This is a genomic window from Halomonas sp. AOP30-A1-24, from assembly GCF_052378165.1.
In the GTDB taxonomy this organism is placed as follows: domain Bacteria; phylum Pseudomonadota; class Gammaproteobacteria; order Pseudomonadales; family Halomonadaceae; genus Vreelandella; species Vreelandella citrativorans.
Window position 1 is genome coordinate 57,672 of sequence record NZ_JBQSXL010000007.1, and the last position, 55,603, is coordinate 113,274.

A 55,603-nucleotide genomic window follows, 5' to 3' on the forward strand; every position below is an offset into this window, starting at 1 on the left:
GTCACCCAGTAAAGATTAACCAGCCAGCCAAGGGCGGCGCACCATAAAGGCCATACAGCAAACGCGGCACCGGTGAGCCACATCAGTAGCATCACCACCGCAAGCCCGGCGACCAGCTGAACACGCTGACGCTGCCGGATAACGCCTGCCAGGTTCGTCCACTCCCAAGCCCCAAGTAACACCATCAAAGCGGTAAAAAGCGCAAACGCGCCACCTTGCAATCCAAACAGACCAACCAGCACCAAGGGCGCCAGCCAGGCTACGGTTATAATCCGCTGTCTAAGCACCTTGCGCCTCTATTTGTTCGTCGGTCATGCCAAAACGCCGACGCCGCTGACAAAAGTCGTACAGCGCACTGTCCAGCGCATCGGCACCGAAGTCGGGCCAGAGTAAGGGCGAGAAATGCAGTTCAGCATACGCTAACTGCCACAGCATAAAATTCGACAATCGCTGTTCGCCACTTGTTCGGATACACAGGTCAACAGGAGGCACGTGGTCTGCTTCCATTGCCCTGTCAAAGCAGGCTTCATCGATATCGGCAGGCTGTAACTCACCGGCGGATACCTGCTCAGCCAAATGTCGCGCTGCGCGTGCAATGTCCCACTGCCCGCCGTAATTGGCAGCGATCACTAGGTGCATGCCGGTATTACCTTCGGTCAGCGCTTCTGCACGCTGTATATACTTCTGAATGGCGTGAGAGAAGCCACGCCGTTCACCAATAATCGTTAGCCGAATATTGCGCTCATTAAGCTTTTTAACTTCGCGCTTGAGCGCCATCAAAAAGAGCTCCATCAACGCATTCACTTCAGCAGCCGGACGTTTCCAGTTCTCGCTTGAAAAGGCAAACAGGCTCAGCGTACTTACCTGGCGTTCGGCTGCGCGCTGAATTACCGCTCTAACGGCTTCGATGCCTGCACGATGACCACGTACGCCAGAGAGGCCGCGGGCCTTTGCCCAGCGGTTATTGCCGTCCATTATGATCGCGACATGCGACGGCAGTGCTTCGCCCAGGCACTTGGGTGGCGTGCTTGCGTCGTCCGGCTGTTCTTGAGGAAACTGCGGTGACGTCATGAGGTCTCGCACAAAAGCTCAGTCATAGTAAAGCCATAGGCCTAGCGGGCAGCCTGGCTACCCGCAGCTAAATAAAAGGCAGGTGCTTATACCTGCATCAAGTCCTGCTCTTTCGCGGCAAGCGCTTTATCGACTTCGGCAATATATTTGTCGGTCAGCTTTTGGATTTCATCTTCACCCTGACGCTGATCGTCTTCGGTAATCTCTTTATCCTTTAGCAAGGATTTGAAATCACCGTTGGCATCGCGACGCACGTTACGCACAGCCACGCGAGCATTTTCAGCTTCGCTACGTGCCTGTTTGATATATCCCTTGCGTGTCTCTTCGGTCAACATGGGCATCGGTACACGGATCACATTACCCGCGCTTGAAGGGTTCAAGCCCAGATCAGAGGTCATGATAGCCTTTTCGATTTTCGGCACCATGCCCTGCTCCCAGGGAGCCACCGCAAGCGTACGCGCATCTTCAACGTTAACCGATGCCACCTGGCTAAGCGGCACCTGGCTGCCGTAATAATCAACGGTAACGGCATCCAGAATACTGGGGTGTGCACGCCCGGTACGGATTTTGTTGAAGTTGCTATGCAGCGCATCAACACTTTTTTTCATACGAGACTCTGCGTCTTTCTTAATATCGTTGATCACGTTATTACCCTCTATCTATCAGCGTGCCTTCCTTGCCCCCTACTACCAAATTCAGCAGGGCACCAGGCTTATTCATATCAAATACCCGCACCGGCATATTATGGTCACGTACCAGGCAGATAGCGGTCAAATCCATAACGCCTAGCTTTTGGTCCAGAGCGTCATCGTAGGAGAGCTGATCATATTTTACGGCATCGGCATGTTTTAGGGGGTCCTTGTTATACACCCCGTCCACTTTGGTCGCTTTAATGACCACATCCACATCCACTTCAATACCGCGTAAGCAAGCGGCCGAGTCGGTTGTGAAAAATGGATTACCGGTTCCTGCCGAAAACAGTACCACGTCTCCTGACGTTAAATAACGGATGGCAGTGCGGCGGTCATAATGCTCTACCACACCACTCATGGGAATCGCCGACATTACCCGCGAACGAATATTTGAACGCTCCAGTGCATCGCGCATGGCCAACGCGTTCATGACCGTTGCCAGCATTCCCATGTGGTCGCCTGTGACCCGATCCATTCCGGCTTCGCTGAGCGCCGCACCTCGAAACAGGTTGCCGCCTCCAATCACAATCCCGACCTGCACACCAATACCCACCAGTTGGCCGATTTCCAGCGCCATACGGTCTAACACTTTAGGATCAATACCAAAATCGTGCTCTCCCATTAGCGCCTCGCCTGAAAGCTTCAGCAAAATACGCTTGTATTTTGACTTCGACTTTTCAAGTTTATGGGGCACAACAAGCGGGGTAGGCTCTTGAACATCTCGTGACATGGCATCTCTCCTGAAGCAGACTTGGACACAGGTGGGCGAAGCAACCCCCTATTTAGCAGGGGCCGGATACACGAAGGCGTGCGCTTACGCGCACGCCATCTTCTGACTAGAACGTCTGACCTTAACGACGGCCAGCCTGTTCCATAACTTCTTTAGCGAAGTCGACTTCTTCTTTCTCGATACCTTCACCCACTTCAAAGCGCGTGAAGCTAACCACTTCGCCACCGGCTGATTTAACAAACTCAGCAACGGATTGGTTCGGGTCTTTAACAAACGGCTGCTCGGTCAGGCTGTTCTCTGCCAGGTATTTCTTCAGACGGCCTTGAACCATTTTCTCAGCAATCTGCTCAGGCTTGCCTGCCATGTCCGGCTGACCCAGGATGATGGCTTTCTCTTGATCCAGCTGCTCTTGCGGCATATCGGCCGGGTGAGCAACGGCTGGGTTAATAGCTGCCACGTGCATAGCAACGTCTTTCGCTGCTTCTGCAGTACCGCCATTAAGTACGGTCAGAACGCCAATGCGGCCACCGTGAACGTATTCGCCCACCAGACCACCGTCAACGGCGTTGACAACTACCGCGCGACGTACGCCGATGTTCTCACCGATTTTCTGCACCAGTTGCTCGCGAACAGACTCAAGTTCGCCCGCCATTACAGCAGCAACGTCTTCGCTTTTCGCAGCGAAAAATGCATCAACGATTTGGTTCGTGAAGCCGATGAAGTTGTCATCACGGGCAACGAAGTCAGTCTCGGAGTTGATTTCAACCATTACACCGTAGCTGCCGTCTTCAGCAACGCGGGTAACGACCGCGCCTTCAGCAGCGGTACGTCCGGCTTTCTTCGCGGCTTTTAGGCCCGAGCTTTTACGTAGGTTTTCAATCGCGACGTCGATATCACCGTCGGCTTCGGTGAGTGCTTTTTTACACTCCATCATGCCGAGACCGGTACGTTCGCGCAGTTCCTTGACCTGAGAGGCGCTGATAGCTGCCATGAGAATTCACCTCGGAAATGGTTCTATGAGAGTTAAACGCCCTACAGAGTGTAGCCACGATAAATGACTATCATATATCACTTTGAAGGTCGCTTGCCGGCGCATGATGGCCCGGCGTAATCGGCCCACCCGGATGTTCATCCAAAGCGGGAAAAAGGGGGCATAGGCCCCCTCTTCAACACGATGCGGCTTAACTGCCCGCCGCAACCGCTACTACCTTACTCAGCAGCGGCGTCAGTGTCGGCTGAAGCCGATTCTTCGGTCACTTCAACGAACTCGTCCGGACGACCTTCCTTCGCACGACCACACGCGTCAGCAATCGCTTTCACGTAGATCTGAATAGCGCGAATGGAGTCATCGTTACCCGGGATAACGTAATCAACGCCATCAGGGTTAGAGTTGGTATCAACCACGCCAATAACCGGGATACCCAGTTTGTTGGCTTCGTTGATCGCGATGCGCTCGTGGTCAACGTCGATAACGAACAGTGCGTCCGGCAGGCCGCCCATGTTCTTGATACCACCGATAGAACGCTCAAGCTTATCTTGCTCACGCGTTGCCATCAGGACTTCTTTCTTGGTCAGCTTGTCGAACGTGCCGTCTTCGCGCATGGTTTCAAGTTCGCGCAGACGCTTGATAGACTGACGAATAGTCTTGAAGTTAGTCAGCATACCGCCCAACCAGCGATGGTTGACGAACGGCTGATTAACGCGATTCGCTTCTTCTTTGATTATCTTGCTAGCGCTACGCTTGGTGCCAACAAACAAAATTTTGTTGTTGGATGCCGACATCTTCTCAACCACATCAACGGCTTCGTTCAGCGCCGGAAGAGTGTGCTCAAGGTTGATGATGTGAATCTTGTTGCGTGCGCCGAAGATGAATTTGTTCATCTTCGGATTCCAGTACTTAGTCTGGTGACCGAAGTGAGCACCTGCTTTGAGCAGGTCACGCATATTAACGTGAGACATGGTAAAACTCCTGAAACTCGGGTTAGGCCTCCACGCACCCCATGGATCCGACCATTGACCACGTATAAAACGTTGTCAGCGGCACCCGGGACCATGTGTCGGTGCATGTGTGTTTTCAAGGCTTGCTATTAAGCAGCGTCTTCAAAGTGAACCCGCTGCGGGTTGTTCGCCTTGCCATGATCGCCTACTCACCATAAAGAAGCGAGCGAGCGATTGCAGGAAAGCGCGCGGCTTTATACCATAGATCATTACCAAGATGAAGTCACAGCCCGTGTTACGATCTTTATTTGTCACTTAATACTGTCGCTTTAACGCTGTCACTTACTACCTCAGCCTGAACCCATATCGAGAATTCATGAACGTTCCTATCAAGACACCTTCAGAAATCGAGAAAATGCGCGAAGCCGGGCGCCAAGCCGCCAGCGTGCTGGAAATGATTGCTCCTTACATACAAGAAGGCGTAAGCACCGGCGATATTGATAAGCGTTGTCACGACTATATTGTTAACGAATTGGGCTCGGTTCCTGCCCCGCTCAACTATCACGGTTATACCCACGCCACGTGCATCTCGCTCAACCATGTGGTGTGTCATGGCTTTCCGGATTTTAGTAAAAAACTCAAGAAAGGCGACATTCTGAACCTGGACATTACCGTCAAAACCCCCGACGGCTATCACGGTGACTCCAGCGCCATGTTTATCATCGGCGAAACCATACAGGGCGAGCGTTTGTGCCGGATTACCCAGGAGTGCTTGTATAAAAGCATTGCGCTGGTAAAACCCGGCGTACGCCTTTCAGAACTTGCGCGAGTGATTCAAAAGCACGCCGAAGGCCATGGCTACTCGGTCGTTCGTGATTTCTGCGGCCACGGTATTGGGGCAGGCTTCCATGAAGACCCCCAGTTCCTGCATTACGATGGTTACGCGCCAGACGCCGATATCGCTCTGGAGGCTGGCATGTGCTTTACCATCGAACCCATGATCAACGTGGGTGGCTACAAAACCAAAGTCTTGCGCGATGGCTGGACCGCCGTTACCAAGGACAAGAGCCTCTCAGCGCAATGGGAGCATACCTTGCTGGTCACCGAGACCGGGGTTGAAGTACTGACCGCGCGTAGCGATGAAGACTTTAGTTTTTTAGATAACTAATGCTCCTCCACCACCACCGGTTCGAGCCGGATACGTCGCTTTACGACCTTGATGCTTTTCGTACAGAGCTATCCGGCTCGCGCTCACCCATAGCGCCGTTTAAAACGGCGCTTCGTGAGCTCCAGGCCAAGCTGGATGACCGGTTTCGTGCGGGCGCCGATATACGCGATCTGGTGCGAGGGCGTGCCTGGTATTTGGATCAACTACTCGCCATTGCCTGGGCGCAGCACGCCTGGCCAGATGAAGGCATCGCACTGATTGCCGTTGGCGGCTATGGCCGAGGGGAGCTGCATCCCCATTCGGACATCGACCTTCAACTACTGCTTGAAGATGACGACGACACCGCTTACCGCGAACCGCTCACTGCCTTTATCACCTTTTTATGGGATATCGGCCTGGAAATCGGCCACAGCGTACGTTCATTAAACGACTGCGAACGTGAAGCCAAAGCGGACGTCACCGTCATCACCAACCTGCTTGAATCCCGACTGATTGCAGGCCCTGCATCACTGCGCGAAAAAATGCGCGAGCGCTTAAGCGCCGAGCACATTTGGCCGGCCGACCGTTTTTTTGAAGCCAAATGGCAAGAGCAGATTGCTCGCCACTACCGTTACAACAATTCCGAATACCACCTTGAGCCTAACCTGAAGAGCTCGCCTGGCGGCCTACGCGATATTCAGATGATTGGCTGGGTCGCTAAGCGCCACTTCGGTACGGAACAGTACACCGACATTGTCGCCAATGGCTTTATGAACGATGCCGAGCTGCGTATCTTAAGCCAGGGCCAAGCGTTTTTGTGGCAAGTGCGTTATGCGCTGCATATGTTGACAGACCGCGCCGAAGACCGCCTGCTGTTTGATCACCAGCGCACGATTGCTGAGCTGTTTGGCTTTAAAGATACGCCCGAGCGGTTAGCCGTTGAGCAGTTCATGAAGCGCTACTATCGCCACGTAACGGCGCTGGCCGGGCTTAACGACATGCTACTTCAGCACTTCGACGAAGTGATTTTGCGCGGCAAAGAGGCGCTGGAAACCATCCAGCTCAACGAGCGCTTTGAAACCAAGGGCGGCTATATTCAAGCACGCTCGCGCACGCTGTTTCGCGAGCAGCCAGAGGCCATGCTGGAGCTATTTCTGCTCATGGCCAGGCACCCGGAAATCGAAGGCGTACGGGCGGACACCATTCGCTTGATTCGCGACCACCGCCATCAGATTGATGATCACTACCGCGATGACCCTCACCATCAGCGGCTGTTTATGGAAATACTGCGCGCCCCCGGCAACGTACCGCGCCAGCTCCGGCGTATGAACCGCTACGGCATATTGGGCAAGTACCTGCCCGAATTTGGCCGAGCCGTAGGATTGATGCAGCATGATCTGTTCCACATCTACACCGTGGATGCGCATACGCTGCGTCTGCTGAAGTTTTTACACGGCTTTCGCAAACCCGATGCCAAAGACGACTTTCCCGTGGCGGCTGCGCTCATCCACCAGCTTCCCAGGCTGGACATTTTGTGGATAGCGGGCCTGTTTCACGATATCGGTAAGGGCCGGGGTGGCGACCACTCTGAAATCGGCGCCAAAGACGTTACGCATTTTTGTCAGCACCACCATGTTTCAGCCCACGATACAAAGCTTGCCAGCTGGCTGGTCGAGCACCATTTGCTCATGTCGATGACCGCTCAGAAGCGCGACATTAGCGACCCTGACGTCATTCGCGACTTTGCGCTAATCGTGCGTAACGAAATGCGCCTGGATTATCTGTATGTGCTCACCGTGGCCGATATTAACGCCACCAACCCCACGCTTTGGAACGGTTGGCGGGCATCGCTTTTACGCCAGCTATATGCTGAAACCAAGCGCGCCTTACGCCGCGGGTTAAAAAATCCGCCGGACCGTGATGACTGGGTGCGGGAAACGCGCTCTGAAGCGCGTTCGCTACTTCAAATCATGGGGCTTGGGCGCACGCAGATTGATGCACTGTGGGAACCGCTTGGGGAGGACTATTTCCTCCAGTACGCGCCCAGCGAAATTGTCTGGCAAACCCAAGGCATCCTCGCGCATAACGCCTCTCCCTTGCCGCTGGTATTAATCAGCGCACCGACGCTTGATATGGCAGAGGGCGGCACTAAAGTGTTTATCCACACACGCTCGGTGGATGACCTGTTTGCCGCCACCGCCGCCGCCATGGAGCAGCTCGGGCTTTCCATTCATGATGCCCGCATTGCTACCTCGCGCAATAACTGGACGCTAAACACCTTTATTGTGCTGGATAGCCACGGTCAACCGATTCGCGACACGGCGCGTATCGAAGAGATGCGCCAACACTTAATCGAAGAGCTGGATGACCCAGACGACTACCCAGAAATTGTGACCCGCCATACGCCGCGTCAGTTAAAACACTTCAAGGTACCCACCGAAGTGCTGATTGAGCAGGACCCGGCTAACGAGCGCACACTCCTTGAGCTAACGGCCCCTGACCGACCTGGGCTGCTGGCCCGCGTAGGGCGTATTTTTATGGAGCAGGGTATCGCCCTTTCGGCGGCCAAAATCGCCACGCTGGGCGAGCGTGTTGAGGACGTTTTCTTTATCACCACGAAAGCAGGCGAACCCTTAACCGATCCGATACGCCAGCAAGAGCTGCGCGAGCGATTAATTGAGGTGCTAGGCGTGTAAACACTTAAAGACGCCGCGCCCCGTGGTTAAATTTGAGCCAACCCCGAGGCTTGCTTATAATCGGCGCTTAGCCTGCCGTTTAATACGCCTGCAGGGCATGCTCTCAATAGAACGCTCTCAACGGATACGCCATGAATTCTGATCTCGCCGCCCTACACCCTTATCCGTTTGAGAAACTGGCCGGCCTCAAAGCTGACCTTACGCCGCCTACCCATTTGGCGCATATTCCCTTAACCATCGGCGAGCCGCAGCACGCGCCCTACCCAGCAGCGCTTGATGCGCTGGTGAAGCATCAGCTTGATATGGCACGTTATCCGGCCACCAACGGCCTGCCAAGCTTACGTGAAGCACTCGCTGAATGGGCGACCATGCGCTTTAAGCTTGCGGGTCTTGATGCCGAGCGCCAGGTACTGCCGGTTAATGGCACGCGTGAAGCCATTTTTGCGTTTGTACAGGCCGCACTGGACCGTACTCGGCCTGCCAAGGTGATAGTGCCCAACCCGTTTTACCAGATTTATGAAGGTGCGACGCTGTTGGCTGGCGGTCAACCGATGTATTTAAACTGCACGGCCGAGAATGGCTTTCGGCCAGATTTTGCCAGTGTCAGCCCCGACACCTGGCGTGATGTGCAAATCGTATTTATCTGTTCACCAGGCAACCCGACCGGCGCGGTTACGTCAATGGATGAGTTTAAACAGCTGATTGCGCTGGCCGACGAGCACGATTTCATCATTGCTTCTGATGAGTGCTATTCCGAGCTTTACCTGGATGAAAACGCGCCACCGCCGGGGCTATTACAGGCTTGCGCCGAGCTTGGTCGTAACGATTACCGGCGCTGCGTCGTCTTCCACTCGCTCTCCAAGCGCTCTAATCTGCCGGGCTTGCGCTCTGGCTTTGTTGCGGGCGATGCGGACATTCTTACGCCGTTCAAGCGCTACCGTACCTATCATGGCTGCGCCATGTCGCTGCCGGTTCAATATGCCTCAATAGCAGCCTGGCAGGATGAAGCGCACGTACGCACCAATCGCGATGCGTACCGTGAAAAATTCAGCGCCGTGGTAGAGGTACTGGCCCCGGTGATGGACTTCCCAACGCCAGAGGCAAGCTTTTACCTGTGGCCCGCGGTACCAGGTGGGGATGATATCGGTTTCACCCAGCGACTTTACACCGAGCAACACGTTAGCGTGCTGCCCGGCAGCTTGATGGGCCGTCCTGATGCTCAGGGCATTAATCCAGGCACGGGGCGGCTACGCCTAGCCCTGGTGGCGGAGCTTGCGCCCACTCTGGAAGCAGCGCAGCGTATCCGCCAGCTTATTGAGCGCGGTTAATTCACCTTTTACGGCACGAACAGCTCGAAAGGAGATACCATGTTTACACTCTATGTCATTGATACCTGTGATACGTGTCGTAAGGCGCGCAAAGCGCTGGAAGCGAACGGCGTGCCTTTTAAAACCCATGATTTGCGTAAAGATGGTCTTTCGGCGAGCCTGCTTGAGCATCTTTTGGAACGGGCACCACTGCTGGAAGTCGTCAACAAGCGCAGCAAGACCTGGCGCGACCTTCCCCAGGAAGACAAAGACAGCCTGGATGCTAACTCTGCGCGCCAGCTGTTGCTCCAACACCCAACACTGCTTAAACGACCACTGCTGGATACCGGCAGTGACGCCTTAAAAGTAGGTTATCGCGACGGCGATTACGATAAAATCAGTGGCTGATCCAACGCTACTATTTTGCTTATTTTTGAATCAACACTTTGTTATACCGCCGCTTTTACGTTAGCTAATGACCCGGTTAACAACGTTATCAACAACAGGATGAACTTTTATGCTGAGCTTTGCGCTTGGAATTGGCACGCAAAACACTCAAGGCGATTGGCTGGAAATTTACTACCCGGCACCGCTCTTCAGCCCGCAGGAAAGCCTGATAAATGCGGCCAAACAAGCGCTTGATGCGCCGCATGGCAATGTCGCCGTTAGCTTTTTGCCAGAAGATTGCACCCGCTTAGCCAAGGCGCTTGAGGCAGCCGGGCACCCTGAACAGGCTGAGCTTGCTGAGTCGCTGGCCGCCAGCCAACGCCCATTGGTAGCCATGTTCCTGGAAACGGATCAGGCTCCGCAAACGGCGCCAGAGGTATACCTTAAGCTGCACCTGCTTTCGCATCGTCTGGTCAAACCGCACGGCCTTGATCTGACCGGCATGTTTGGCCTGCTGCGCAATATTGCCTGGACCAACGAAGGCGCCATCGATATCGAAGAGCTGCCAGCGCGGCGCCTGAAAGCCCGCCTCGCCGGTCGTGCGCTGTCCGTCGACTGTGTCGATAAATTCCCCAAAATGACCGATTACGTTGTGCCGACCGGTGTACGCATTGCCGACACGGCGCGGGTACGCTTGGGCGCTCATTTAGGTGAAGGCACCACGGTAATGCATGAGGGTTTTGTTAACTTTAATGCAGGCACCGAAGGCCCCGGCATGATTGAAGGCCGTATTTCAGCGGGCGTGATGGTCGGCAAAGGGTCTGACCTGGGCGGAGGCTGCTCCACCATGGGTACGTTATCAGGTGGTGGCAATATTGTTATCAAGGTCGGCGAAGGCTGCTTGATCGGTGCCAATGCCGGTATCGGCATTCCGCTGGGCGACCGCTGCACGGTGGAGTCCGGTTTATACATCACCGCAGGCACCAAAGTGGCCTTGCTGGACGATCAGGGCAACGAAGTGAAAACGCTGGCGGCACGTGAACTGGCGGGCCAAAACGACCTGCTGCTACGCCGCAACTCTAAAAATGGCCGCGTCGAGTGCCTAACCAATAAAAGCGCCATCGCGCTAAATGAGGCACTGCATGCCCATAACTGAGCCTGACACGCTGTCGCCCACGCTACAGCTTGCCTTTGAGCTGCTCAGCCGCCCGTCAGTGACGCCGGATGATGAAGGCTGCCAGGACGTAATGATCGAGCGCTTAACAGCGCTCGGTTTTCATATTGAGCGTATGCCGTTTGGCGATGTACAGAACTTCTGGGCAGTACGTGGCCATCACGGCCCGGTGATTGCCCTTGCGGGTCATACCGATGTCGTGCCCAGCGGGCCACCGAACGGCTGGGAATTCCCGCCGTTTTCTCCCTGTATTGACGATCACGGTATGCTTTGTGCCCGTGGCGCCGCCGATATGAAGGGCAGCTTGGCCGCTATGCTAACCGCCGTGGAGCGTTTTGTGGCTCGCTACCCCGACCACGATGGACGTATTGCATTTTTAATCACCTCCGATGAGGAAGGCCCAGCGGTGGATGGCACTCTCGCCGTGGTCGAGCAGCTGCGCGAACGCAATGAGCGGCTTGATTACTGTATCGTCGGCGAACCCTCCTCTACCGAGCACCTTGGCGATGTGATCAAGAATGGCCGCCGCGGCTCGCTGGGCGGCGTTTTACGTATTCAGGGGATTCAGGGGCACGTGGCCTACCCGCACCTGGCGCGCAACCCCATTCATCAGGCGATGCCCGCGCTGGATGCTCTCGTCAATGAGCACTGGGATGGGGGCAATGATTTTTTCCCGGCCACCAGCTTTCAGATTTCCAACCTGCGAGCGGGCACTGGGGCGACTAACGTCATTCCCGGCGAAGTAGAAGTGGTATTCAACTTCCGCTTCTCGACGGAAGTCACGCATGAGCAGCTTAAGGCACGTACAGAGGCGATTCTTGACCAGTACGGCCTGCCGTATCAGCTGGACTGGACACTGAACGGCGAGCCGTTCCTAACCGCAGAAGGCGAGCTGGTCAACGCGGCCGTACGCGGTGTAGAAGCCGTTACCGGCAAGCGTCCGGCGCTATCCACCAGCGGCGGCACGTCTGATGGGCGTTTTATTGCCACATTCGGTGCTCAAGTGGTGGAACTTGGCCCGCTTAACGACACTATTCACAAAGTGAATGAGCGCGTACGCGCTAGCGACCTGGATGATTTGAGCCGAATCTATGAGGCAACGCTTCAGGCCCTACTCACGCTTGATGAGGTCAACGTATGATGGAGCGCTACCCGGACATTGAAGTGTATGTCGCCAGCATTTCACTGGAAGCGCTTAACGCATGGCTTGCCAGTGCGCTTGCTGCACCGCCATTAAGCCCTGCCGGCAAAGGCAAGTGGAAAACCCATGGCCAACACCAGGGGAAAGAGGTGCCCATACTACTGGTCGAAAAAGCAGCTGACCGCTTTGCAAGCTTATGGTTTGACAGTAGCCATACGCCCTGGATGACCGACCAGGAGTGCGCGCAACACGCCGCAGAGGCGCTGCAAACGGAAGTGCGCTGCTCGCTTGGCGGCTGGCATCCAGGCGATGACCCTGACCGCTTCTGGCAGGTGCTACCCGGCGGAAAAGAAGGCGCTATTGAGTGGCCCGATTCAGGCCGCTAACACTGCCTGAAAAAAGACGGCATAAATACAGTTTTTTTGAAGTACTGTTCTTAAAATGCAATCGACCCCGCCGGGGCGGGGTCGATTATGTTCACATTGATACTACGCTTGTGGACATGCTACTCAATAATGCTCACATCATCGGCCTGTAAACCACGGTCATTCTTCATGACGTGGTAACGCACAATTTGGCCTTCTGCCAGCATACGCGGGCCGCGACCCCGGATAGCACGAAAGTGAACAAATACATCTTCGCCATTATCACGAGTAATAAAGCCATAGCCTTTATTGGTATTAAACCACTTTACTTCACCCTCTTCCCGACCGTCGTTGGGATCGATGACGTCTTCCTCTTCATCGTCCCGTTCGTCGGCAGGCTGGGGCTGACGCGGCGCAGCTTTAACACGCGTGTCGCCTGAGCTTTCTACTTTCGGTTTAACGACTAGCGGCGGAGCTAGAGCAGCCGACGCTAACGTACCTATAAATAAAACGATGAAGCTGCCCAAGGCAACGGCAATGTAAACACCACTGATGCCGCTAATGGCTAACTCTGCCTGCCATAAATCGGCCAGAGGCGCGTTGGTTAAATGAACAATCCCCGCCAGCAAAAGCGGCGTGGGGGCGGCTAGTAATACACTGATTAAGAAACAGCGAAACACAACTTTTGGATTCATAGATGATAAAAGCTCTCTTGTTGTATGGGTAACGAACGAAAGACAATACCCGAACTACCAGGCCCATTCCTAACAGTACCGGACATATTACACAAGGTTGCCATGTTACCATGACACAAGACTTTTCTCCTGCTGAGCTAAATCAACTTTTCGAAAATCTCGAAAGCCGCCTGGCCTACCAGGAACACTGGCTGGACACGCTTGACCAAGCGGTTGTCCAACAGGAAAAGCGGCTTGCCAAGCTAGAACAGCTTAGCGCATTAATGCGTGAACGCCTGCGTGAACAGCATCAAGCGTTCCAGGCGGGCGACCATCAGGGGGAAAGCCGCCCTGAAGATGAGGTGCCACCTCACTATTAACGATGACAAACATTAAAACCCACTGCCGAGTCCTGAGGGTTAGCGCCTCTGATCGGAAATGCGTACTTATCGTGTTGCCGCGCTTGCTGGGGCGATACACGCCAAACCAAAGGCATCGGCAACGGCCTGGTAGGTCACTTGGCCAGCATGGACATTGAGCCCTGGCAGAAAGTGGGGATCATCGCTTAGCGCCTGCTGCCAGCCTTTATTGGCCAGCGCCAACACGAAGGGCAGCGTGGCATTGGTGAGACCGAGGGTTGATGTGCGTGACACGCCGCCCGGCATATTGGCCACACAGTAATGAACAATTCCATCCACGATATACGTGGGCTCAGCGTGGGTGGTGGGCTTGCTGGTTTCAAAGCAGCCGCCCTGGTCGATCGCTACATCCACCAGCACGCTGCCTGGCTTCATATCGCTAAGCATAGCGCGGGTAATCAACTTGGGCGCCGCCGCGCCCGGGATTAACACGGCGCCAATAATCATATCAGACTCGCGCACAGCGTTATCCAGCGCATCGGCGGTGGAATAAACCGTTTTGATACGCCCCTGGTAGCGGCTATCCAGAACGTCTAGCCGCGCCAGTGAGTTATCCAGAATAGTGACATCCGCGCCCAGCCCCAGCGCCATTCTCGCGGCGTTTTCACCTACGACGCCGCCGCCTATTACGGTGACGGTTGCCGGTGCAACCCCCGGCACGCCCGGCAACAGAACGCCAGCGCCCCCTTGGGCTTTTTCCAGGCCATGCGCCCCTGCTTGAACGGCCATACGCCCAGCCACAGTACTCATTGGCGCAAGCAGCGGCAGCCCACCACTGGCATCCGTAATCGTTTCATAAGCGATACAGGTAGCCCCGCTCTCCATCAAGCCCCGCGTTAGGGCTTCTTCCGCTGCAAGGTGCAGATAGGTAAACAGCGTATGCCGGGAAGTGAGACGCGCAACCTCTTCCACCTGCGGCTCTTTTACTTTAAGAATCAGCTCAGCATTCTTCCACAAGGCGTCGACATCACTTTCGATCTGCGCACCCGCAGCCTCATAGTCGCTATCGCTAAAACCAGCGCCCTCTCCTGCGCCTGCCTGCACACTAACGGTGTGGCCACGCTGGGCAAGCTCACGCACGCCGGTGGGTGTTAGGGCGACACGATATTCATGGTTTTTGATCTCTTTGGGGACGGCAATCTGCATAGCGATCTCTCTTTTTGTGCGTAAGATTAAACAACGGTCTTAGCATTACAGCACAGCTCAAGCGACCCACCACTTCCTTAAGCACAAAACAAAAAAACGCCGGTTAAGGCGTTTTACAGGAGTAAAAATCCAGCGTTTGAAGGTTTTATACCGAAAATTTAACGTCACTCTGTTATTAAGGCCCCGCCGTAGACTCTCTGGTACTCCTCTGGCAGGCGCTTGGGGCGCCCGCTTGAAAGCGCAATACACGCAAACCGGGTGCGCGCCTGGAAGAGCATTTTGGCATCTCGCACCCGCTTAAGCTCGAAACGCCGGGTAAGGCTAAAGCGCCCATCACAGGCGACGACCCACGTCGCTAATTGAAGCTCATCACCCGCAAAGGCAGGAGCAAGATAGTCCAGCTCATGGCGATGTATGGCCAGGGCGCGGTCCAGTTCGCGGTAGCGCTCGATGGAAAGCCCCAAGGCTTCGGAGTGGGCCCAGCTAACCTGCTCAACCCAGCGCAGGTATTCGCTGTTATTCACGTGCTGATAATCATCTATCGCCGCTTCGCTAACATGAATATCGATCACAAAGGGATCGGGTAACGCCCACTCCATTGCTCTGCTCCTTGCGCCACTATCGTGCTAATCCAGCTTGCCCACCCCGCCTAATGACTCAATGGGTTAATCGCGAAATACGCGCACGCCCAGCGCTTTAAGATAAGCGGTTTCTGGAATGGCCGGGTGAATGGGGTGGTCTGGCCCTTGATGGCCCTGGAAGATCACCTGCCCATGGCGATCCTGATGACGTACCGCGCCTCGCACGACATCTACCAAGCGATCTTCCCCCAGGTGCATGGAGCACGACGCTGAAAGCAACAGGCCATCGCGGCCCAGCAAACGCATCGCTTCGCGATTTAAGCGCGCATAGGCCCGCTCGCCATTAGGAATATCCTTACGCTTCTTGATAAACGCCGGCGGATCCAGAACCACCACGTCGAACTGTTCGCCGTCGGCTTTCAGTGCTGCCAAAGCTTCAAAGGCATCGCCTTCGCCAATGGCGACCTGCTCTTGTACACCGTTAAGCTCAGCATTTCGCGCCACTTGCTCAAGCGCGGGGCCTGAAGCATCGATACACAGCACCTCAGAGGCGCCATTGGCCGCCGCCTGGACACCCCAGCCACCCACATAGCTAAAGACATCCAGCACGCGCTTGCCAGCCACCTGGCGGTTCAGCCAAGCGCGGTTCTCGCGGTGATCAAAGAACCAACCGGTTTTCTGACCGTTCAGCACCGGCACGGCAAAGCGTGTGCCGTTCTCTTCAATCAATACTTCGTCGGGCAGCGTGCCTTTCACTACGTCGACGTGAGCTTCCAGCCCTTCCTGACGACGCCCGCCGGTATCGTTACGGAACACGATGACGTCAGGCTTAACCACTTTCTCAAGCGCATCGACAATCTCATCGGCCAGCGCCTGCATGCCGGCGGTATTTAGCTGAACAACCAATACATCGCCAAAACGGTCAATCACCAGACCTGGCAGCAGGTCACCCTCACCGTGAATCAGGCGGTAAAAAGGCTTGGCATATAAACGCTGACGCAGTGACAGCGCTTGATTGAAACGGTGTACAAACAGCGAACGGTCCAGACGCATGTCCGGATCACGGGACATCACGCGGCCCGCAATCAGCGAGTGCGGATTGATATACGCCACGCCCAGGACTTTACCGTTAGAGGCCTCGACCAACGCGGTTTCGCCAGCAGTGAAATTCTTAAGCGGCGTTTCTTTAATATCCACTTCGTTGGAGTAGATCCACAGATGGCCTGCTTTTAAGCGGCGATCGGCGTTTTTATTTAAGCGCAGGCGTTGAGTCACAACAGTCTCCAAAAGCGTAGACAACAGATAACAAAAGGGTAATCAGCTATCAATGCTGACAGCCAGGGCAAAACACACTGGCGCGCTGGCCAAGCGTAATACGCCGAAGCTCCCTACCGCAGCGTAAGCAGGGTTGCCCCTGGCGCCCATAAACATTTAACCGCTGAGCAAAATAACCAGGCTCACCCTGGCCGCTCACAAAATCGCGCAGCGTGGTACCACCTTGAGTGATAGCCGCCGCCAATACTTCTTTCACAGCCGCCGCCAACTGCTCATAGCGGGCAAGAGAAATACGCCCGGCTGCACGACGTGGGTCAATACCGGCCATGAACAGCGCTTCAGTGGCGTAAATATTCCCCGCGCCCACCACGACCCGGTTATCCATTAAAAAGGGTTTTACCGCCACGCGCTTGTTACGCGAAAGCGCATATAGCCACTGGCCATTAAAGGCCTCATCAAACGGCTCAGGCCCAAGGTGGACAAGGCGCCGGTCTGCCGTCCCATCGCCTAACTGCCAATCCACAAAACCAAAGCGACGTGGGTCATGATAGCGCAACACATAGCCGTCTGCGGTGACCACATCGACATGATCATGCTTTTTGGGGATATCCCCCACTTGGGCAATGCGCAAACTGCCCGACATTCCCAGGTGCCACAGCAACGTTGCATCGTTTGGCGACTGCTTTACAGGGATTTGCAGGTATTTGGCACGCCGCGTCAGGGTGCCGATGCGCGCACCGACCAAACGCTCAGCCAAATCGTCAGGCACCGGAACACGCAAGCGCGGCTGGCGAACACGCACCTCGGTAATTTCCTGGCCTTCCAAATAGGGAGCAATACCGCGCTTGGTAGTTTCGACTTCGGGCAGTTCGGGCATGAAGAGAACCTGATTAACGATAGGGATATCGACAGGATAGACACTTACAAGGCAGGCAATGCGGAGCCACTATTAAGTCGCCTGCATCTGCAAACCCCATGTATGCAAAAACCCGGCACGGGCCGGGTTTTTCAACAGGCGCTCGCCTGCAGTGGAAGCCGATCATCATCGCTTACGCGATTACTTGATCTTGGCTTCCTTGTAGATAACGTGCTTACGGACAACCGGGTCGTATTTCTTGAATTCGAACTTATCCGGCGTGTTCCGCTTGTTCTTATCAGTGGTGTAGAAGTGGCCTGTACCGGCACTGGACACCAGTTTGATCTTATCGCGCATGGTTTTACTCTCCCAAAAATGCTGTCTTAGATGGCGTCGCCGCGCTTACGGATATCAGCCAGAACCGTCTCGATACCTTTCTTGTCGATGATGCGCATGCCCTTGGAGGAAACACGCAGCTTGACGAAGCGGTTTTCGGCTTCAACCCAAAAACGATGGGAGTGCAGGTTCGGCAAGAAACGACGACGTGTCTTACGCTGGGAGTGTGAAACGTTATTACCAGTTACCGGACGCTTGCCGGTAACCTGACATACTTTGGACATGAGAGCCTCCAACCGCTTGGCCAGGATATAAGCCTGAGTGTTCAAAACTGTCGGGCAAACCGGAAGAGAGGGAGTCGACGCCGTTAACCGTCTAGCTGTACCCAAATCCGTTATTCAACCCAAGTTTAAAGGTGGCACTTTATACCAGAGCACCGGACCACCGGCAAGCAAAACCGTCTAAAAAGGCGTAAAAAAGCCACTTTTTAGGTATTTTACCTAGACAGCTGACATTAAATGCCTGCCCTCTATCTACTGCCTATAGCCAGCCGCGCTCAGCAAAAGAGACCACGTCTCCATCTCCCACCACGAAATGATCCAAGACGCGTACGTCAAAGAGGCCAAGGGCCTCTTTTAAGCGTTCGGTGATACGACGGTCAGCATCGCTTGGCTCAGCCACACCGGAGGGGTGATTGTGGGCCAGGATAACGGCGCCAGCGCTAAGTTCTAATGCGCGCTTGGCAACTTCGCGGGGGTAAACGGAGGCGCTGTCTAGGGTACCGCGAAACAGGGATTCATAGCGAATAATTCGGTGCTGCGTGTCTAAAAAAATTACCGCGAACTCCTCATGCCCCAAATGGCGCAGTTGAGAGCTCAGGTAATGACGCACCAGTTCAGGTGATGTCAGCGCGTTGCCACGTGCCAATTGACTGGCTAAATGGCGCTTCGAAATTTCAAGCGTGGCCTGCAGTTGGGCAAACTTTGCACTCCCCAAACCGTGTGCCGCGCAAAAGCTTGTTTGGTCTGCTTCCAACAGCGGACGCAGGCCGCCAAATGCCGTGAGCAGATCACGCGCCAAATCAACCGCCGAGCGCCCCTGCACGCCCACTCGCAAGAAAATCGCCAGCAACTCTGCATCAGAAAGCGTCTGCGCGCCCATGGTTAATAGCTTTTCACGTGGCCGTTCACCCTCCGGCCAATGATTTATCCCCATCACCCTACCTCCCCACCCCAAAGACATGTACGCAAAAAGCTCAGTAAACCTAGCTTACGCATTATTTGTAGTAACATGCCAAATTAGCAAGACGAATGGTATGGTAAGCCTCTTTAAGAACGCGCATGTGGGCCCTTTACCATGGTTTCTATTTCTGCCTCTGTTACTCCAACGACGCTCTCAACGCTTGCAGGTAAACGCATTCTGTTGGGCATTAGTGCAGGCATAGCGGCTTACAAAAGCGCGCTGATCGTGCGGCTGCTTAAACAAGCCGGTTGTGAAGTGCGTGTGGTAATGACCAGTGGTGCTCAGGCGTTTATTACGCCACTGACACTGCAGGCGTTATCCGGCGAGCCGGTGCGCACATCTCTGCTTGACCCAGAAGCGGAAGCAGGGATGGGGCATATTGAGCTCGCCCGCTGGGCGGATATTATCCTGATTGCCCCCGCAACGGCGGACCTGATGGCTCGACTGGTCCACGGCATGGCGGATGATTTACTCACCACGCTGTGCCTGGCCAGTGAAGCCCCCAGGCTGATCGCCCCGGCCATGAACCAGGCCATGTGGCGCCACCCGGCGACGCAACGCAATGTAACGCAACTGCACGCTGATGGCTGGCAACTTATCGGCCCCGCTGCAGGCGACCAGGCATGTGGCGATGTAGGTCCCGGGCGTATGAGCGAGCCTGATGCTATCTTTGAGGTTGTTGCACGCCTCTTTTCAGGTGCCCCCCAAGCAGGCAACGCCCCTCATGTGGTCATTACCGCAGGCCCTACCCGTGAAGCGCTTGATCCCGTGCGTTACCTATCCAATCACAGCTCGGGTAAAATGGGTTACGCCCTGGCGGCGGCTGCGGTGGCGCAGGGTGCTACGGTTACTCTGATTAGCGGGCCTGTGGCCTTACCAACGCCCAACGGCGTCACGCGCATTGACGTTGAATCGGCCGAGCAAATGCATCAAGAAGCCATGCGCTGGGCGCCCGAGGCGACGTTATTTATTGGCTGCGCGGCAGTGGCTGATTATCGCTCGGCATCGCCTGCCGAACATAAGCTTAAAAAGCAGGAAAATAGCGATACGCTCACGCTTACACTGATCAAAAATCCTGACATCATTGCCGATGTGGCCGCGCTGCCTACCGAACAACGCCCCTTGGTCGTAGGGTTTGCCGCAGAGACGCAGCAACTGGAGCATTACGCCCACGATAAGCTTAAGCGCAAGGGGCTTGATATGATTGTCGCCAATGACGTTTCTCAAGCGGGCCTGGGCTTTGGCAGTAATGAGAATGCCGCGCTGCTGCTCTGGCGCACAGCGCAAGGCACCGAGCAGCGTTTGGAATCCCCTCAGCCAAAAACTCAGCTTGCGCAGGTCATTGTTCGTCAGGCGCTATCAATAATCTAGTCTTTAGCACCTGATTTTAAAGCTATTTTCAATATCCTTTTTACTATCGTTTTTTAAATGTTGGAGTTCTACATGACCACCCGCCCCCGCCTGCAGTGCAAAGTGCTTGATGAGCGCTTACACGACCACATGCCGCACTACGCCACTGATGGCTCTGCGGGCATGGACCTGCGGGCGCTGCTCGACGAGCCGCTAACGCTCAATCCTGGCGAATGCCAACTCGTACGAACGGGTCTTGCCATCTATATTGAAGACCCAAGCCTTGCTGGCATGATTCTTCCCCGCTCGGGCCTGGGCCATAAACACGGCATTGTATTGGGCAATCTGGTAGGTCTAATCGATTCAGACTACCAGGGTGAGCTGATGATTTCGGTGTGGAACCGTGGCCAAAGCGCTTTTACACTGTCGCCCTTTGAGCGGCTAGCCCAGTATGTTCTCGTGCCGGTGGTGCAAGCAGAGCTCTCTATTGTTGATGCCTTTACCGACTCCACCCGAGGCGGCGGCGGATTTGGCAGCACTGGCCGTCATTAATACGGGGCGGCATTAATACTGTCCGTCATTAACAAGGCTCGGGCGAACGTTACGCACTGACAGGAGTAGCCAATGGATGTACCTGCTTCGATTTTTCGTGCCTATGATATCCGTGGCATTGTCGATAACACGCTGAGCGAATCCACCGCAGAGTGGATTGGCCGTGCGATTGGTTCAGAAGCGGCCGCCCGGGGTGAGCAGTGTGTCATCGTTGCCAGAGACGGTCGTTTATCCGGCGAGCGCCTGCAAGCCGCCCTGATTCGAGGCTTAACAGCCGCTGGGCGCGACGTTATTGATATCGGCATGGTGCCCACGCCTGTCCTCTACTTTGCCACCCACGTGATGCCTGAGAGCTGCTCAGGCGTCATGGTGACCGGCAGCCATAACCCGCCCGACTACAATGGCTTCAAAATTGTCCTGGCAGGTGAAACATTATCAGGCGACGCTATTGCCGCGCTGTATGACCGCATTCACACCCATGATCTCACCAGCGGCCAAGGCAGCGTTCATCAATACGACATCCGGCACGCGTACCTTACCCGTATTTTGGAAGATGTTAGCGTCAAGCGTCCTATCAAAGCCGTTGTAGACTGCGGTAACGGCGTCGCCGGTGAGCTAGGACCCGAGCTAATCAAGCAGTTGGGGGTTGAAACAACGGTCTTGTTTGGTGAGATTGACGGCCATTTTCCTAACCACCACCCTGACCCCGGCAAGCCTGAAAACCTGCAAGACCTGATCAAGAGTGTTCAGACAACCGGCGCGGATATCGGGCTTGCCTTTGACGGTGATGGCGACCGAGTTGCCGTTGTTACACCGCGCGGCCGCATCATCTACTCTGACCACCTCCTGATGGCCTTTGCGACCGACATGCTTTCGCGTAACCCAAGCGCCAGGGTGGTCTATGATATTAAATGTACGGGTAACCTTGCCCGAGTCATTAGCGAAGCGGGCGGCGAGCCAGAAATGTGGCGTACCGGCCATTCGCTGATTAAAGCGCGCATGAAGGCAACCAACGCTCTGCTGGGCGGGGAAATGAGCGGCCATATTTTCTTCAAAGAGCGCTGGTATGGTTTTGATGACGGCCTTTATTCCGCCGCGCGCCTGCTGGAAATTCTAGCGCTTTATAACGAAGATGCAGACGCCTTTTTTGACCGCTTTCCTCAAGATCCAAGCACGCCAGAAATTAATATAATCGTTAGTGATGACGAAAAATTTGGCCTGATCGAGGCACTTGCCCGTGAAGGTGACTTCGGCGAAGGTATTAAAACCACGTTGGATGGCATTCGCGTTGATTACCCCGATGGCTGGGGCTTATGTCGCGCATCCAACACGACACCTGCCTTGGTGATGCGCTTTGAAGGGAAAAATGCCGTGGCACTAATGCGTATACGGGAATGTTTTGTCAACGCGTTAGCTCGTGTGGCACCGGCACTCAAAATTCCCGAGATGCCAGCTTAACCGCGCACTCGTGATATGCAGCACGATAACAATATTCATTAGCCACGTATCATCTGGATAAAAGAAAACAGCAAGCAAGGGACAACACGATGAATTCAGCCAGTCGCGACCCGCAGGTCGTTGTGGAGGTGCTTTCCGAAGCACTCCCCTATATTCAGCAGTTCTCCGGCAAAACCGTTGTGGTCAAGTACGGCGGCAATGCGATGACTGAAGACACGCTTATCAACTCTTTCGCACGTGATATCGTGCTAATGAAAGAAGTTGGCATTAATCCCGTGGTGGTTCATGGCGGCGGCCCACAAATTGGCAGCCTGCTTGAAAAGCTTAATATCGAATCGCGCTTTGTGAACGGGATGCGCGTGACCGACTCCCAGACCATGGACGTGGTTGAAATGGTGCTGGGCGGACTGGTGAACAAAAGCATCGTCAACCTGATTAACCAAAGCGGTGGCAAGGCAATAGGCCTAACGGGGAAGGATGGCGCACAAATTCGTGCTCGTCAGCTCAAGGTCGAGCACCAAAGTCCCGAAATGACCGCTCCGGAAATTATCGATATTGGGCATGTGGGAGAAGTCGAGTCCATTTCAACAGACCTGATCGAAATGCTCGCTGCCCGCGACTTCATTCCAGTGATCGCGCCCATCGGCGTTGACGATGAAGGCCATAGCTACAACATTAACGCCGACCTGGTGGCGGGTAAATTAGCCGAGGCGTTAAACGCTGAAAAGCTAATGCTACTGACCAACGTCGCCGGGCTCATGAATGCTGAAGGCGAGGTGTTAACCGGGCTAAGCACGCTTCAAGTGGACACCCTGATTGCCGACGGCACCATTTATGGCGGCATGCTGCCCAAAATACGCTGTGCGCTTGATGCCGTTAAAAATGGCGTTAACAGTGCGCATATTATCGACGGTCGTGTTCCTCATGCAGTGTTGTTGGAGATTTTCACCAACGCTGGCGTAGGTACGCTTATTACTGACGCGAGCTAACTGCAACGGAGGGCTAACGTCATGAGTGACGACCGTAAACCTCGCCGTCGCGAGCAGATTCTTCAAGCACTCGCGTTAATGCTGGAAGAAGATAGTGGAAAGCGTATTACCACGGCCGCCCTTGCACGCCAGGTCGGCGTTTCCGAGGCGGCGCTGTACCGCCACTTTCCCAGCAAAGCGCGAATGTTTGAGGGCTTAATCGATTTTATTGAAGAGAGCATTTTTGCGCGCATAACACGTATTTTAGAAGAGGTACCCGACGCCATCCCCCGCTGCGGCACTATTCTGGCGCTACTACTGGGCTTTGCCGAAAAGAACCCAGGGCTTGCCCGCGTGATGGGCGGCGACGTGCTGACCGGCGAAACAGCCCGCCTGCGCCAGCGAGTTCATCAGCTATTTGAGCGTTTGGAGCTACAGCTCAAGCAGATTATCCGTGAGGCCGAACTGCGCGAAGGACGCCGCGCCAGCATTCCGGCCTCAGCGGCCGCTAACCTGCTCGCCGCCCAAGCGGAAGGGCGCATTTCTCAATACGTGCGCAGCGACTTTAAACGCCTGCCCACTGAGTACTGGGAAGATCAGTGGACGCTTCTTTCAAGACAGCTACTACTCGAAGCGCCCCAACCCGCTTAACAGCATCAAGCTGGTCAACAGGGACGTTGACTCCCCCTCACCAACATGCTTACCCCAACCATCCCGCCAAAGGAAGGCGCTTTTGAATATTACCCATCTTGAGCACACTATTATCGCGCTGATCTTTCAAGGCTTGCTATGGCCATTTGTTGGCCGCTGGGTGGCGGGTTCTTTGATAGTGGCCGTCTTTTTAGGCCGCGAGATGGCCCAGCACGAATATGCGGGTGGCGGGCCCAACGAGGTGTGGTACCTCTATGGTTTATTCAATCACTGGACGTTGGACTCGTTTTTGGACGTTGCAGCGCCAGCAGCAGCCTGCTGCTTTATCGCGTTAATAATGCCTGGTGGCGGGCTGTGGAAATATGTCAGAGCACGGCGTTAAAAATCACTCCATACGCATAAAACAGCCATAAAAAAACCGGCACTCTAATTGATAGAGGCCGGTTTTTGGCTATGAACAGCTAACTACGTAGACTTACGCCGCGATAGCATCGCCCATTTTTTGGCGCAGCTTTTTCATCGCGTTTTTCTCAAGCTGGCGAATGCGTTCAGCGCTAACGCCGTACACATCAGCCAAATCATGCAGAGTTGCTTTGTTATCGGTCAGCCAGCGGCGCTGCAAAATGTCCCGCGAACGCTCATCCAGACCTTTTAAAGCAAGCTGCAGACGCCGCGTTGAGTCTTCCTCAAAATCACTGTCTTCAAGCTTAGTCGCCGGGTCAGCAGAGGCGTCATCCAAAAAGTAAGCGGGCGCCTGATACGTGCTCTCTTCGTCATCGCTCGGTGAGGCATCATAGCCTGCATCATAAGCGGAAAGGCGACCTTCCATATCCCGCACAACTTCCGGCTTAACGTCGAGGTCTTTAGCGATGGCATCCACTTCATCGTTGTTCAACCAGGCAAGGCGTTTCTTGGCGCTGCGCAGGTTAAAAAACAGCTTACGCTGGGCTTTCGTCGTGGCGATTTTAACAATCCGCCAGTTACGCAGTACAAATTCGTGTATCTCAGCCTTGATCCAATGAACCGCAAACGATACCAGGCGTACACCCTGGTTAGGATCAAAACGCTTTACGGCTTTCATCAAGCCGACATTACCTTCCTGAATCAAGTCTGCCTGGGGCAACCCATAGCCTGAATAACTGCGAGCAATATGCACAACAAAGCGTAAGTGTGAGAGAACCAAGCGGCGCGCAGCCTCTAGATCAGCTTCATCATAAAGACGAAAAGCAAGCTCGCGCTCTTCCTCAACACTCAGCACCGAAATGCCGTTAACCGCTCGAATGTAGCCGCCCAAGTCGTGACCTGGAGAAAGCTGTCCCACCGGTAGAAGACTAGTGCTCATGTGCAGGTGGTCTCCCTTATCATCTATCGTGATTGACGTACGTCTTTGAAATTACGTCCGTACGCCTCAATTAACAATTAAGACCTTGCCTAAGCGGCAAAGTTCACTTGTTTCTGCTGCCTGTTTTGCCGAAATGTGCCATCGATTTACTTCATCAACCAGCGCTACTCAACCGCCAGATTGCGTTGGTGCTAACGACTTGCGATGGCACTAGCCAGAGTAATAAAACATTATTACCGTTCGCAGACAGCGCCATGCACGCTTAGCGGGGGCGAATACTGGAAAGATGACGGGTCACTGCCAGCCAAGCGCCCAACCAACCTAATAGTGTACTGCAGGATAGCAAAATTGTAGAGCCTGTGATATCCAGCTGCGGCAATGAGAAGCTTGCACCATAGCTAGCCGCTAATGCGGCGACCGGCAGCGACAGCCAGTGATTTCCCAAGCCCAGCAAACCCAGCGACAATACACCGCCCCCAAGACCATACCACGCCCCGCTGTATAAAAACGGGCGACGTACAAAAGCGTGCGTGGCACCAATCAGCATGACCACCTCGATTTCGCGGCGTCGGCTTTCAACGGCCAAACGAATCGTATTACCGACCACCAAGAGCACCCCTAATCCAAACAGCAGACCTAGCGCGAACGCAACGCGTCGGCCAAGCGCAGCCAAATGGCGTAAGCGCTCCACCCAGGCCAAATCCACCCGAACCTCATCAACGCCTGTCAGAGATGCTAACGTAACAGACAGTTGCTCCATTGATGCCAGCTCCACACTTTGTGGACGCACCACAATACTAGCGGGAAGCGGATTAGCATCAAGCCCCGCCAGCGCATCGTCCAGCCCCAGCGACTCCTGAAACTCGACCATGCCCTGCTCGGCACTGATCAAGCGCGTCTCTAGCACCGCCTGCTCAGCGCTTACCGCTTCATCAATTCGCGCCGCTTGAGCCGGGTCAACGGTTGTTTCTAAATACACCGTGAGGGTCGCGCTCTCATCCAGCTCGGCATCCAGCAATCGAGCACTATCCAGCGTCAGCCATAGCGCAGCCGGAAGCACGAGGGCAATGGCAATCGCAAGCATTGTCAGCAGACTGCCGACGGGGTGGCGCAACAGCCGATAAAAGCTGTCCCAACTCATCGCCCGGTGGTGGCGCCCCCAGGCACGTAAACGGCTTGAAAAACGCGTTTGCTGCGAATTGGCTCCGCGCCGCTTGGGAGGTGGAGTTTCCTGACGCTGGGTAGATACTTTGCGCCCCGCTTTCGGTGCAGCGCCTTTTGCGCGACGCGGTGTTGCCGATGGTTTCATACTGCGCCCCCATCAGCCACTAAGCGCCCATCACGCAAGCGCAAAATACGGTGGCGCAAGCGAGCAATCAACGCGAGGTCGTGACTTGCGATCATTACCGTGGTGCCGATGCGATTGAAGTCTTCAAAAAGCGCCATGATATCGGCGGAAAGCTGGGGATCCAGGTTACCGGTTGGCTCGTCGGCAAGGAGAAGCGCGGGCTTATTAACCACCGCTCGGGCAATGCCGACACGCTGCTGCTCTCCACCGGAAAGCTCAACGGGCAGGGCCTTCTCACGGTGTAAAAGCCCCACTTTATCGAGCGCGGCGCGCACACGGCGCGCCGACTCCCGCGGCTCAATGCCTTGAATATCCAGCGGCAGCGAGACGTTATGAAACACGCTTCTATCAAACAGCAGTTGGTGATCCTGAAATACCACCCCAATCTGGCGCCGATAAAAAGGTACTTGGCTTGCATGAAGCTGGGCAATATCGTGCCCCGCCACGATCACACGACCACGGCTAGGCTTTTCAAGTCGCATAATCAGGCGCAGTAAGGAGCTTTTACCCGCGCCCGAGTGGCCGGTCAAAAACACCATTTCACCGCGGGCCACACGAAAGTCCAGATGCGCCAAGGCTTCAAAGCGCCCTCCATAGCGCTTGCCGACATGCTCAAAAGCGATCATGCGCTGGCATCGTCCCCTTGGCGGTCAAACAGTGCACTAACAAAGTCATCTGCCTCGAAGGGGCGTAAATCGTCCAACCCTTCGCCTACGCCGATAAAGCGGATGGGCATCTCAAGCTGTTTGGCCAAGGCAAAAATAATTCCCCCTTTGGCCGTACCGTCCAGCTTGGTTAGCGTAATCCCCGTGATGGGCACGGCTTCGTTGAATGTGCTCGCCTGCGCAATCGCGTTTTGCCCCGTACCTGCATCCAGCACCAGCATCACTTCATGCGGCGCAGTGGTATCGAGTTTTTGCATCACACGATGGACTTTCTTTAACTCTTCCATCAGATGGCTTTTGTTGTGCAAGCGGCCTGCCGTATCGGCGATAAGGATATCCACGCCGCGCGCTTTGGCGGCGGCGACAGCATCATAAATGACCGAAGCGCTATCGGCGCCAGTATGTTGAGCGATGACCGGTACGCTATTGCGCTCCCCCCACACCTTAAGCTGCTCAACCGCCGCCGCCCGGAAGGTATCCCCTGCGGCCAGCATGACGCTTTTTCCCTCGCGCTGAAAACGCTGGGTCAGCTTGCCGATCGTTGTGGTTTTACCCACACCATTCACCCCTACTACCAAAATCACAAAGGGGCCGTCCGTTTGCTTATTCAAATCAAGCGGCGTTGCCACCTGCCCAAGCATGGCAGCAAGCTCTTCTTGAAGAGCACGATAAAGCGCCTCAGGGTTATTCAACTCTTTACGCGAGACGCGTGCTTCTAGGCGTCCAATAATCTCGCTGGTCGCTTCAATCCCCACATCCGCCATCAGCAGCTGGGTTTCCAGATCCTCTAAAAGCTCATCATCAATCTGCTTTTTTCCCAAAAACAGATCGGCGATGCCATCGGTTAAGTTAGCGCGCGTTTTGCCCAGGCCTGATTTAATCCGCGCAAACCAGCCCTTCTTCTCGCCAGGCTTTTCTTGAAGTGCAGGCTTCTGCTCGGGCTGGATCTCAGGCTGAACGTCAGGCTCAGCCGGTTCCGGGTCAACTTCAGGCTCAGGAACCGGGTTAGTGTCGGGCTCACGCGCTGGCTTAATTTCGGGTTCAGGCGGTTCCGGCTTAACCTCGGGAGGCACAGGCGCTGGCTCAACTTCAGGCTCAGGCGGTTCCGGCTTAACTTCAGGTGGCGCTGGCGTGGGCTCAACCTCAGGCTCAGACGGCTCTGGCTTAACTTCAGGAGGCGCTGGCGCAGGCTCAACCTCAGGCTCAGACGTCTCTGGCTTAACCTCAGGAGGCGCTGGCGCGGGCTCGACCTCAGGCTCAGGCGGCTCTGGCTTAACCTCGGGCTCAGGCTCTGTCACCGGCGCGCCATTTTCAACGTCGGCTAGCGGTTCCTGCGGCGGCTCGTCAAGCTGCGCATCATCATTGAGTTCCTGCGGGCGTTGCTCTTGCGGCTCCTGTTGGGAGTCGTGCTTTTTCTTACGTTTGAAAAAACCAAACATGGGAGTCATCCGACTTAAAAGGTGAACATTGTGACCATCCTACCACCGCCAACCAAGACTTTGGATAAGTAGCCCGCTACAATCCCCGATATGACACGACAACGCTCCTCTCGCCCATCCGCTTCCAAAGGCACGCCCACCCGGCAGCCTGGCAAGCTTCGTATTATCGGTGGTGATTTTCGCCGCCGCCAGCTACCTGTTCTTGACCGGCCCGGCTTACGGCCAACGCCAGACAGAGTACGTGAAACGCTGTTTAACTGGCTGGGGCAGCAGCTCTATGGCCAACATGTGCTGGACCTGTTCGCGGGCACCGGCGCACTGGGTATTGAAGCGCTTTCGCGCGGTGCCGCTCATGTTGACTTTATCGAACGTGACAACAGTGTAGCCGCCTATATTACCCAAAATCTGGCCACACTTGGCGCAACCCGAGGCCAAGTCACTGCGTGCGATGCAAACACGTTCTTGAGCCAGCCGCCTAGCCCTTATCACCTGGTATTTCTTGACCCACCCTTTCACCAGGGGCTTGCTACACGTTGCTGTAACGCACTGGAGACTCTTGGCTGGCTTGCACCCGACGCCATGATTTACCTGGAAACCGAACGCTCACTAGACCCAATGCCTCCCACTAACTGGCAGTTGCACCGCGAAACCCAAGCGGGTGAAAGTACTGCCCGACTTTATCAACGCCAGACCCCGTAAACAGCGCTTGCCGATGACGCCTACGAGCGTTACGCTCGCCTGATTCAACCTGTTGCACGCCTGTTGTTTGTTTTTATAACCTGGAGGTTTACATGAGCCTGGAACTGTTCAATCAGCTCGAGCAAAAAGTCACCGATACGGTGGAAGCGTTGGAAATGATGAAGCTGGAAAATGAAGAGCTGCGCGACGAAAACACCAAACTCAAGCAAGAGCGCGAAGAGTGGGAACGCCGCTTGAACAGCTTACTCAGCAAGTTTGAAGGGATCGCTAGCTAAACGTACGCGACATTAGCAGTGCGTCTTCACGCCCGGCGGCACCCTGTACTGCCGGGTAGTAGCCTTTACGCTGCCCATCCACCTTAAAATCAAAACGTTGATAAAGGCTAATCGCGGCCTTGTTGCTCACCCGCACCTCCAGTAGTAAACACTCACTTTGCCACTCAGCCGCTTTTAACATCACTGCCTGCATTAACGCATACCCCAGCCCCAAATGGCGGTGAGCAGGGTCTACGCCAATGGCTTGAAGCTCAGCATCAAAGGGTAAGCGCGCCACCAGTGCATAGCCAGCCAGCGTATTTTCCTGAAAACAGCCCATTACGCAGGCATCCGTATCGGTTAATGCCGCGTGAAGTTGACGCTCATTCGCTCCACTTTGGGCCTGCGCCTCAAGGCTTACTAACCGTAGGCCATCACTTTCCTGAAGTTCAGCGATCATTTTCGGGATCTTTAAGCGTTTTCCACTGTTGACCTAATGCGTATAGCTCGGGCCACAGCGCACGCTTGGCAGCGCTATCTTTAAAGAGATGTTCAAGCGCGACACCCTGCCATACCGGCAGTTCCAGCGTATCGCTACGTGCTTGCTGAATATTCAAGACGCTAATGATATCAGCAGTGCTATCGTCATCGGGTTGCCCACCCCACCAGAGTACGCGCTCAAGCGCCCAGCCCTGCCGACTAGCGCAGCCTGACATAAACGCAGAGAGCCCTTCTCTGGCTTCTTCCAGAGGGTCTTCTGCAGAGGTATTGGCCATTAACGGCCACTTAAACAGCGTGGTGCTGGACAACACATCCGGCGCAATACCGACGGCATGCCAGATATTAGCAAGCAGACGCTGTGCCTGGGGCGTTATTTCACCAGGATGCAAGCTCAACCATCGCTGCCCTATACACACGCAGGAAAGCGAAAACTGCAGCGGTTTAGCCGAAGCCGCAGGCATCGACCCCACTGATTCAACGGGCACTGATTCACCGGATGCTGACGCAGCAGACACTGGTTCAACAGAGATGTCCGTGGGCGCTTTATCCGCTGGCGCCTGGCCGAGCAAAGCACGTACCGAAGAAGGTGCTGACGCAGGCGAGTTAACGCTCGGTGCTTTGGGCTCGCTACGCGGGGTTGGCGCGTCATCAAGCAACGCCTGGAGACGCTCACGCGGGGGCGTTTTTTCCGGCGGCGTTTCATCCCACTCGCAGGCTTCGGTCGGCAGCGCATTGGGCAGTTGATAGCGTGATGCCCAGGCGGTAATGCCCATGGCATCCAGGTAGTGGCGCCGGGTAACCTCTGGCGTCACTGGCCGCCGCCACGACAGTTGGGTGAATCAGGACGCTCGCCGCCCCTCGCCTGCCATTCAACCGGCGTATAAAGATGCAGCGCTAGCGCGTGCACCGGGCCAGAAAGCTCATCGGCCAGCAGCGCGTAGATTTTCTGGTGACGCTTCACCGGCATCAGACCATCAAAAATGTCGCTAACCAGCGTTACCTTGAAGTGGGTTTCGGAGTTGGCGGGCACGTTATGCATGTGGCTTTCGTTCTCCACGCGCACGACTTCCGGCGCTAGCGCCGCTAACTTCTGTTCGATCTGTGCTTGCACCGTCATTAATGCTCTCCTCGATGTTCAACATTTTTATTGTACGCGCTTACTAGCCACCAGACGATGCCCGGCGCTCAACCAGCGCACGCCGGGCAAGCGACACTCTTGAAAGGCTTGCCAGAAGCGCCAGAAACGACGTCGCCGCTCCTAACCAGAGGGTTATTTGAACCTCAAACCCAAGCGCTAATGCCGCCCCGACTATCGCCACCCCAAACGACTGACCTACCGTGCGAATCGTGCTCATAACGCCCGACACACTGGCACTACGCTCCGGCGGAAGGCTTCCCATCATTTCGCGATTATTGGGCGGCTGGAACAGGCCAAAACCGATACCACACAGCGCCGTACGCCATAGGCTTTCCATGACACCCATGGTTTCATCCACCAGCGCCAGCGCGATCAGCCCGATAATGATCAACCCCAGGCCGGTGCTTGAAAGCACGCTTGGATTGATACGGTCCGCCAAACGACCTGCCAACGGCCCTACCAGCATGATCCCAAGCGGCCACGGGGTAAACAGCCAAGCGGTCTCCAAGGGCGAAAGCCCCATTTGCTCTTGATAATAAAACGACAGGGCTACAAAGGTCAGACCCTGACCAATAAACGCAAGGCCGGAGGCGGATACCGCAAGCGTGAAGCGCTTTTCAGCAAAAATACTCAGCGGCAGCAACGGATACAGTGCTCGACGTTGGCGCATAATAAACCCCGCTGCACTTGCTACGGTAAGCAGTACCCAGGCACCCACCAGGCCAAACGATGCCGCGTGCCCCACCGCGTCCATGGCCAGGAAGAAACTCGCCAGCATCAGCATGGACAACAGCGCCCCCAGAAAATCAAAACTTCCCTGGCGGGGTTTATCCCGAGGCAGTGCGCGCTTGGCAAACCATAAAGAGCACAGCCCAAGGGGCAGATTAAGTGCAAACAGCCACGGCCAGTCCGCAAAGGATAAAATAACGCCGCTCAGCGTTGGCCCTGCGGCATAACCACCCGCGACAACGAGCGCACTTAACCCTAACGCACTACCCAATAGGCGTGAGGGAAATATCGCCCGGTAAAGCGAAGGGCCAATAGAGAGCGTGGCGGCAGCGCCTAGCCCCTGCAAGGCACGAAACACCAGCAGCGTTTCTAAATTACGTGACAGTGCCGCCCCCAATGCGCCCACCATAAACGTGCCTAGCCCAAACAGATAAATACGCCGTCGCGTTACCAGTTCGCTGATCCCGGCAAACACCAGCAAGAAGGCGGCACATACCACCTGAAACATGTTGGTGATCCACACCGAGCGTGCGGCAGAGGCGTTTAAGTCTGCTGCAATGGTCGGCAGCGCCAAATTAATCATGGTGGTGTCCATCACCGCCATTAGCGTGCCGGTAATCAGGGCCAATACCGCCAAGACACGCTCCGGCCCGGGCAGGCCGTCGTCTCCAGGACGGGTTTGAAACAGTCGCATCGGTGGGGTATTCCTAAAGCGAAACGGCTAACACGTTAAAACCGGCCTAAGCCGGTTTTAACGTGCATGAGCGCAACTGCTTGAGAACAAGATGTGCGTCATGAGTTACGTCATGATGAGATAGCGCCTAACTAGTGCCGAACGTTAATCCTGGTCGCTGTCGAGCAACAACGCATCATCAACGTCTGAAATCTCAAGCGCTGTCTCATCATCCAGATCGATGGCGAGATAGCTGTGCTCAACGCTAAGAAATGTCTTGAACAGCGCCCAATCAAGCGGCTCTGGCCATTGGCGTTCATCCTCTTCCCAAGCGCGCAACTCGGTTTCGAGGATTTCTACATAGCGGTCGTGCACGAAGGTTTCGAGCGCTTCCGGGGTATCCATTTCAGGAATCAGGTAAATGGTGCTTTCACGTTCGACGTCGTCCAGTGTCAGGTCGTCGTCTCCCATGGTGGGTTCCAGCGCATTGATCCAGTCCACAAAGGGCTGGGTCGGCCTGACGCTCAGAGCGGAGCGGTTTAGCAGTTTCATGGGATTCTCCTCGCCGTCGAAACGTTGACCATTATGGGCGCTAAATCGCGCCCTTACCAACTTTTAGTCTACCTCATTCAATCCAGCGTGCTACTCAGCCTCAGGGCGCATTGCCGGGAACAGCAATACATCACGTATGGACGCGCTGTCGGTAAACAGCATGACCAACCGGTCAATCCCGATGCCCTCACCGGCGGTAGGCGGCATGCCGTACTCCAGTGCACGCACGTAGTCAGCATCGTAGTACATCGCTTCCAGATCGCCTGCATCTTTCTCGGCGGCTTGTGCGCGGAAGCGCTCGGCCTGGTCCTCGGCATCGTTTAGCTCCGAGAAACCGTTGGCAATTTCACGCCCGCCCACAAAGAACTCGAAGCGGTCAGTGACAAACGGATTAGCATCGTTGCGGCGCGCCAGCGGGCTGACTTCAGCCGGGTATTCGGTAATAAACGTCGGCTGGTCGAGCTTATGCTCGGCCACTTCTTCGAAAATTTCCGTTTGGACTTTACCCAGCCCCCAGCTGTCCTTGACCTTGATGCCCAGCGCCTGAGCGGTCACGCGCGCCGCTTCAAGGCTATCCAGGTCTGCATCGGTAATGCCATCACCGTGATCCAGAATCGACTGTTTAAGCGTCAAACGCTTGAACGGCTGGCCAAAGTCGTAGCTTGCCCCCTGGTACTCAAGCGTGGTGGTGCCCAGCACTTCTTCGGCTGCAGTGCGCAGCATCGCTTCGGTCATATCCATCAGGTCGTTGTAGTCGGCATACGCCCAGTAGAATTCGACCATGGTGAATTCAGGATTGTGCCGCGTCGAAAGACCTTCATTACGGAAGTTGCGGTTGATTTCGAAGACTTTCTCGAAACCACCCACCACCAAACGCTTAAGATAAAGCTCAGGCGCGATGCGCAGATACATATCCATATCCAGCGCGTTGTGGTGAGTCACAAACGGACGCGCCGTTGCACCACCAGGAATCGCCTGAAGCATGGGCGTTTCCACTTCCATAAAGCCACGCGTTTCAAAGAAACGGCGCATGGAGCTGATCACCGCCGCCCGCGTTTCAAACGCTTTACGCGACTGTGGGTTCATAATCAGATCCACATAGCGCTGGCGATAGCGCGCCTCCTGATCCGTCAGGCCGTGGAATTTATCCGGCAGCGGACGCAGGCTCTTGGTCAGAAGCTGGGCATCGACCATCATCACGTACAGGTCGCCCTTGCCGGATTTATGCACCGGGCCGCGCGCCGCCACGATGTCACCAATATCCCAGCTCTTGATGTCATCAAGCACATCCGCCGGCAGGCCTTTTTTATCCACGTAAAGCTGGATCTGCCCCGCCACGTCCTGAATCACGATAAACGGACCGCGCTGGCGCATGATCCGCCCCGCCACGGATGCGTGATGGTCAAGCGTTTCCAGCTCGGCTTTTTCCTTCTCGCCCAGCCGTTCCTGCAGCTCAACGGTCAGGCTATCGCGGCGAAAGTCATTCGGGAAAGCACTCTTCCCTTGCTCTGCGGCCAGTTCACGACGCGCGGTGAGCTTGGCGCGACGTTCGGCAATAAGATGATTTTCGTTTTCAGGAGAAGACGCGTCTTGGTTAGCCATGGGGCACCCTATTCATGTTCGAACGCTAAAAAGATTACAAACCCTGCTTGAGACTGGCGACGATAAACTGGTCCAGGTCGCCGTCGAGTACCTTGTCACAGTTGCTGGACTGCACGCCGGTGCGCAAATCCTTGATACGCTGGTCATCAAGCACGTAAGAGCGAATCTGGCTGCCCCAGCCGATATCGGCCTTGGAGTCTTCCGCTTCCTGCTTGGCGGCATTACGCTTTTGCATTTCATGCTCCCAGAGCCTCGCCTTTAACTGCTTCATGGCGAAGTCACGGTTGGCATGCTGGCTACGCTGGTTCTGGCAAGCCACCACAATACCGGTAGGTTCGTGGGTAATCCGCACCGCCGAATCGGTGGTGTTAACGTGCTGACCGCCCGCACCGCTGGAGCGATACGTATCAACGCGCAGGTCCGAAGGGTTAATATCAACCTCGAAGCTGTCATCAACTTCCGGGGACATGAATACCGACGCAAACGACGTATGACGACGGCCGCCGGAGTCGAACGGGCTTTTACGCACCAGCCGGTGAACACCGGTTTCAGTACGCAGCCAACCGAACGCATAGTCGCCCTGAACATGCAGCGAGGCCGACTTGATACCTGCGACTTCGCCTGCGGAAATTTCGGTTATTTCAGCCTTGAACCCGTGGCTTTCTGCCCAGCGCAGATACATGCGCAGCAGAATATTGGCCCAGTCCTGCGCTTCCGTACCGCCCGAACCGGATTGAATATCCAGGTAGGCGTTATTTTCATCCATTTCGCCGGAGAACATGCGACGAAATTCGAGCTTTTCAAGCGCGACCTGAAGGCCATCAAGCTCTTGGCGCACTTCTTCAACCGTGTCCTCATCCTCTTCCATCTCGGCGAGTTCCAGAAGGTCGCGGCTGTCGCCAAGGCCTTGGTCCAGTTCGTCGATGGTTGCCACAATGGCTTCCAGGGAAGAGCGCTCTTTACCCAGCTTTTGTGCGTAGTCCGGGTCGTTCCAGACATTCGGGTCTTCGAGCTCGCGAGAGACTTCTTCTAGCCGATCTTTACGCTCGGCATAGTCAAAGATACCCCCTAAGAACGTCTGTCCGCTCAGACAGGTCCTTGATCTGGTTATGTATCGGGTTGGTTTCCAACATGGATCGCCCTGGCCTTGGTCAATATGACATGGTTCAAAAGAAAGACGCGCCGCTGTGGCGTCTTGGCTTGATGATTCCAAGCCAGCACCACAGCGGCGAAATTCTGAAAACCCATTGTAACGAAACCTGGCGTTTCTCGCATCCACTCGCCATGACGGCGAATGCCTGAACCCGGCGAGTGCCGGGTTCAGGAGTAGAGCTACCGATTTAACACGCGAGAAACTTATTTCATCGAGACGCCTAAAATATGGGCTTAAAAACGATAGGTCAACTGAGCACCAAAGCCGTGGGCTTCGTTTTTATAGCCGGCAGAGTAGGTAGACGTAATGGGCGGTGTCTGCTGTCCAGCCACAGTGAAGCTATCCGTCTTTGTTTGATCCACTTGGGTTGAGCGCTCGGTTAGATAAGAGTAAGCGAAATCAAGTGTTAGGTCCGGTGTAGGGCTCCAGCCAGCACCCAGCGAGAAGATACGCCGGTCATCAGAAGGAATACGCACACTGCGCGTCGTATCCTGCGTTGGTGTAAAGTCCAGCGCTACCCCTGCTCGCAACGCCAGTTCAGGTGTCAACTGATACTCGCCGCCGGTGGAGAATGCCCAGGCATTGGAGTAATTTTGCTGTTCGTTAGTGATCTCTTCACGCTCAGTGCCGGTAACAAGGATTTGATCAAAGCGACTCCAGCGAGCCCAGGAAGCCCCAAACATGAGTTTGAGGTTGTCGCTCATTTGCTGGGTTATCGAGAAGTTAACCGTCTCAGGCGTAGTCAAGTCCAGTGCAGCCGTATCCGTTACGGTTCCAATACCTAACTGATCAAGCACAGGGGAGCTTGCAGAAAAGTTACCGTCCAAATTGAAGTCAACTTTTGAGCGATACGTTAAACCAAACGTGGTTTCAGGCACCGGTTGGTAAATCACCCCCAGGTTATATCCCCATGCGTCATCATCACCTTCAACACGTGAATCCACCTCAGTAACGATCGGAGCCCCATTGGCTGCCTGCCCAACCGCAACGGGCACCTGTCGGTGCAGTTCGCCATCAACGCGGTTATAGGTAATCCCCAACCCGACGCCCCACTGCTCGTTAAAGCGGTAGGAGACGGTTGGCTGGGCAGTCATTACCTTCACCTCCGTATAATTCCCCTGGTTACGCCCCTCGAAACCACCTTCATACTCTGTTTTTGAACCAAACGGTGCATATACGCCGAAACCAAACGCTAACTGCTCATTGACCGGTTGTGCATAAAAAGCAAAAGGAACCAGCGTACCGGGCACCATATCACCTTCATTGGTTCCTTCTACTGATCCCAAAGGCAGTGAGCCCGCAGGCGTTTCCAAAGAACGCCCAGAGGTAGCATTATTGACATCGGTATTGACATGAAGATAGGTGCCCCCCACCGTGATCTGCGCACGATCAAGGAACGACATACCTGCCGGGTTACCGTACACAATAGAGGCATCGTGTACGTTAGAGCTGCGCCCAGCATGACCATAGCCTTGGCCGCTAACGCTTTGCTCGTTAATTTGATAACCGCCAGCGTGTGCCTGGCTTGCGAAGACAGCTGCCGAAACCGCAGCTGCTAGAGTGAGCTTATTAAATTTATTATACATGGTTGGCCTCTTGTCCCGATGATCCTGTGGATGGCGACATCCGCTGGTACTGTTTTTATAGCGTAGGCATACACTTCAGTTTTCGCCCAATGTGGCCTTTGGTTCAAGGGCAAACGAGCGTTTTATTTTGTTTTTCGCTCATACATTAGTCGTACGACCGTTTTAAATCATTGTTTTGTTCGTTTTAAGCCCTTTTTAGAGAATTATAGAACAGCCCTTCTTGACCTGCGTGTTACCCATAGGTTTTACACTACGTGCATTCCCACCGTTTACTAGCAGCGGACAAAAACGTAAGGAGTGCGCGATGAAAGTCAGCGAGCTTGCCAAACAGGGCGGTGTAACGGCAGAGACAGTGCGCCACTACACCCGCGAAGGCTTACTTCTCCCGAGCCGCCAACCAGATAACGGCTATCAGCTTTTCTCAAGCACCGACCTTGAGCGGCTGCACTTTATTCAGCGAGCACGCAAGCTGGGGTTTAGCGTAGCGGAGATACGCGACATTCTCCTGCATGCCGACCAGGGCGACTCGCCCTGCCCGCTGGTGCGCGACCTGCTCGCCAGCCGCCTGCCGCAGATCCGTACACGGATTGCCGAACTTGAAGCGCTGGCCCAGCGCATGGAGCAAGCGCTGGAAAGCTGGGAGCACATGCCAGACGGCACACCCGATGGGCATAGCGTGTGCCGCCTTATTGAAAGCTTTCCCGATGAGCCCTCTTCCAGGGAGGCCTTATGAACGACACAACCACTTCACGTCATACGGTTTTCCGTACGGTAGGCGGCATGAGCTGCCAGGGCTGCGTTAAGCGGATGCGTGAGGCGATTCAGGCAGAAGACCCAGCGGCTGAGGTAGTGGGCACTCCGGCTGAAAAACGCCTTGAAGTTACTACAAACCTGGACGATAGCCGCCTGAACACGGCGCTGGAAAAAGCCGGCTACCCGGCCAGCAGCGAACCCGCCTCGCCGACAGCGCCTGAATCCCCGCCAGAGGCAACTGAGGTACCGGCTACGACTGGCACCAACCTACGCTTGGCAATTAGCGGCATGACCTGTGCCAGCTGCGTTAAAAGCGTTCAGAATGCGCTGAAAAACACCCAAGGGGTGGAAGCCGCCAGCGTTAACTTCGCGACCCACACCGCCCAAGTGGTGGGCAGTGCCGATGCGCAAACCCTTATCAACGCAGTCGCCTCAGTGGGCTACACGGCGGAGCCGATTGTGGATATGCGTGAAGCCGAGCGCGTTCGCACCGAGCAAGATGCCACTACCTATCGGCAGCGGCTGCGGGGCAGTGCCATCGCGCTGGCATTGGCCATTCCCCTGATGCTCAGCATGTTTATCTATCATCCCCACGTTATGGGCCTGGGCCGCGTTTACTGGCTGGCGATTGGTGTCTTGACCCTGGGCGTGCTTGCCTTTCCAGGCCGACACTTTTTTGTTAGCGCGTGGAAGAATCTCAAACGCCATCAGGCCAATATGGATACGCTGGTGGCGATGGGCACGGGTACCGCCTGGCTCTACTCCATGGCGGTGGTGCTGTTTGCACCCTGGTTGCCTGAAATAGCTCAGGGGATCTACTTTGAAGCCTCGGCGATGGTGGTTGGGCTTATCCTGCTGGGTAACGCCATGGAGCTTCGCGCCCGTGGGCGTACCAGCAACGCGCTAAAGCGCCTGCTTGATTTGCAAAGCCGCACGGCACGCGTCATTCGCGACGGCCAAGAGCAAGAGGTAGACGTGGATGAGGTTCGTGAAGGCGACCAACTCCGCGTGCGCCCCGGCGAGCGCTTACCCGTTGATGGCGAAGTCACCGAAGGCCAGAGCCATATTGATGAATCCATGTTGACCGGCGAGCCGCTGGCCGTCAGCAAGCAAACCGGGGATAACGTCAACGCAGGCACGGTCAATGGCCAGGGCGGGCTGGTGTATCGCGCGACTCGTGTGGGTCGTGATACTCGGCTTGGGCAAATCACCGAGCAGGTCGCCAGCGCTCAGAATTCACGCCCGCCAATTGGTGAGTTGGCGGATAAGGTATCGAGCATCTTCGTGCCAGCGGTAATAATTATTGCCGTACTGGCGGCGCTGGTATGGTTTAACGTTGGCCCTGAGCCACGCGTGATTCATATGCTGGTGGCGGCTACGACCGTGCTAATTATTGCCTGCCCCTGCGCGCTGGGCCTGGCCACGCCCATTTCCACCATGATTGGCGTGGGCAAAGCCGCCGAACAGGGCGTACTGGTAAGAAGTGGCGAAGCGCTACAAACCGCCAGCAAATTGACCACGCTGGTGGTCGATAAAACTGGCACGCTCACCGAAGGCAAACCCAGTGTCACCGATGCACAGCTGTTTGGCATGGATCAAACCACTGCGCTGGGCCTGGTGCATGGCCTGGAGCGCGGTTCTGAGCATCCGCTGGCAGCAGCCCTTATCGCTTACGCGGATGCGCAGGGCGCCGCGCCTGCCGAGATCCAGGAGTTTGAAAGTGTTACGGGCGGTGGCGTAAAAGCCGAAAATCGCGATGGCAAAGCGCTGCTGCTGGGCAATGCGCGTCTGCTTGAGGCAGCCGGGGTAGATCTTTCATCTGCCCAGCAAGCGGTTAACACGCTACAACACAAGGCGCGTACGCTGGTATATCTGGCAGTGGATAATCAGCTAGCGGCGCTCTTCGGGATTAGCGACCCACTACGTCACGATGCCGTCGCGGCCGTTAAACGTCTGCAGCAGGATGGACTGAACGTGGTCATGCTGACCGGCGATAACCAGCATAGCGCCGCGGCGATTGCCCGCGAAGTCGGCATTACGACGTTTAAAGCGGGCCTGACGCCAGAGGACAAGCACGCCGAGATTGAGCGCTTACAAAAAGCAGGCGAAATCGTCGGCATGGTGGGCGACGGCATTAACGATGCTCCGGCGCTGGCGCGCGCTAACGTCGGCTTTGCGATTGGCCAGGGGACGGATATTGCCATGGAAAGCGCGGGGATCACCCTCATGCGTGGGTCGCTTCACGGCGTGGCCTCAGCCATTGAAATCAGCCGCGCCACGCTTGCCAACATCAAGCAGAACCTGGTGGGCGCCTTTGGTTATAACGTGCTGTGCATCCCGGTTGCGGCAGGCTTGCTCTACCCGGTAACCGGCATGCTGCTTTCACCGATTATCGCGGGGGTCGCCATGTCGCTCTCCTCCATCACCGTGGTGAGTAATGCCAATCGCCTGCGGTTCTGGAAGCCCACTCAACAGGAGGCCTCATGAGCTTACTGGTTAACGCGACGGGCCTGGGGCTCATTGCCCTGGTCATCTGGTGGTTCTGGCTTAGCTAGAGCGCTAACTCACGCCGATATATCGCCCGGGCTTATGGTTAAGGGCGATAATCAAGTTCAACGTCAGCGCCCCCAGCACCGAGTAGCCAACGCGGTCTAACGGTAGCTGGGTAAGCGCCACCAGCAAAATCATCCCATCAATGCCTAGCTGCACATAGCCCGCCCGCAGGCCGTGTCGGTCCTGCAGGTAGAGCGCCAGAATATTGATGCCGCCCAGGCTCGTGCGGTGGCGAAACAGCATTAGCATGCCAATGCCCATCAATGCCCCGCCCATGAGTGCGGCGTAGAGAGAAGGCACGCTTTCAAACTGCACCCAGCCCTGGGTTAGTTCAGAAAACAGCGACACCAGGCCAATGGCAATAAAGGTACGCAGCGTAAAGCTCCACCCCATACGCTTGATCGCCAGGTAGTAAAACGGCAGGTTGATGGCAAAAAACCACAGCCCAAACCCCCACTGCGTCACGTAATTAAGCAGCAGCGCCAAGCCCGCAGTGCTGCCAGTTAGCAGCACCGCTTGGGTATAAAAGGTAACGCCCAAGGCAACGAAGAACGTGCCCAGCAGCATCGCCATTACATCCTCATAGAGGCGGTGCGGGTCCTTGGGTAAATCTTCCACGCGCATTTAAACGCCCTTATGAAGTGTGCTGGGGTGATGAACAGGGTTAATGGACCGGGTTGATGAAAGCGTTTTAAACTGCGCTTGCGTGCTCAACCATCAACTGCAACGACTCCCGCCCCCGCCAGCGGTTACGGTTAAGCTTGTAAGCGCAGTGCAGCGTGTCGCCGATGGCGAACGCGGGCAGCTCACCTGGCGTTAAGGCACGAAACCAGATTGCTTTACAGGTGATGGCACCCATGGAGAGCTCAAGCATCAAGTGCGCGCCATCGGCACCCACTGGGCGCAGCGCTTCGACGATAAAACGCCCTTCAAAAAGCGGTGCGTCAAATTCACGCCCATAGGGGCCCAGCGCGTCGATCTCCTCAAGCGTGGCAAGAGAGAGCTGCGCGGTGGAAAGCTCGCCGTCCGTCCATAGCCGGGGATAGAGCGAACGCCCTTCCAGCTGTTCCGCTACGGCCTTGAGAAACGCCTGTTTAAACACGTCCAGCTGTTCGCGGGGAACGCCCACTCCTGCGGCACCGCTGTGCCCACCAAAGCGCTGCAGCGCCTCAGGCGCAAGTTCAAAGGTACGCTGCAGCGCATCGCGCAGGTGCAAACCATCGATTGAGCGCCCTGAACCAGTAAGCATATTGGGTGCCGCCGCCTGCGTCAGCACCAGCGCAGGGCGCCCGTAAGACTGCACCAGCCGGGAGGCCACAATGCCCTGAACGCCGGGGTGGCCATCTTCCAGAAACACCACCACAGCAGGCTCATCGGCTAACAGTGCACTGGCGGCCAACGCCCGTGCCTCTTCGGCCATATCAGCCTCAATCGCCTTACGCGACTGGTTATCCTGATCCAGCACTTCCAACTGACGGTTAGCGACGGCGTCGCTCTCGGCTAGCATGAAATGCAGCGCCGCGTAAGGGTCATCCAGCCGCGAGCGCGCATTGATCCGCGGGCCCATCTGAAAGGCCAGCGTTTCAGCATTGAACGGTACGCTGTCCGCACCCAGGCGTGCCGCCATGGCGCGCCAGCAGGCGGCGTCCATGCGGTTGATCAGGGTTAATCCGTAGCTCACCACGGCGCGGTTGGCGGGGCTTCCGCCCAGCGATACGCAGTCCGCCACGGTGCCCAGCGCCACATAGGAGAGCCACGGCGAAAGCTTGGGCGTAGCCTCGGGCAAGGCCCCCCACTCCACCAATACGCCACGTGCCAACGACATCAACAGCCACGCCACCATGCACCCGGCGATGGTTTTATCCGGATAAGTGCAATCGTCACGGGTGGGATTTACGCAGGCGTAAGCCGACGCGGGCGGGCCTTCCAATGGCAACGCGTGGTGATCACTGACCACCACGTCAATGCCTGCCGCTTTGAGTCGCGCAATACGTGGCTCGTCGCTGCTTCCGCAGTCGGCGGTAATCACCAGGGTCGGGAATGGCTTAAGCGCCAGCGTGCGCTCAACCAACGGCAAGCTGATCCCGTAGCCATCGTGGATACGGTGGCCAATCAGGCTATGCAGCTTGTGCTCGGGCACACCAAACAGCTCAACCAGCGTGCGGCGAATGACGACGTGGGAGGTAATCCCATCCACATCGTAATCGGTCAAAATCCCGATGGATTCACCCTCGGCAACCGCCTGAGCAATACGTTCGGCGGCACGGCGCCCATCGGCGAGCTTTTCCGGGTGAGCCAGGTAGCGCAGGCTGGGCGTTACCAGCGGGGCAAGCTCGCCCTGATAGCCGGGCAGCCGTGAGGCGAGAAGGCGCGCCTGAAGCTCGCTCAAGCCTTGTGCCTGGGCACGGGCGTAGACAGCCTCGTCCAGCGGACGAGGCTCCAACATTAGCTGCGTGGTGTGCTGAGGTGTAACGGGCGGATTGGCATCTGGCAAAGCAGTCATCATGTGTTAACGACGGTTATCCGCCACAAACTGCTGCACGGCGCTCAGCTCAGCTGGCAATACCGTGTAGTGCTCTTCACGCTCCAGCAAATCATCCATATGCGTGGGCAGGGGTACACCCTGGAAGCCTGCCTTCACCACAGCTTCAGCAAACTTGGCCGGGTGTGCGGTGGCAAGCGTTATCATCGGCGTTGAGTGATCAGCGCGGACACGCTCAGCAGCGCGATAGCCCGTGGCGGTATGCGGGTCGAGCATTTCACCAGTACGGTGATGCGCTTCGCGAATGACGTCCAGAATGGTCGCATCGTCCACACTAAAACTTGAGAACTTCTCGCGCAGCTTGGCAAGCGGCGCATCGGCAAGTGCGGTGGGCTCTTGCTGAAAGCGCTCCAGCAGTGCCGCCACGGCGGCGCCATCACGCTCATAAGCATCAAACAGAAGACGCTCGAAGTTCGACGACACCACGATATCCATGGAAGGCGCGAGCGTTGCCTCAAGCTCCTTCTTGGAGAAGTCGTTGGCGGCCAGCGTACGGTGCAGAATGTCGTTGGAGTTGGTGGCAATGATGAACTGCTTGACCGGCAGCCCCATTTTGTACGCCATGTAGCCCGCAAACACGTTGCCAAAGTTGGCCGACGGCACACAGAAGCTGACCTCGCGATGCGGAGCACCCAACGCCACACCCGCCGCTACGTAGTAAACAATCTGAGCCATGATGCGCGCCCAGTTGATCGAGTTGACCGCCACCAGGCGCGTGCCGTTCAGAAAGTCTTGATTGGCAAAACTTGCCTTGACCATGGCTTGAGCGTCGTCAAAATTGCCTTCGATAGCAATATTGAAGACGTTATCGGCCAGCACCGAGGTCATCTGGCGGCGCTGCACTTCGGACACCCGCTGGTGCGGGTGCAGAATAAAGATATCCAGGTTGTCGCAGTGGCGGCAGCCTTCAATCGCCGCCGACCCGGTATCGCCCGAGGTGGCGCCCATGATCACCGCGCGCTCGCCGCGCTTTTTCAAAAAGTGATCCAACAGGCGGCCCAAAAGCTGTAGCGCGACGTCTTTAAATGCCAGCGTCGGGCCATGGAACTGCTCAAGCAGGAAGTGATTGGCGTCGAGCTGCTTGAGCGGCACCACCGCATCGTGAGTGAAGGTGGAATACGCGTCGGTCACGATGGTGCGGAAAGTGTCGTCGTCGATCTCGCCGTTTACAAACGGCTTCATGACCCGAAAAGCAATCTCGGCGTAAGAAAGCCCGGCCATATCGGCCAGCGCTTCTTTCGAGAGGGTGGGCAGCTCTTCCGGCACGTAAAGGCCGCCGTCGCTGGCCATACCGGTTAGTACGACTTCTTCAAACGAGAGCGCGGGCGCCTGCCCACGCGTACTGATATAGCGCATAGTGGGTTACTCCCCTTCGCTCAGGCTTTCCACGCGGATGCGTGTCACCGGTCCGGCGATATCGGCCATCGCTTCGATTTCACGAATTGCTTCGTTCATCTGCTTCTCTTTGGTGCGGTGCGTCAGCAAAATAATCGGCACCAGCTCGCCTTCGGTTGCCTCTTTCTGGATCAGTGCCTCAATAGAGATGCCCTGCTCCGAAAGGATGGTGGCCACGCGGGCCAGTACACCAGGGCGGTCCACCGCCAACAGGCGCAGATAATACGCCGTAATGATGTCTTCCATCGGCATAATCGGCAGTTGGCTGACATCTTCATCAATACCGCTGAACGCCAAATAGGGCACGCGATAGTGGTGGGCAGTTGTAATATCACGAGCCACATCCAACACATCAGCAACCACGGCGGAAGCCGTTGGTTCAGCACCCGCACCGGCACCGTAGTAAAGCGTGGGACCTACCGCATCACCCATGATGGCAATGGCGTTTTTGACGCCATGCACATTGGCCAGCAAACGCTCTTTGGGGATCAACGTGGGGTGAACGCGTAGCTCAAGCCCCTGGTCGGTACGCTTGGAAATACCCAAGTGCTTAATAACGTAGCCCAGGTTATCGGCCTGCTCGACATCTTCAGCAGTAATCCGTGAAATACCTTCGGTGAAGGCTCTTTCAAACTGAAGCGGTACACCGTAAGCAATCGAGGCCAGAATGGTCAGCTTGTGCGCCGCATCGATACCTTCCACGTCAAACGTGGGGTCGGCTTCGGCGTAACCCAGTGCCTGCGCTTCGGCAAGTACGTCTTCAAAGGCTCGGCCTTCGTCACGCATGTGCGTCAGAATAAAGTTGCCGGTGCCGTTAATGATGCCTGCCACCCACTCAATGCGGTTGGCACCCAAGCCTTCACGCAGCGATTTGATAACCGGAATACCGCCTGCAACGGCGGCTTCAAAGGCGACGATAACGCCCTTTTCATGAGCCGCCTTGAAGATTTCATTACCGTGAACAGCAATCAACGCCTTGTTAGCAGTGACCACATGTTTGCCATTGGCAATCGCGGTGAGTACCAATTCACGCGCCATGTCATAGCCGCCAATCAGCTCGACCAGCACATCAACGTTAGGGTTAGTTGCCACCTCGAAAACATCGGTGGTTGCATTAATACCGGTAATATCGCAGTCGGGGTGAATACTACGGTGAGCCACCTGCTCAATCACAATAGGGCGGCCTGCACGGCGTGCAATATCATCCGCGTTGCGCGTCAATACATTGAACGTGCCGCCGCCAACCGTGCCTAGCCCACAAATGCCTACTCTTACCGGTTTCAAAATACATCCCCTTTCGTGGTGGGCGCCCTTGGCGCCTGGTCTTAAATTCAGTGTCTCAGCGTCACCGCTCGTTAACGGTGCTCTCTATTGGTGGGCACTTGTTGGGCGTGCCTATTGCTATGTTTCTGTTGCTACGTTTCTGTTGCCAAGCGCCTGCTTCAAAGCGCCTGACAGGTCAAGCTTAGACGTCGCCCAAGCCTAACATGACGGCAAGCCTTTCTGGCGGTACATAGCCTGGTACCATTTGGCCATCGGGCAGAATAATCGCGGGCGTGCCCTGTACGCCCAGCGCCATACCCAACTCATACTGTTCAGCCACCGGGTTATCGCAATCCGAAGGGCCCGATAGTGGCTGGCGCTGCTGGGCACGGGTCATCGCTTCACTACGATTATCCGAACACCACGCTTGCTGCATGGAGGTCGCCGCATCGCTGCCCATACCCGCCCGTGGGAATGCTAAATAGTGTACCGCAATCCCGCGCTCATTAAGCTCAGGCACGGCTTCGTGAAGACGCTCACAGTAGGGGCAAGTGGGGTCGGTAAATACTACCACGGTGGCTCTTGGCTCATCGACACCGCGATACACAACGCGCTCAGACTCGGGGATGCTTGCCAGTGCCGCAACACGCTCCTGATTTTTGGACTGCTCGGTTAAATTGACCAGCCCCGTCTCGGCATTTTCGAAAAGATCACCCACCAAAAAGTGGCTACCATCGACGTTGGTGTAAAACGACTCGCCGCTTTCCAAGCGCACGTGGTAAATGCCTTCCATCGGAGTCGTCGTTACGTGCTCAACCGGCATCGGCTGACCATTAACGCTCAGCGACTCACTCAGTCGTTGCGTGACGGCATCTGCGTGAGCGGCGACCGGCAAAACGCTGGCGATGGCGAGCGTGAGTAATGCCGTGCGTAAAGAAGGAGTAACCGTACGTTGACGCATTCTATCTTCAACCTCGCGGATGGTGTTCTGCATGTAAATGCTCCAAGCGGGCTTGGGCAACATGCGTATAAATTTGAGTCGTAGATAAATCGCTGTGGCCTAACAGCAGCTGTACGACCCGTAAATTGGCCCCATGATTCAATAAATGTGTCGCAAAAGCATGTCGCAGCGTATGCGGAGACAGCGGACGCGAGATACCAGCCGTGATGGCATGCGCTTTTATACGGTGCCAGAAGGTCTGTCGCGTCATGGCTTTATCATGGCGCCCTGGAAAAAGCGCTGGCCTGGTCGGGTCGCTCATTAGCGCAGGTCTGGCCGTTTTCATATAGTGCGCAAGCCAATCTGCTGCTTCCTCCCCCATGGGCACCAAGCGGTCTTTATCCCCCTTACCGCGCACACGCACCACATTTTGGCGCAGGTTCACCGCATCGCCGGTTAACGATACAAGCTCCGATACGCGCAGCCCACAGGCATACAGCAGCTCCAGCATGGTGCGGTCGCGCACGCCCAGCGGTGTATCAACATCAGGCGCCATCAGCAGGCGCTCGACCTCCGCCTCTTCCAGCGTATTGGGCAAGCCTGGCTGCACTCTGGGAAGCTTAACATCCACCAGCGGGTCGCTAACCACATGCCCGTGTAAGCGTGCCCAGCGATAAAAACTTCTAAGGCTTGATAACAGCCGGGCGTTGCTTCGCAGTTGATAGCCTTGCTCTCGGCGGGCATCCAACCATACGGGAAGCCGCTGCCCCGTGGGAGACAATATATCCTCACCTTCTGCTACCAGATAGTGCTGCCACGCGGTTAAATCGCGCCGATAGGCGGCTAACGTATGATCACTGGCGCCTTGCTCTAACCATAGGGCGTCCAAGAAAGCATCAATGACGCTCATACGTTAATCGTCTCCTGCTGAGTATATGACCACATAAACAAAACCCCGCCCCGCAAAGCGGTGACGGGGTTCTTGTATCCGGTGCGACACGTGCCCAAGACGTACGTCAAGAACAGTGCGCGCCCGAGAAAGCGTCGCTTAGGACAGCTTTTCTTTGATACGTGCTGACTTACCGCTACGCTCACGCAGGTAGTACAGCTTGGCTTGACGCACGTCACCACGACGCTTGACTTCAAGAGAGTCAACCAGCGGGCTGTAGGTCTGGAAAGTACGCTCAACGCCAACACCGTGAGAAATTTTACGTACGGTGAAAGCGGAGTTCAGACCACGGTTACGCTTGGCAATAACAACACCTTCAAACGCCTGCAGACGCTCGCGGGTGCCTTCCTTAACTTTTACTTGAACGATAATGGTGTCGCCCGGCGCAAAAGAAGGAATCTCTTTGCCCATCTGCTCGTTTTCGATCGCCTGGATCACCTTGTTCTTGCTGCTCATCTTCATACTCCTAAATAACGGAATGGTTTGCCACGCAGTTGTGGAAGGGGCAAACCGTGATCCCGGCGCTCGAATCGAGCCACACGGGAGTCGTTATGGGTGACACAGGTCCGTAGGCTTGCCGTCAATATGTAGACGACGTGCCCTTTCCGTCCTGCACCGCCGCTCTGCACCAGGTCGTTGAAAATAACCTACTTGGCAGACAGAGCGTGTTCCTCGATAAACTCGTTCAGCAACTGCTGTTGCTCAGCATTAAGCGCGCGCCCTTCTAACAGATCGGGACGGCGCTGCCATGTGCGGCCTAACGACTGCTTCAACCGCCAACGCTTGATGGCTGCATGATTACCGCTTAGCAGCACATCCGGCACCTGGCGCCCGTCGATACTTTCTGGACGGGTATAGTGCGGGCAGTCCAAAAGACCGTCATTAAACGAGTCTTCGATAGCGGAGTCCTGATGCCCCAATACACCGGGAACCAACCTCGCCGCTGCGTCAATCAGCACCATGGCAGGCAGCTCACCGCCGCTCAGCACATAGTCACCAATCGACCACTCTTCATCGATGTCACTCTCCACCACACGCTCATCAATCCCTTCATAGCGCCCTGCCACCACCACAAGGGGGCCAGCAGCGGCTAATGCCTGAGCGCCTTTTTGATCAAGCTTACGCCCTTGGGGCGAAAGGTAGATCACCGTAGGCACCTGGCCGGTGGCTTGATGTGCCCGTTCACGGGCATCGTGGATAGCGCCACGGAGTGTATCGACTTTCATCAACATACCCGGGCCGCCGCCATAAGGGCGATCATCCACACTGCGATGGCGGTCGGTGGCGTAATCTCGCGGGTTCCAGAACTCCAGGGCAATACGTTGCTTCTCTATCGCCCGACCTACTACGCCCTGCTGGGTGAGTGCATCGAACATTTCAGGAAACAACGATACTACGCCGATCCACATAGCGGGCGTATCCACATCATTGCCAAGCACCGCTGTTTGCACATCGGCCGCTTCGTCATTGATCAAAACTCAGGGTCCCAGTTAACGACCATACGGCCATCTTCAAGGCTGATTTCGACAATCACGTCATCAGGCAAAAACGGGAGTAGCCGCTCGCGTTTGTCGATCGCGTCGTCATCGCCGCGAACCACCATGACATCGTTGGCGCCGGTTTCAAACAGGTAGCTTACCCGTCCTAACCGCTCGCCGGCTTGAGTGAAGACAGCCAAGCCTTCAAGCTCATGCCAGTAATACTCATCGGCTGCCAGTGTAGGCAGTGCATCTTTGGGAAGTAAAATATCCGCTTGCGCCAGTGCTTCAGCGGCATTACGATCATCTACGCCTTTAATCTGCACAACAAGGCCTTTACCTTGCCGACGTCCCTGAACAATGGTCATTCGCGTCAGGGTTTCCCCTTGGCGCACCCACCATTCGGGATAATCCAAAATGCTGTCCATGGGGCTGGTGTAAGAATACACCTTGAGCCAACCCTGCACCCCGTGGGGGCTAGTCAGCTTGCCTAACACCACATGCGTGTCGTCAGTTTGGCTTGTTTCAAAACGCGTCATCGACGACCTCAACGTACAGCAGTCCAGACTCTACCGTGAACAGACTTACGCCTGTTTACGCGCTTCTTTAACCAGCTCAGCAACACGACCAGACAGCTGGGCGCCTTGGCTCTGCCAGTGAGTAACACGCTCTAGATCAACGCGCAGACGCTCTTCCTGACCACGGGCAACCGGGTTGAAGAAGCCGATACGCTCGATGAAACGGCCGTCACGGGCGTTACGCGAGTCAGTAACAGTCAGGTGATAAAAGGGACGCTTCTTGGCGCCACCACGTGCCAAACGAATGGTAACCATACGATAACTATCCTTCGGTTGAGGTTACGAGAGTGGAAAATAGCGCAAACCGCCACCAGAACACTCATCATACTGTTTTCTTGATACGCGGCTCACTTGAAGATAAGTGGCTGCTTTGTACCATTTTAGGCCTTCACAACCGGATGTGGCGGCAATGCTTACACATATTTTGCCAACACCCACGCATGAAGAGGCCGCATTCTACGCAAATGCGCCCTGATTGGAAAGCCTGACAGCCAGAAAACTCACAATACGTCAACCACTGCATTAACGGCTAAGCACTGACACGCTCAACAAGCGTCACGCCAACTCTCACGACCTGCGTGGCGCGCGTAGGCGTCTTTACTCTTGCTTCAAGCAGGCGCAGTGCCTCAAGAGCCGTTTCCTGTACCGGGTTACGCACCGTCGTTAAAGGGCAGCGCCCCCAAGCAGCGCCTGGAACATCGTCAAACCCGGTAACCGCTATCTCATCCGGCACCCGCATACCGCGCTGCGCAGCGGCTTCGACAACGCCCAGCGCCATGGCATCGTTGGCGCAGATAATTGCATCCAATGACTGTCCGGCATCCAGCAGCGCCAGCCCTTCATTCAGCCCACTTTGCAGCGAGAAATCTCCCCGGTGCACGGCCATTAACGCCAAGCCGTGGTAGCTCAGCGCCTGCTCGACGCCCAGCCTGCGCTCCTGGTCAGAAAACGTATCCTCAGTGCCGCCCAACCAGGCAATCCGTCGGCGCCCTTGCTGGACCAACCGGTCCACCAGCAAATGCATACCTTTTATATTGTCGCAACACACGGCATCAACCCCACTGCTTTCCAGCACGCGTCCAATCAATACCAGCGGCGCCCCTGAAGCCCGGCAGCGGTCGGCGATCTCGCGACTCACCGAGCCTGCCGCCACAATAGCCCCCTCAACCTGATAGGCCAGCGCATGGTCGATCACCTCGGTGACGTTACCGCCGCGCAACGCTGGCAATAGTAGCGGCTGATAGCCACGGGAGCTGAGCTCAAACACCAAATGCTCAAGTAGCCAAGCCTCATAAGGACGCGATATCTCTCCGGCCACCACCGCGATCAATCCAGTGCTACGCCCCGTCAGCCCCCGAGCGATAAGATTGGGCCGATAACCCAGCGCCTGAGCCACGGCTAAAACGTGTTCGCGCTTTTTTGCCGACACCGACGCTCCGGCTGTAAAAGCGCGTGAGACCATGGCGCGAGATACGCCTGCCGCTTGGGCTACATCATCGGCGGTTACGCGTATCGGCATGCGCCAGCGCCTCGGGTGTTTTTCAACATGATGACCGCTCAATCAACAAGATAATTCCGCCATCCTAGCACCCCTTGGTTGCCTTTTAAGCGTTTTAAAATGTACATCAAAGCGTCATCAACGCCTCGTAAAATCACCTTATTAAAATTTTGCACGCGCGTTCAAAATTACGCTTGTTATCCGTCTTCTACCTTTTATGGAGCACCGAGAATGAGCACCGAGGCATTGACGCTCAATGACGTGACGATTGACCTCAGGCAGAAACGCATTCTGGAAAATATCCATCTTGATGTCGCGCCAGGAAGCTTCACCTGCCTGCTGGGTCCATCCGGCTGCGGAAAAACGACGCTGCTGCGCGCCATTGCTGGCTTCACACCTCTAAGCCGTGGCGACATACGTTTAGGCAAACGGTCTATCACTCATCTGCCGCCTGAAAAACGCCAGACCGCCATGGTGTTTCAGTCCTACGCGCTCTGGCCGCATATGAGTGTGGGGGAAAACCTTGGCTACCCGCTGAAACTGCGCGGCGTCCCTCGCGAGGAGCGCGCCCGAAAAGTTGCCGCCATGCTGGAGCGCATGGAGCTTGGTGGTTTTGAAAGCCGTGCGGTCACGCAACTCTCTGGCGGCCAGCGCCAGCGTATCGCCCTGGGGCGTGCGCTCATTATTGACCCACCTTTATTACTGCTCGATGAGCCACTTTCCAACCTGGATGCCGCGATTCGGCGCAGCCTACGCAGCGAACTACGCCGCCTACAGAAGTCACTGGGTATCACCACTATCATGGTGACCCACGACCAGGAAGAAGCGCTCCAAATGGCCGACCAGATCGTCCTAATGCGCGGAGGCCATGTCGTGCAGGTAGCGCCACCCCAAACGCTTTATCACCAGCCGGCTGACGTGGCCGCCGCACGCTTTTTGGGTGTGGATAACACCGTTGCTCGGCAAGCCTCGGACCCCGCGATGGCCTCTGCTGCCACCACATTTGGCTTTCGTACGCGTGACGCCTTGATCAATGCCCCCCAGCATCCTGCGATGCTGACGCGTAAAGGGCGGGTTACTGACTGCGTTTATACCGGCGATGGCTATCAAATATCGCTTTGTGCCGAACAGGCTGAGCTTTGTGCTACGTCGGCCACTCCTATTGCTCCGGGTACCTTTGCCGTTGTTCAGGTACCGCAATCGGCCCTGATCCCTTTTGGGCCGGACGATCGGCATCTGCCGCCACTTGATCGACAAGAGGATATTGCATGAAACCCTTCGCCCTTACGCTCAGCCTGATCGCCAGCGCCATCACTGCGCCCGCCATGGCCGCCACAACGCTTAACGTGTTTACGGCAGGCGACGACAACATGGTCGAGTACATTAATGAATTTCTCGCTCCTCGCTTTGAAGCCATGCATCCGGATGTCAGCGTCCGCGCCATGGGCACCGGCCCCGGCGATGCGGGTAGCCAAGCTATTTACGAAACCCTAAGCGCTCAGCGTGATAAAGAGACGTGGGGCGTCGACGTTGCAGTCATCCACCAGCGCATGGCCGGGCAGATGGTGGAAGAAGGTTTACTAAGCACCTATACCGACGCGCTTGAAACCGGTGATTTGGTCAGCGCGGACAGCGCGCGTAATGCGCTGGGCGTTGACGTCGAAGGCTATGTTATGCCGATGTTTCAGAGCCAGATTGCCATCGCCTATAACCCGGCCCTTTTAGAACAGCCGCCGGAAAGCTACGCAGCGCTTGCCGACTGGGTTGAGGAGAACCCCGACCAGTTTGGCTATAACGGCATCACCGGCGGCATGGCAGGCGTAGGCTTTGTCTTCGGCTGGATGTACGCCTTTACTGATATGGCCGACACGCTGCAAAACGGCCCTTGGGAAGAGGGCGCGTCTGAGCGCTGGACAACAGCACTTGATCAGTTGCGTACTTTTAACCAGCACGTCACCCTGACACCCGGCAATGCGGGCACCATGGACGCCATGAACCGCGGCGAAATCGCCATGGGTCCGGTGTGGATGGACATGTACTACACCTGGATGGCCGATGGTCGCCTCAACCCCGATTTCCGCCTGCTACTGCTCGAACCCGGCATGCCCGGCCAGCCGATGTACTACGCGATTCCTGAGCGCGCAGAACATGCTGAGCTGGCGGCTGAATTCATTGCTTTGGCAACGAGTCCTGAGGTACAGGCTGAAGGTATTGTCGGCACGTTTAACTGGTTCCCCGGTATTGATGCCGAACACGTTCGCAGTGAACTGAGCGATGAACAGTGGGCGCAGCTCTATGCTGACGTATCGCCAGAGACACTTGCTGAACGTGGCCGCTCCATGCCGCAAGCGGACTACTTCCGTGCCATTCTCGAAGCCTATGAAAGCCACGTCAGCCGCTAAGCGCTGGACGATCAAGCGCTCGATGATGACGCTTTGATGATAAGGCATTGATGATCACTACCAGGGGGCCGTCGCGCCCCCTTCACTGTGGAAAGCGTTTATGACGACTTCGCCCTCTTCAACCTATCTCATGGCGATGCCTGGCAAGCGGTTCCCACGAATAAGCTTGGGTATCTTGCTGGTGCTGCCCGCGCTAACCGCGATTACACTGCTCTATGCGCTGCCCTTGCTACGCTCGCTGGTGACAGCTTTTCGTAGCAGTGATGGCGGCTGGACTACCGACCACCTCGTTCGCGCCTTTTCGCTTTATGGCCGCGACGTGCTTTTTTCTATCGGCGTCGTATCAGCAGCACTTGCGCTCATCGCCGTTATCTCCATTGCGATTTCAGGTTATCTGGTGCTGGGCACCACGCCCTGGGCCGTTCGCTTATTGCGCTGGCTCTACCGCTGGCCGCTGTTTATTCCGTTCGTAGTAAGTGGTCAGATTGCCCGCTCATTTTTATCGACCAACGGCATGATGAACGGCGTACTGATCGAAACAGGCCTAATGATGCCCGAGAGCGCGCAGAGCTTTTTGGATTGGCGAGGATTAGTGCTGACCTTTGCCTGGAAACAGATCCCGTTTGTGACGCTTCTCTTGGCCGGTGCCATGGCCGCGATTGACCGTAGCCATATTGAAGCCGCCCGCAACATGGGCGCGAGCCGCCTGCGCTGCCTTTTCGGTATTATCCTGCCTCAGGCAGCGCCCACCCTCTGGGTTGGGCTGATTCTGTCGCTGGTCGCGATGCTTTCGGTCCTCTCGGTACCGATGATGCTGATTGCCGGTAACCCCACCATGATGACCTCAATGATGGCCCATCGAATCACGTACTACGGTGACTACGGCGTCGCCAATGCGCTGGGGCTGTTCTCCTACGCGTTAACGGCGGTAACCGCATGGATCTATTTGCGTCTGACCCTGCGCCGCGAGGTGACCTCATGAGTATCACCCGCGCACTTTCGCCGATAGGGCTGGGCCTTTTACTGGGCGTGGTTGCCTTTATTGTTTTCGGGCCGCTGTTGAATCTTGCTCTTTGGGCCTTTGCCGAGCAGTGGTTTTACCCGAATCGACTGCCTACTGGCTGGGGCTTTTCCTTTTGGGAGCGCGTGTTCCGCCCACGTGCCGGCGCTTGGACATCGCTTTTCAATACCGTACTGGTTGCCTTTTCCGCCGTTATACTTTCAATGGCGCTGGCCATTCCTGCAGGCTACGCCTTGGCACGTCAGGCGTTACCCGCGCGTAATGTGATTATGCTGTTTTTTTTATTGCCCCAGGCATTTCCCAATCTGCCGATTTTCGTCAATATCGCCGCCATTTTTTATCAGTGGGGGCTCAACGGCACGTTAATTGGCGTAGTGCTGGTGCATTCGCTTCC

General features: G+C 55.8%; 60 protein-coding genes (2 of these 60 only partly in view). 23 read left to right on the forward strand and 37 right to left on the reverse strand.

The features are described 5' to 3' along the window. From ACT3TJ_RS05610 to rpsB, 6 genes are all read right to left on the reverse strand, one after another. On the reverse strand, positions 1-287 hold the 5' end (the start) of the coding sequence (locus tag ACT3TJ_RS05610) for a phosphatidate cytidylyltransferase (RefSeq protein ID WP_444665496.1). The gene continues 535 nt to the left of window position 1, outside the view; 287 of the gene's 822 nt are visible here — the first part of the coding sequence; its start codon is at positions 285-287; its stop codon lies beyond the left edge, outside the window. Continuing rightward, positions 280-1,071 carry a polyprenyl diphosphate synthase gene (gene uppS, locus ACT3TJ_RS05615; RefSeq protein WP_444665497.1) on the reverse strand — a complete coding sequence of 264 codons (792 nt, stop codon included), beginning with the start codon at positions 1,069-1,071 and terminating at the stop codon, positions 280-282. Before uppS ends, ACT3TJ_RS05610 begins: the two co-directional genes overlap by 8 nt. A gap of 86 nt (positions 1,072-1,157) precedes the next feature. Then, on the reverse strand, positions 1,158-1,715 hold the full coding sequence (gene frr / locus ACT3TJ_RS05620) for a ribosome recycling factor (RefSeq protein ID WP_444665498.1): 558 nt from the start codon (positions 1,713-1,715) through the stop codon (positions 1,158-1,160). Between the two features lie 4 nt (positions 1,716-1,719). Continuing rightward, positions 1,720-2,493 (reverse strand): UMP kinase, encoded by a 774-nt coding sequence (pyrH, locus tag ACT3TJ_RS05625; protein ID WP_087110000.1) that lies wholly within the window; start codon positions 2,491-2,493, stop codon positions 1,720-1,722. A gap of 121 nt (positions 2,494-2,614) precedes the next feature. Further along, positions 2,615-3,484 carry a translation elongation factor Ts gene (gene tsf, locus ACT3TJ_RS05630; protein WP_444665499.1) on the reverse strand — a complete coding sequence of 290 codons (870 nt, stop codon included), beginning with the start codon at positions 3,482-3,484 and terminating at the stop codon, positions 2,615-2,617. A 218-nt stretch (positions 3,485-3,702) separates the two neighbouring features. Continuing rightward, positions 3,703-4,452: a 30S ribosomal protein S2 gene (gene rpsB, locus ACT3TJ_RS05635; RefSeq protein WP_087110004.1), complete on the reverse strand. Its 750-nt coding sequence runs from the start codon at positions 4,450-4,452 to the stop codon at positions 3,703-3,705. A 355-nt stretch (positions 4,453-4,807) separates the two neighbouring features. Here rpsB and map point away from each other — a divergent pair, with 355 nt between their 5' ends. From map to ACT3TJ_RS05670, 7 genes are all read left to right on the forward strand, one after another. Next, positions 4,808-5,599 (forward strand): type I methionyl aminopeptidase, encoded by a 792-nt coding sequence (map, locus tag ACT3TJ_RS05640; RefSeq protein WP_087110006.1) that lies wholly within the window; start codon positions 4,808-4,810, stop codon positions 5,597-5,599. Continuing rightward, a complete protein-coding gene (locus tag ACT3TJ_RS05645; RefSeq protein ID WP_087110008.1) occupies positions 5,599-8,274 on the forward strand; it encodes a [protein-PII] uridylyltransferase in 2,676 nt (891 codons plus the stop codon). Before map ends, ACT3TJ_RS05645 begins: the two co-directional genes overlap by 1 nt. A 131-nt stretch (positions 8,275-8,405) precedes the next feature. Beyond that, positions 8,406-9,602: a succinyldiaminopimelate transaminase gene (dapC, locus tag ACT3TJ_RS05650; protein ID WP_444665500.1), complete on the forward strand. Its 1,197-nt coding sequence runs from the start codon at positions 8,406-8,408 to the stop codon at positions 9,600-9,602. 39 nt (positions 9,603-9,641) lie between these two features. Beyond that, positions 9,642-9,989 carry a Spx/MgsR family RNA polymerase-binding regulatory protein gene (locus tag ACT3TJ_RS05655; RefSeq protein WP_087110012.1) on the forward strand — a complete coding sequence of 116 codons (348 nt, stop codon included), beginning with the start codon at positions 9,642-9,644 and terminating at the stop codon, positions 9,987-9,989. Positions 9,990-10,098: 109 nt separating this feature from the next. Continuing rightward, entirely contained in the window at positions 10,099-11,124 is a 1,026-nt protein-coding gene (gene dapD, locus ACT3TJ_RS05660) for a 2,3,4,5-tetrahydropyridine-2,6-dicarboxylate N-succinyltransferase (protein ID WP_192527195.1), read from the forward strand. Next, positions 11,111-12,283, forward strand: coding sequence for a succinyl-diaminopimelate desuccinylase (gene dapE, locus ACT3TJ_RS05665; RefSeq protein ID WP_444665501.1), 1,173 nt, complete (start codon positions 11,111-11,113; stop codon positions 12,281-12,283). The genes dapD and dapE overlap by 14 nt, the downstream gene beginning before the upstream one ends. Continuing rightward, positions 12,280-12,669 carry a hypothetical protein gene (locus ACT3TJ_RS05670; RefSeq protein WP_087110018.1) on the forward strand — a complete coding sequence of 130 codons (390 nt, stop codon included), beginning with the start codon at positions 12,280-12,282 and terminating at the stop codon, positions 12,667-12,669. The genes dapE and ACT3TJ_RS05670 overlap by 4 nt, the downstream gene beginning before the upstream one ends. Positions 12,670-12,788: 119 nt before the next feature. Here the strand turns inward: ACT3TJ_RS05670 and ACT3TJ_RS05675 are convergent, their stop codons facing one another. Continuing rightward, the gene (locus tag ACT3TJ_RS05675; protein ID WP_087110020.1) at positions 12,789-13,343 is read right to left on the reverse strand and encodes a cold-shock protein; all 555 of its coding nucleotides are present in this window, start codon (positions 13,341-13,343) and stop codon (positions 12,789-12,791) included. A 110-nt stretch (positions 13,344-13,453) separates the two neighbouring features. On the opposite strand from ACT3TJ_RS05675, the gene ACT3TJ_RS05680 reads away from it, so the two are divergent. Continuing rightward, positions 13,454-13,702, forward strand: a complete 249-nt coding sequence (locus tag ACT3TJ_RS05680) for a SlyX family protein (RefSeq protein WP_087110022.1) — start codon at positions 13,454-13,456, stop codon at positions 13,700-13,702. 66 nt (positions 13,703-13,768) lie between these two features. Here the strand turns inward: ACT3TJ_RS05680 and ald are convergent, their stop codons facing one another. From ald to radC, 7 genes are all read right to left on the reverse strand, one after another. Next, positions 13,769-14,887 (reverse strand): alanine dehydrogenase, encoded by a 1,119-nt coding sequence (gene ald, locus ACT3TJ_RS05685; RefSeq protein ID WP_444665502.1) that lies wholly within the window; start codon positions 14,885-14,887, stop codon positions 13,769-13,771. Positions 14,888-15,051: 164 nt separating this feature from the next. Next, positions 15,052-15,486: an acyl-CoA thioesterase gene (locus tag ACT3TJ_RS05690; RefSeq protein ID WP_444630222.1), complete on the reverse strand. Its 435-nt coding sequence runs from the start codon at positions 15,484-15,486 to the stop codon at positions 15,052-15,054. 66 nt (positions 15,487-15,552) lie between these two features. Further along, positions 15,553-16,743, reverse strand: coding sequence for a class I SAM-dependent rRNA methyltransferase (locus tag ACT3TJ_RS05695; RefSeq protein WP_172118506.1), 1,191 nt, complete (start codon positions 16,741-16,743; stop codon positions 15,553-15,555). Positions 16,744-16,792: 49 nt separating this feature from the next. Continuing rightward, positions 16,793-17,620 carry a bifunctional DNA-formamidopyrimidine glycosylase/DNA-(apurinic or apyrimidinic site) lyase gene (gene mutM, locus ACT3TJ_RS05700; RefSeq protein ID WP_172118507.1) on the reverse strand — a complete coding sequence of 276 codons (828 nt, stop codon included), beginning with the start codon at positions 17,618-17,620 and terminating at the stop codon, positions 16,793-16,795. A 180-nt stretch (positions 17,621-17,800) separates the two neighbouring features. Beyond that, positions 17,801-17,956, reverse strand: coding sequence for a 50S ribosomal protein L33 (gene rpmG / locus ACT3TJ_RS05705; protein WP_009098622.1), 156 nt, complete (start codon positions 17,954-17,956; stop codon positions 17,801-17,803). 26 nt (positions 17,957-17,982) lie between these two features. Continuing rightward, positions 17,983-18,219, reverse strand: a complete 237-nt coding sequence (gene rpmB / locus ACT3TJ_RS05710; protein WP_172118508.1) for a 50S ribosomal protein L28 — start codon at positions 18,217-18,219, stop codon at positions 17,983-17,985. Between the two features lie 256 nt (positions 18,220-18,475). Next, a complete protein-coding gene (radC, locus tag ACT3TJ_RS05715) occupies positions 18,476-19,150 on the reverse strand; it encodes a RadC family protein (protein WP_087110033.1) in 675 nt (224 codons plus the stop codon). 141 nt (positions 19,151-19,291) lie between these two features. Between radC and coaBC the strand changes: the two genes are divergently transcribed. The 6 genes from coaBC to ACT3TJ_RS05745 all read left to right on the forward strand — a co-directional run bounded on the left by coaBC (position 19,292) and on the right by ACT3TJ_RS05745 (position 24,538). Continuing rightward, on the forward strand, positions 19,292-20,548 hold the full coding sequence (coaBC, locus tag ACT3TJ_RS05720; RefSeq protein WP_444621789.1) for a bifunctional phosphopantothenoylcysteine decarboxylase/phosphopantothenate--cysteine ligase CoaBC: 1,257 nt from the start codon (positions 19,292-19,294) through the stop codon (positions 20,546-20,548). Between the two features lie 72 nt (positions 20,549-20,620). Next, positions 20,621-21,079 (forward strand): dUTP diphosphatase, encoded by a 459-nt coding sequence (gene dut / locus ACT3TJ_RS05725; protein WP_087110037.1) that lies wholly within the window; start codon positions 20,621-20,623, stop codon positions 21,077-21,079. A 72-nt stretch (positions 21,080-21,151) separates the two neighbouring features. Beyond that, positions 21,152-22,537, forward strand: a complete 1,386-nt coding sequence (locus tag ACT3TJ_RS05730; protein ID WP_172118512.1) for a phosphomannomutase/phosphoglucomutase — start codon at positions 21,152-21,154, stop codon at positions 22,535-22,537. 89 nt (positions 22,538-22,626) lie between these two features. After that, positions 22,627-23,526, forward strand: a complete 900-nt coding sequence (gene argB / locus ACT3TJ_RS05735; RefSeq protein WP_087110041.1) for an acetylglutamate kinase — start codon at positions 22,627-22,629, stop codon at positions 23,524-23,526. 21 nt (positions 23,527-23,547) lie between these two features. Continuing rightward, a complete protein-coding gene (slmA, locus tag ACT3TJ_RS05740) occupies positions 23,548-24,156 on the forward strand; it encodes a nucleoid occlusion factor SlmA (protein WP_087110043.1) in 609 nt (202 codons plus the stop codon). Between the two features lie 82 nt (positions 24,157-24,238). Further along, positions 24,239-24,538 carry a hypothetical protein gene (locus ACT3TJ_RS05745; RefSeq protein ID WP_444621788.1) on the forward strand — a complete coding sequence of 100 codons (300 nt, stop codon included), beginning with the start codon at positions 24,239-24,241 and terminating at the stop codon, positions 24,536-24,538. 93 nt (positions 24,539-24,631) lie between these two features. Here the strand turns inward: ACT3TJ_RS05745 and rpoH are convergent, their stop codons facing one another. The 4 genes from rpoH to ftsY all read right to left on the reverse strand — a co-directional run bounded on the left by rpoH (position 24,632) and on the right by ftsY (position 28,950). Beyond that, complete coding sequence (gene rpoH, locus ACT3TJ_RS05750) at positions 24,632-25,498, reverse strand: RNA polymerase sigma factor RpoH (protein ID WP_087110047.1); 867 nt, start codon at positions 25,496-25,498, stop codon at positions 24,632-24,634. Between the two features lie 262 nt (positions 25,499-25,760). Continuing rightward, the gene (ftsX, locus tag ACT3TJ_RS05755) at positions 25,761-26,807 is read right to left on the reverse strand and encodes a permease-like cell division protein FtsX (RefSeq protein WP_444621787.1); all 1,047 of its coding nucleotides are present in this window, start codon (positions 26,805-26,807) and stop codon (positions 25,761-25,763) included. Then, positions 26,804-27,472 (reverse strand): cell division ATP-binding protein FtsE, encoded by a 669-nt coding sequence (gene ftsE, locus ACT3TJ_RS05760; RefSeq protein WP_444621786.1) that lies wholly within the window; start codon positions 27,470-27,472, stop codon positions 26,804-26,806. Before ftsE ends, ftsX begins: the two co-directional genes overlap by 4 nt. Continuing rightward, positions 27,469-28,950: a signal recognition particle-docking protein FtsY gene (ftsY, locus tag ACT3TJ_RS05765; protein WP_444621785.1), complete on the reverse strand. Its 1,482-nt coding sequence runs from the start codon at positions 28,948-28,950 to the stop codon at positions 27,469-27,471. Before ftsY ends, ftsE begins: the two co-directional genes overlap by 4 nt. Before the next feature lie 90 nt (positions 28,951-29,040). Between ftsY and rsmD the strand changes: the two genes are divergently transcribed. Together rsmD and zapB are read left to right on the forward strand one after the other, a co-directional pair. Next, entirely contained in the window at positions 29,041-29,649 is a 609-nt protein-coding gene (rsmD, locus tag ACT3TJ_RS05770) for a 16S rRNA (guanine(966)-N(2))-methyltransferase RsmD (protein ID WP_444621784.1), read from the forward strand. A gap of 92 nt (positions 29,650-29,741) precedes the next feature. After that, the gene (gene zapB / locus ACT3TJ_RS05775) at positions 29,742-29,924 is read left to right on the forward strand and encodes a cell division protein ZapB (protein WP_087110059.1); all 183 of its coding nucleotides are present in this window, start codon (positions 29,742-29,744) and stop codon (positions 29,922-29,924) included. Here zapB and rimI read toward each other — a convergent pair. The 7 genes from rimI to prfB all read right to left on the reverse strand — a co-directional run bounded on the left by rimI (position 29,917) and on the right by prfB (position 36,231). Next, positions 29,917-30,363: a ribosomal protein S18-alanine N-acetyltransferase gene (rimI, locus tag ACT3TJ_RS05780; protein ID WP_444621783.1), complete on the reverse strand. Its 447-nt coding sequence runs from the start codon at positions 30,361-30,363 to the stop codon at positions 29,917-29,919. The genes zapB and rimI overlap by 8 nt on opposite strands. After that, positions 30,353-31,216: a hypothetical protein gene (locus ACT3TJ_RS05785; protein ID WP_444621782.1), complete on the reverse strand. Its 864-nt coding sequence runs from the start codon at positions 31,214-31,216 to the stop codon at positions 30,353-30,355. The genes rimI and ACT3TJ_RS05785 overlap by 11 nt, the downstream gene beginning before the upstream one ends. Next, positions 31,213-31,521, reverse strand: coding sequence for a BolA family protein (locus ACT3TJ_RS05790; protein WP_441677837.1), 309 nt, complete (start codon positions 31,519-31,521; stop codon positions 31,213-31,215). Before ACT3TJ_RS05790 ends, ACT3TJ_RS05785 begins: the two co-directional genes overlap by 4 nt. Positions 31,522-31,564: 43 nt before the next feature. Next, the gene (locus ACT3TJ_RS05795) at positions 31,565-32,965 is read right to left on the reverse strand and encodes an MFS transporter (protein WP_441677835.1); all 1,401 of its coding nucleotides are present in this window, start codon (positions 32,963-32,965) and stop codon (positions 31,565-31,567) included. A gap of 144 nt (positions 32,966-33,109) precedes the next feature. Further along, entirely contained in the window at positions 33,110-33,496 is a 387-nt protein-coding gene (locus tag ACT3TJ_RS05800) for a hypothetical protein (protein ID WP_087110069.1), read from the reverse strand. 90 nt (positions 33,497-33,586) lie between these two features. After that, positions 33,587-35,098 carry a lysine--tRNA ligase gene (gene lysS / locus ACT3TJ_RS05805; RefSeq protein ID WP_444621781.1) on the reverse strand — a complete coding sequence of 504 codons (1,512 nt, stop codon included), beginning with the start codon at positions 35,096-35,098 and terminating at the stop codon, positions 33,587-33,589. A gap of 34 nt (positions 35,099-35,132) precedes the next feature. Next, positions 35,133-36,231 (reverse strand): peptide chain release factor 2 gene (prfB, locus tag ACT3TJ_RS05810; RefSeq protein WP_172118525.1). Its coding sequence is split into 2 segments (ribosomal slippage): positions 35,133-36,155 and positions 36,157-36,231, totalling 1,098 coding nucleotides; the frame shifts between segments, so codons are not numbered across the junction. Here prfB and ACT3TJ_RS05815 point away from each other — a divergent pair. Then, positions 36,230-36,400, forward strand: coding sequence for a hypothetical protein (locus ACT3TJ_RS05815; protein ID WP_172118526.1), 171 nt, complete (start codon positions 36,230-36,232; stop codon positions 36,398-36,400). The genes prfB and ACT3TJ_RS05815 overlap by 2 nt on opposite strands. 84 nt (positions 36,401-36,484) lie before the next feature. On the opposite strand, the gene ACT3TJ_RS05820 is transcribed toward ACT3TJ_RS05815, so the two are convergent. Further along, positions 36,485-37,837 carry an OmpP1/FadL family transporter gene (locus tag ACT3TJ_RS05820; protein WP_444665503.1) on the reverse strand — a complete coding sequence of 451 codons (1,353 nt, stop codon included), beginning with the start codon at positions 37,835-37,837 and terminating at the stop codon, positions 36,485-36,487. 304 nt (positions 37,838-38,141) lie between these two features. Here ACT3TJ_RS05820 and ACT3TJ_RS05825 point away from each other — a divergent pair, with 304 nt between their 5' ends. Continuing rightward, complete coding sequence (locus tag ACT3TJ_RS05825) at positions 38,142-38,570, forward strand: MerR family transcriptional regulator (RefSeq protein ID WP_444621779.1); 429 nt, start codon at positions 38,142-38,144, stop codon at positions 38,568-38,570. Beyond that, positions 38,567-41,077 carry a heavy metal translocating P-type ATPase gene (locus tag ACT3TJ_RS05830; RefSeq protein WP_444621778.1) on the forward strand — a complete coding sequence of 837 codons (2,511 nt, stop codon included), beginning with the start codon at positions 38,567-38,569 and terminating at the stop codon, positions 41,075-41,077. The genes ACT3TJ_RS05825 and ACT3TJ_RS05830 overlap by 4 nt, the downstream gene beginning before the upstream one ends. A gap of 72 nt (positions 41,078-41,149) precedes the next feature. On the opposite strand, the gene ACT3TJ_RS05835 is transcribed toward ACT3TJ_RS05830, so the two are convergent. From ACT3TJ_RS05835 to ACT3TJ_RS05885, 11 genes are all read right to left on the reverse strand, one after another. Continuing rightward, positions 41,150-41,767 carry a YitT family protein gene (locus tag ACT3TJ_RS05835; RefSeq protein WP_444621777.1) on the reverse strand — a complete coding sequence of 206 codons (618 nt, stop codon included), beginning with the start codon at positions 41,765-41,767 and terminating at the stop codon, positions 41,150-41,152. A 67-nt stretch (positions 41,768-41,834) separates the two neighbouring features. Further along, entirely contained in the window at positions 41,835-43,589 is a 1,755-nt protein-coding gene (locus ACT3TJ_RS05840) for a single-stranded-DNA-specific exonuclease RecJ (RefSeq protein ID WP_172118558.1), read from the reverse strand. Positions 43,590-43,652: 63 nt separating this feature from the next. Next, a complete protein-coding gene (gene thrC, locus ACT3TJ_RS05845) occupies positions 43,653-45,041 on the reverse strand; it encodes a threonine synthase (RefSeq protein ID WP_444621776.1) in 1,389 nt (462 codons plus the stop codon). Between the two features lie 6 nt (positions 45,042-45,047). After that, positions 45,048-46,364: a homoserine dehydrogenase gene (locus ACT3TJ_RS05850; RefSeq protein ID WP_172118532.1), complete on the reverse strand. Its 1,317-nt coding sequence runs from the start codon at positions 46,362-46,364 to the stop codon at positions 45,048-45,050. Positions 46,365-46,545: 181 nt separating this feature from the next. Beyond that, complete coding sequence (locus ACT3TJ_RS05855; protein WP_444621775.1) at positions 46,546-47,337, reverse strand: DsbC family protein; 792 nt, start codon at positions 47,335-47,337, stop codon at positions 46,546-46,548. Next, entirely contained in the window at positions 47,312-48,193 is an 882-nt protein-coding gene (gene xerD, locus ACT3TJ_RS05860) for a site-specific tyrosine recombinase XerD (RefSeq protein ID WP_441677817.1), read from the reverse strand. The genes ACT3TJ_RS05855 and xerD overlap by 26 nt, the downstream gene beginning before the upstream one ends. 138 nt (positions 48,194-48,331) lie before the next feature. Further along, positions 48,332-48,688, reverse strand: coding sequence for a 50S ribosomal protein L19 (gene rplS / locus ACT3TJ_RS05865; protein WP_087110090.1), 357 nt, complete (start codon positions 48,686-48,688; stop codon positions 48,332-48,334). Positions 48,689-48,879: 191 nt separating this feature from the next. Further along, positions 48,880-49,641, reverse strand: a complete 762-nt coding sequence (gene trmD, locus ACT3TJ_RS05870; RefSeq protein WP_444621824.1) for a tRNA (guanosine(37)-N1)-methyltransferase TrmD — start codon at positions 49,639-49,641, stop codon at positions 48,880-48,882. A 62-nt stretch (positions 49,642-49,703) separates the two neighbouring features. Next, positions 49,704-50,249, reverse strand: coding sequence for a ribosome maturation factor RimM (gene rimM / locus ACT3TJ_RS05875; RefSeq protein ID WP_172118535.1), 546 nt, complete (start codon positions 50,247-50,249; stop codon positions 49,704-49,706). Between the two features lie 45 nt (positions 50,250-50,294). Beyond that, complete coding sequence (gene rpsP / locus ACT3TJ_RS05880; protein WP_009724081.1) at positions 50,295-50,543, reverse strand: 30S ribosomal protein S16; 249 nt, start codon at positions 50,541-50,543, stop codon at positions 50,295-50,297. Positions 50,544-50,817: 274 nt separating this feature from the next. Continuing rightward, positions 50,818-51,807, reverse strand: coding sequence for a LacI family DNA-binding transcriptional regulator (locus tag ACT3TJ_RS05885; RefSeq protein ID WP_444621774.1), 990 nt, complete (start codon positions 51,805-51,807; stop codon positions 50,818-50,820). Positions 51,808-52,017: 210 nt separating this feature from the next. Here ACT3TJ_RS05885 and ACT3TJ_RS05890 point away from each other — a divergent pair, with 210 nt between their 5' ends. The 4 genes from ACT3TJ_RS05890 to ACT3TJ_RS05905 all read left to right on the forward strand — a co-directional run. Beyond that, complete coding sequence (locus ACT3TJ_RS05890) at positions 52,018-53,058, forward strand: ABC transporter ATP-binding protein (protein WP_444621773.1); 1,041 nt, start codon at positions 52,018-52,020, stop codon at positions 53,056-53,058. Beyond that, positions 53,055-54,188 (forward strand): extracellular solute-binding protein, encoded by a 1,134-nt coding sequence (locus ACT3TJ_RS05895; RefSeq protein WP_444621772.1) that lies wholly within the window; start codon positions 53,055-53,057, stop codon positions 54,186-54,188. Before ACT3TJ_RS05890 ends, ACT3TJ_RS05895 begins: the two co-directional genes overlap by 4 nt. A gap of 100 nt (positions 54,189-54,288) precedes the next feature. After that, complete coding sequence (locus ACT3TJ_RS05900) at positions 54,289-55,170, forward strand: ABC transporter permease (RefSeq protein ID WP_444621771.1); 882 nt, start codon at positions 54,289-54,291, stop codon at positions 55,168-55,170. After that, on the forward strand, positions 55,167-55,603 hold the 5' portion of the coding sequence (locus ACT3TJ_RS05905; RefSeq protein ID WP_172118539.1) for an ABC transporter permease. It continues 376 nt past the right edge of the window; only the first 437 of its 813 coding nucleotides appear in the window; the start codon lies at positions 55,167-55,169; its stop codon lies off the right edge, out of view. The genes ACT3TJ_RS05900 and ACT3TJ_RS05905 overlap by 4 nt, the downstream gene beginning before the upstream one ends.

What these genes read in the sequence shown, in the direction of transcription:
- uppS (WP_444665497.1), bottom strand. Translation starts at nt 1,071, where the DNA reads ATGACGTCACCGCAGTTTCCTCAAGAACAGCCGGACGACGCAAGCACG.
- pyrH (WP_087110000.1), bottom strand. Translation starts at nt 2,493, where the DNA reads ATGTCACGAGATGTTCAAGAGCCTACCCCGCTTGTTGTGCCCCATAAA.
- tsf (WP_444665499.1), bottom strand. Translation starts at nt 3,484, where the DNA reads ATGGCAGCTATCAGCGCCTCTCAGGTCAAGGAACTGCGCGAACGTACC.
- rpsB (WP_087110004.1), bottom strand. Translation starts at nt 4,452, where the DNA reads ATGTCTCACGTTAATATGCGTGACCTGCTCAAAGCAGGTGCTCACTTC.
- map (WP_087110006.1), top strand. Translation starts at nt 4,808, where the DNA reads ATGAACGTTCCTATCAAGACACCTTCAGAAATCGAGAAAATGCGCGAA.
- ACT3TJ_RS05645 (WP_087110008.1), top strand. Translation starts at nt 5,599, where the DNA reads ATGCTCCTCCACCACCACCGGTTCGAGCCGGATACGTCGCTTTACGAC.
- dapC (WP_444665500.1), top strand. Translation starts at nt 8,406, where the DNA reads ATGAATTCTGATCTCGCCGCCCTACACCCTTATCCGTTTGAGAAACTG.
- ACT3TJ_RS05655 (WP_087110012.1), top strand. Translation starts at nt 9,642, where the DNA reads ATGTTTACACTCTATGTCATTGATACCTGTGATACGTGTCGTAAGGCG.
- dapD (WP_192527195.1), top strand. Translation starts at nt 10,099, where the DNA reads ATGCTGAGCTTTGCGCTTGGAATTGGCACGCAAAACACTCAAGGCGAT.
- dapE (WP_444665501.1), top strand. Translation starts at nt 11,111, where the DNA reads ATGCCCATAACTGAGCCTGACACGCTGTCGCCCACGCTACAGCTTGCC.
- ACT3TJ_RS05670 (WP_087110018.1), top strand. Translation starts at nt 12,280, where the DNA reads ATGATGGAGCGCTACCCGGACATTGAAGTGTATGTCGCCAGCATTTCA.
- ACT3TJ_RS05675 (WP_087110020.1), bottom strand. Translation starts at nt 13,343, where the DNA reads ATGAATCCAAAAGTTGTGTTTCGCTGTTTCTTAATCAGTGTATTACTA.
- ACT3TJ_RS05680 (WP_087110022.1), top strand. Translation starts at nt 13,454, where the DNA reads ATGACACAAGACTTTTCTCCTGCTGAGCTAAATCAACTTTTCGAAAAT.
- ald (WP_444665502.1), bottom strand. Translation starts at nt 14,887, where the DNA reads ATGCAGATTGCCGTCCCCAAAGAGATCAAAAACCATGAATATCGTGTC.
- ACT3TJ_RS05690 (WP_444630222.1), bottom strand. Translation starts at nt 15,486, where the DNA reads ATGGAGTGGGCGTTACCCGATCCCTTTGTGATCGATATTCATGTTAGC.
- mutM (WP_172118507.1), bottom strand. Translation starts at nt 17,620, where the DNA reads ATGCCCGAACTGCCCGAAGTCGAAACTACCAAGCGCGGTATTGCTCCC.
- rpmG (WP_009098622.1), bottom strand. Translation starts at nt 17,956, where the DNA reads ATGCGCGATAAGATCAAACTGGTGTCCAGTGCCGGTACAGGCCACTTC.
- rpmB (WP_172118508.1), bottom strand. Translation starts at nt 18,219, where the DNA reads ATGTCCAAAGTATGTCAGGTTACCGGCAAGCGTCCGGTAACTGGTAAT.
- radC (WP_087110033.1), bottom strand. Translation starts at nt 19,150, where the DNA reads ATGGGGATAAATCATTGGCCGGAGGGTGAACGGCCACGTGAAAAGCTA.
- coaBC (WP_444621789.1), top strand. Translation starts at nt 19,292, where the DNA reads ATGGTTTCTATTTCTGCCTCTGTTACTCCAACGACGCTCTCAACGCTT.
- dut (WP_087110037.1), top strand. Translation starts at nt 20,621, where the DNA reads ATGACCACCCGCCCCCGCCTGCAGTGCAAAGTGCTTGATGAGCGCTTA.
- ACT3TJ_RS05730 (WP_172118512.1), top strand. Translation starts at nt 21,152, where the DNA reads ATGGATGTACCTGCTTCGATTTTTCGTGCCTATGATATCCGTGGCATT.
- argB (WP_087110041.1), top strand. Translation starts at nt 22,627, where the DNA reads ATGAATTCAGCCAGTCGCGACCCGCAGGTCGTTGTGGAGGTGCTTTCC.
- slmA (WP_087110043.1), top strand. Translation starts at nt 23,548, where the DNA reads ATGAGTGACGACCGTAAACCTCGCCGTCGCGAGCAGATTCTTCAAGCA.
- rpoH (WP_087110047.1), bottom strand. Translation starts at nt 25,498, where the DNA reads ATGAGCACTAGTCTTCTACCGGTGGGACAGCTTTCTCCAGGTCACGAC.
- ftsX (WP_444621787.1), bottom strand. Translation starts at nt 26,807, where the DNA reads ATGAAACCATCGGCAACACCGCGTCGCGCAAAAGGCGCTGCACCGAAA.
- ftsE (WP_444621786.1), bottom strand. Translation starts at nt 27,472, where the DNA reads ATGATCGCTTTTGAGCATGTCGGCAAGCGCTATGGAGGGCGCTTTGAA.
- ftsY (WP_444621785.1), bottom strand. Translation starts at nt 28,950, where the DNA reads ATGTTTGGTTTTTTCAAACGTAAGAAAAAGCACGACTCCCAACAGGAG.
- rsmD (WP_444621784.1), top strand. Translation starts at nt 29,041, where the DNA reads ATGACACGACAACGCTCCTCTCGCCCATCCGCTTCCAAAGGCACGCCC.
- zapB (WP_087110059.1), top strand. Translation starts at nt 29,742, where the DNA reads ATGAGCCTGGAACTGTTCAATCAGCTCGAGCAAAAAGTCACCGATACG.
- rimI (WP_444621783.1), bottom strand. Translation starts at nt 30,363, where the DNA reads ATGATCGCTGAACTTCAGGAAAGTGATGGCCTACGGTTAGTAAGCCTT.
- ACT3TJ_RS05790 (WP_441677837.1), bottom strand. Translation starts at nt 31,521, where the DNA reads ATGACGGTGCAAGCACAGATCGAACAGAAGTTAGCGGCGCTAGCGCCG.
- ACT3TJ_RS05795 (WP_441677835.1), bottom strand. Translation starts at nt 32,965, where the DNA reads ATGCGACTGTTTCAAACCCGTCCTGGAGACGACGGCCTGCCCGGGCCG.
- ACT3TJ_RS05800 (WP_087110069.1), bottom strand. Translation starts at nt 33,496, where the DNA reads ATGAAACTGCTAAACCGCTCCGCTCTGAGCGTCAGGCCGACCCAGCCC.
- lysS (WP_444621781.1), bottom strand. Translation starts at nt 35,098, where the DNA reads ATGGCTAACCAAGACGCGTCTTCTCCTGAAAACGAAAATCATCTTATT.
- ACT3TJ_RS05815 (WP_172118526.1), top strand. Translation starts at nt 36,230, where the DNA reads ATGGATCGCCCTGGCCTTGGTCAATATGACATGGTTCAAAAGAAAGAC.
- ACT3TJ_RS05820 (WP_444665503.1), bottom strand. Translation starts at nt 37,837, where the DNA reads ATGTATAATAAATTTAATAAGCTCACTCTAGCAGCTGCGGTTTCGGCA.
- ACT3TJ_RS05825 (WP_444621779.1), top strand. Translation starts at nt 38,142, where the DNA reads ATGAAAGTCAGCGAGCTTGCCAAACAGGGCGGTGTAACGGCAGAGACA.
- ACT3TJ_RS05830 (WP_444621778.1), top strand. Translation starts at nt 38,567, where the DNA reads ATGAACGACACAACCACTTCACGTCATACGGTTTTCCGTACGGTAGGC.
- ACT3TJ_RS05835 (WP_444621777.1), bottom strand. Translation starts at nt 41,767, where the DNA reads ATGCGCGTGGAAGATTTACCCAAGGACCCGCACCGCCTCTATGAGGAT.
- ACT3TJ_RS05840 (WP_172118558.1), bottom strand. Translation starts at nt 43,589, where the DNA reads ATGTTGGAGCCTCGTCCGCTGGACGAGGCTGTCTACGCCCGTGCCCAG.
- thrC (WP_444621776.1), bottom strand. Translation starts at nt 45,041, where the DNA reads ATGCGCTATATCAGTACGCGTGGGCAGGCGCCCGCGCTCTCGTTTGAA.
- ACT3TJ_RS05855 (WP_444621775.1), bottom strand. Translation starts at nt 47,337, where the DNA reads ATGCAGAACACCATCCGCGAGGTTGAAGATAGAATGCGTCAACGTACG.
- xerD (WP_441677817.1), bottom strand. Translation starts at nt 48,193, where the DNA reads ATGAGCGTCATTGATGCTTTCTTGGACGCCCTATGGTTAGAGCAAGGC.
- rplS (WP_087110090.1), bottom strand. Translation starts at nt 48,688, where the DNA reads ATGAGCAGCAAGAACAAGGTGATCCAGGCGATCGAAAACGAGCAGATG.
- trmD (WP_444621824.1), bottom strand. Translation starts at nt 49,641, where the DNA reads ATGTGGATCGGCGTAGTATCGTTGTTTCCTGAAATGTTCGATGCACTC.
- rimM (WP_172118535.1), bottom strand. Translation starts at nt 50,249, where the DNA reads ATGACGCGTTTTGAAACAAGCCAAACTGACGACACGCATGTGGTGTTA.
- rpsP (WP_009724081.1), bottom strand. Translation starts at nt 50,543, where the DNA reads ATGGTTACCATTCGTTTGGCACGTGGTGGCGCCAAGAAGCGTCCCTTT.
- ACT3TJ_RS05885 (WP_444621774.1), bottom strand. Translation starts at nt 51,807, where the DNA reads ATGCCGATACGCGTAACCGCCGATGATGTAGCCCAAGCGGCAGGCGTA.
- ACT3TJ_RS05890 (WP_444621773.1), top strand. Translation starts at nt 52,018, where the DNA reads ATGAGCACCGAGGCATTGACGCTCAATGACGTGACGATTGACCTCAGG.
- ACT3TJ_RS05895 (WP_444621772.1), top strand. Translation starts at nt 53,055, where the DNA reads ATGAAACCCTTCGCCCTTACGCTCAGCCTGATCGCCAGCGCCATCACT.
- ACT3TJ_RS05900 (WP_444621771.1), top strand. Translation starts at nt 54,289, where the DNA reads ATGACGACTTCGCCCTCTTCAACCTATCTCATGGCGATGCCTGGCAAG.